General features: G+C 60.3%; 65 protein-coding genes and 1 tRNA gene (1 of these 66 cut by a window edge). 49 read left to right on the plus strand and 17 right to left on the minus strand.

Annotated elements, in window-relative coordinates; translation table 11 throughout:
- From QW379_02905 to QW379_03055, 31 genes are all read left to right on the plus strand, one after another.
- A partial coding sequence (locus QW379_02905) for a hypothetical protein (protein ID MEM2869355.1) occupies positions 1-370 on the plus strand: 370 nt, incomplete at its 5' end.
- A 136-nt stretch (positions 371-506) separates the two neighbouring features.
- Positions 507-956, plus strand: a complete 450-nt coding sequence (locus QW379_02910; GenBank protein ID MEM2869356.1) for a peptidylprolyl isomerase — start codon at positions 507-509, stop codon at positions 954-956.
- 113 nt (positions 957-1,069) lie between these two features.
- Positions 1,070-1,333 carry a hypothetical protein gene (locus QW379_02915; GenBank protein ID MEM2869357.1) on the plus strand — a complete coding sequence of 88 codons (264 nt, stop codon included), beginning with the start codon at positions 1,070-1,072 and terminating at the stop codon, positions 1,331-1,333.
- 369 nt (positions 1,334-1,702) lie between these two features.
- Positions 1,703-2,800 carry a 50S ribosomal protein L3 gene (locus tag QW379_02920; GenBank protein MEM2869358.1) on the plus strand — a complete coding sequence of 366 codons (1,098 nt, stop codon included), beginning with the start codon at positions 1,703-1,705 and terminating at the stop codon, positions 2,798-2,800.
- A gap of 15 nt (positions 2,801-2,815) precedes the next feature.
- The gene (gene rpl4p, locus QW379_02925; GenBank protein MEM2869359.1) at positions 2,816-3,679 is read left to right on the plus strand and encodes a 50S ribosomal protein L4; all 864 of its coding nucleotides are present in this window, start codon (positions 2,816-2,818) and stop codon (positions 3,677-3,679) included.
- On the plus strand, positions 3,672-3,980 hold the full coding sequence (locus QW379_02930) for a 50S ribosomal protein L23 (protein MEM2869360.1): 309 nt from the start codon (positions 3,672-3,674) through the stop codon (positions 3,978-3,980). The genes rpl4p and QW379_02930 overlap by 8 nt, the downstream gene beginning before the upstream one ends.
- A gap of 58 nt (positions 3,981-4,038) precedes the next feature.
- Positions 4,039-4,746: a 50S ribosomal protein L2 gene (locus tag QW379_02935; protein ID MEM2869361.1), complete on the plus strand. Its 708-nt coding sequence runs from the start codon at positions 4,039-4,041 to the stop codon at positions 4,744-4,746.
- A gap of 63 nt (positions 4,747-4,809) precedes the next feature.
- Positions 4,810-5,274 carry a 30S ribosomal protein S19 gene (locus QW379_02940; GenBank protein ID MEM2869362.1) on the plus strand — a complete coding sequence of 155 codons (465 nt, stop codon included), beginning with the start codon at positions 4,810-4,812 and terminating at the stop codon, positions 5,272-5,274.
- Positions 5,275-5,322: 48 nt separating this feature from the next.
- Positions 5,323-5,784: a 50S ribosomal protein L22 gene (locus QW379_02945; GenBank protein ID MEM2869363.1), complete on the plus strand. Its 462-nt coding sequence runs from the start codon at positions 5,323-5,325 to the stop codon at positions 5,782-5,784.
- Position 5,785: 1 nt separating this feature from the next.
- Positions 5,786-6,598 (plus strand): 30S ribosomal protein S3, encoded by an 813-nt coding sequence (locus QW379_02950; GenBank protein MEM2869364.1) that lies wholly within the window; start codon positions 5,786-5,788, stop codon positions 6,596-6,598.
- On the plus strand, positions 6,598-6,810 hold the full coding sequence (gene rpmC / locus QW379_02955; GenBank protein ID MEM2869365.1) for a 50S ribosomal protein L29: 213 nt from the start codon (positions 6,598-6,600) through the stop codon (positions 6,808-6,810). Before QW379_02950 ends, rpmC begins: the two co-directional genes overlap by 1 nt.
- A gap of 23 nt (positions 6,811-6,833) precedes the next feature.
- On the plus strand, positions 6,834-7,133 hold the full coding sequence (gene yciH, locus QW379_02960) for a stress response translation initiation inhibitor YciH (protein MEM2869366.1): 300 nt from the start codon (positions 6,834-6,836) through the stop codon (positions 7,131-7,133).
- On the plus strand, positions 7,133-7,540 hold the full coding sequence (locus QW379_02965; GenBank protein MEM2869367.1) for a ribonuclease P protein subunit: 408 nt from the start codon (positions 7,133-7,135) through the stop codon (positions 7,538-7,540). Before yciH ends, QW379_02965 begins: the two co-directional genes overlap by 1 nt.
- Before the next feature lie 235 nt (positions 7,541-7,775).
- Positions 7,776-8,090 (plus strand): 30S ribosomal protein S17, encoded by a 315-nt coding sequence (locus tag QW379_02970; GenBank protein MEM2869368.1) that lies wholly within the window; start codon positions 7,776-7,778, stop codon positions 8,088-8,090.
- A 3-nt stretch (positions 8,091-8,093) separates the two neighbouring features.
- Positions 8,094-8,492, plus strand: coding sequence for a 50S ribosomal protein L14 (locus QW379_02975; protein ID MEM2869369.1), 399 nt, complete (start codon positions 8,094-8,096; stop codon positions 8,490-8,492).
- Positions 8,493-8,501: 9 nt separating this feature from the next.
- Entirely contained in the window at positions 8,502-9,188 is a 687-nt protein-coding gene (rplX, locus tag QW379_02980; protein ID MEM2869370.1) for a 50S ribosomal protein L24, read from the plus strand.
- Positions 9,188-9,901, plus strand: coding sequence for a 30S ribosomal protein S4e (locus QW379_02985; protein MEM2869371.1), 714 nt, complete (start codon positions 9,188-9,190; stop codon positions 9,899-9,901). Before rplX ends, QW379_02985 begins: the two co-directional genes overlap by 1 nt.
- The gene (locus tag QW379_02990) at positions 9,898-10,542 is read left to right on the plus strand and encodes a 50S ribosomal protein L5 (protein MEM2869372.1); all 645 of its coding nucleotides are present in this window, start codon (positions 9,898-9,900) and stop codon (positions 10,540-10,542) included. Before QW379_02985 ends, QW379_02990 begins: the two co-directional genes overlap by 4 nt.
- Positions 10,543-10,689, plus strand: coding sequence for a 30S ribosomal protein S14 (locus QW379_02995; protein ID MEM2869373.1), 147 nt, complete (start codon positions 10,543-10,545; stop codon positions 10,687-10,689).
- A gap of 9 nt (positions 10,690-10,698) precedes the next feature.
- Positions 10,699-11,088, plus strand: a complete 390-nt coding sequence (locus tag QW379_03000; protein ID MEM2869374.1) for a 30S ribosomal protein S8 — start codon at positions 10,699-10,701, stop codon at positions 11,086-11,088.
- Positions 11,078-11,641 (plus strand): 50S ribosomal protein L6, encoded by a 564-nt coding sequence (locus QW379_03005; GenBank protein ID MEM2869375.1) that lies wholly within the window; start codon positions 11,078-11,080, stop codon positions 11,639-11,641. The genes QW379_03000 and QW379_03005 overlap by 11 nt, the downstream gene beginning before the upstream one ends.
- Position 11,642: 1 nt before the next feature.
- On the plus strand, positions 11,643-12,554 hold the full coding sequence (locus QW379_03010; GenBank protein ID MEM2869376.1) for a 50S ribosomal protein L32e: 912 nt from the start codon (positions 11,643-11,645) through the stop codon (positions 12,552-12,554).
- A gap of 6 nt (positions 12,555-12,560) precedes the next feature.
- Positions 12,561-13,217 (plus strand): 50S ribosomal protein L19e, encoded by a 657-nt coding sequence (locus tag QW379_03015; GenBank protein ID MEM2869377.1) that lies wholly within the window; start codon positions 12,561-12,563, stop codon positions 13,215-13,217.
- Positions 13,218-13,219: 2 nt separating this feature from the next.
- The gene (locus QW379_03020; protein MEM2869378.1) at positions 13,220-13,723 is read left to right on the plus strand and encodes a 50S ribosomal protein L18; all 504 of its coding nucleotides are present in this window, start codon (positions 13,220-13,222) and stop codon (positions 13,721-13,723) included.
- A gap of 13 nt (positions 13,724-13,736) precedes the next feature.
- On the plus strand, positions 13,737-14,522 hold the full coding sequence (locus QW379_03025) for a 30S ribosomal protein S5 (GenBank protein MEM2869379.1): 786 nt from the start codon (positions 13,737-13,739) through the stop codon (positions 14,520-14,522).
- The gene (locus QW379_03030) at positions 14,519-15,064 is read left to right on the plus strand and encodes a 50S ribosomal protein L30 (GenBank protein MEM2869380.1); all 546 of its coding nucleotides are present in this window, start codon (positions 14,519-14,521) and stop codon (positions 15,062-15,064) included. Before QW379_03025 ends, QW379_03030 begins: the two co-directional genes overlap by 4 nt.
- Position 15,065: 1 nt before the next feature.
- A complete protein-coding gene (locus QW379_03035) occupies positions 15,066-15,629 on the plus strand; it encodes an uL15 family ribosomal protein (GenBank protein MEM2869381.1) in 564 nt (187 codons plus the stop codon).
- Between the two features lie 28 nt (positions 15,630-15,657).
- Positions 15,658-17,244 (plus strand): preprotein translocase subunit SecY, encoded by a 1,587-nt coding sequence (gene secY / locus QW379_03040; protein MEM2869382.1) that lies wholly within the window; start codon positions 15,658-15,660, stop codon positions 17,242-17,244.
- 64 nt (positions 17,245-17,308) lie between these two features.
- Positions 17,309-18,034 (plus strand): EMC3/TMCO1 family protein, encoded by a 726-nt coding sequence (locus tag QW379_03045; protein ID MEM2869383.1) that lies wholly within the window; start codon positions 17,309-17,311, stop codon positions 18,032-18,034.
- Entirely contained in the window at positions 18,031-18,558 is a 528-nt protein-coding gene (locus tag QW379_03050; GenBank protein MEM2869384.1) for an AAA family ATPase, read from the plus strand. Before QW379_03045 ends, QW379_03050 begins: the two co-directional genes overlap by 4 nt.
- 18 nt (positions 18,559-18,576) lie before the next feature.
- Entirely contained in the window at positions 18,577-19,578 is a 1,002-nt protein-coding gene (locus QW379_03055; protein MEM2869385.1) for an RNA-guided pseudouridylation complex pseudouridine synthase subunit Cbf5, read from the plus strand.
- A gap of 7 nt (positions 19,579-19,585) precedes the next feature.
- Here the strand turns inward: QW379_03055 and QW379_03060 are convergent, their stop codons facing one another.
- The 7 genes from QW379_03060 to QW379_03090 all read right to left on the minus strand — a co-directional run bounded on the left by QW379_03060 (position 19,586) and on the right by QW379_03090 (position 22,505).
- Positions 19,586-20,140, minus strand: coding sequence for a Rab family GTPase (locus tag QW379_03060; protein MEM2869386.1), 555 nt, complete (start codon positions 20,138-20,140; stop codon positions 19,586-19,588).
- A 13-nt stretch (positions 20,141-20,153) separates the two neighbouring features.
- Complete coding sequence (locus tag QW379_03065; protein ID MEM2869387.1) at positions 20,154-20,345, minus strand: DNA-directed RNA polymerase subunit N; 192 nt, start codon at positions 20,343-20,345, stop codon at positions 20,154-20,156.
- A 9-nt stretch (positions 20,346-20,354) separates the two neighbouring features.
- A complete protein-coding gene (locus QW379_03070) occupies positions 20,355-20,765 on the minus strand; it encodes a 30S ribosomal protein S9 (protein MEM2869388.1) in 411 nt (136 codons plus the stop codon).
- 1 nt (position 20,766) lies between these two features.
- Positions 20,767-21,186: a 50S ribosomal protein L13 gene (locus QW379_03075; protein ID MEM2869389.1), complete on the minus strand. Its 420-nt coding sequence runs from the start codon at positions 21,184-21,186 to the stop codon at positions 20,767-20,769.
- A gap of 4 nt (positions 21,187-21,190) precedes the next feature.
- Complete coding sequence (locus QW379_03080) at positions 21,191-21,598, minus strand: 50S ribosomal protein L18e (GenBank protein MEM2869390.1); 408 nt, start codon at positions 21,596-21,598, stop codon at positions 21,191-21,193.
- Positions 21,599-21,684: 86 nt separating this feature from the next.
- Positions 21,685-21,858 carry a hypothetical protein gene (locus QW379_03085; GenBank protein ID MEM2869391.1) on the minus strand — a complete coding sequence of 58 codons (174 nt, stop codon included), beginning with the start codon at positions 21,856-21,858 and terminating at the stop codon, positions 21,685-21,687.
- Complete coding sequence (locus QW379_03090) at positions 21,840-22,505, minus strand: RlmE family RNA methyltransferase (protein ID MEM2869392.1); 666 nt, start codon at positions 22,503-22,505, stop codon at positions 21,840-21,842. The genes QW379_03085 and QW379_03090 overlap by 19 nt, the downstream gene beginning before the upstream one ends.
- Before the next feature lie 98 nt (positions 22,506-22,603).
- On the opposite strand from QW379_03090, the gene QW379_03095 reads away from it, so the two are divergent.
- The 3 genes from QW379_03095 to QW379_03105 all read left to right on the plus strand — a co-directional run bounded on the left by QW379_03095 (position 22,604) and on the right by QW379_03105 (position 24,147).
- Positions 22,604-22,676, plus strand: a tRNA-Thr gene (locus QW379_03095).
- 139 nt (positions 22,677-22,815) lie between these two features.
- Positions 22,816-23,340 carry a tRNA (cytidine(56)-2'-O)-methyltransferase gene (locus QW379_03100; protein MEM2869393.1) on the plus strand — a complete coding sequence of 175 codons (525 nt, stop codon included), beginning with the start codon at positions 22,816-22,818 and terminating at the stop codon, positions 23,338-23,340.
- Between the two features lie 165 nt (positions 23,341-23,505).
- Positions 23,506-24,147, plus strand: a complete 642-nt coding sequence (locus tag QW379_03105) for a TIGR00295 family protein (GenBank protein ID MEM2869394.1) — start codon at positions 23,506-23,508, stop codon at positions 24,145-24,147.
- Between the two features lie 74 nt (positions 24,148-24,221).
- Here QW379_03105 and QW379_03110 read toward each other — a convergent pair whose 3' ends face one another.
- The 4 genes from QW379_03110 to QW379_03125 form a co-directional block, all read right to left on the minus strand.
- Positions 24,222-25,001: a dihydropteroate synthase gene (locus QW379_03110; protein ID MEM2869395.1), complete on the minus strand. Its 780-nt coding sequence runs from the start codon at positions 24,999-25,001 to the stop codon at positions 24,222-24,224.
- A 72-nt stretch (positions 25,002-25,073) separates the two neighbouring features.
- Complete coding sequence (gene cysS / locus QW379_03115; GenBank protein MEM2869396.1) at positions 25,074-26,483, minus strand: cysteine--tRNA ligase; 1,410 nt, start codon at positions 26,481-26,483, stop codon at positions 25,074-25,076.
- Between the two features lie 97 nt (positions 26,484-26,580).
- A complete protein-coding gene (locus QW379_03120; GenBank protein MEM2869397.1) occupies positions 26,581-26,712 on the minus strand; it encodes a hypothetical protein in 132 nt (43 codons plus the stop codon).
- A gap of 36 nt (positions 26,713-26,748) precedes the next feature.
- A complete protein-coding gene (locus tag QW379_03125; GenBank protein MEM2869398.1) occupies positions 26,749-27,690 on the minus strand; it encodes a CPBP family intramembrane glutamic endopeptidase in 942 nt (313 codons plus the stop codon).
- 444 nt (positions 27,691-28,134) lie between these two features.
- On the opposite strand from QW379_03125, the gene QW379_03130 reads away from it, so the two are divergent.
- From QW379_03130 to QW379_03155, 6 genes are all read left to right on the plus strand, one after another.
- Complete coding sequence (locus QW379_03130; protein ID MEM2869399.1) at positions 28,135-32,394, plus strand: PKD domain-containing protein; 4,260 nt, start codon at positions 28,135-28,137, stop codon at positions 32,392-32,394.
- Positions 32,395-32,420: 26 nt separating this feature from the next.
- Positions 32,421-33,455: a putative Ig domain-containing protein gene (locus QW379_03135; GenBank protein MEM2869400.1), complete on the plus strand. Its 1,035-nt coding sequence runs from the start codon at positions 32,421-32,423 to the stop codon at positions 33,453-33,455.
- Between the two features lie 161 nt (positions 33,456-33,616).
- A complete protein-coding gene (locus tag QW379_03140; protein ID MEM2869401.1) occupies positions 33,617-34,546 on the plus strand; it encodes a hypothetical protein in 930 nt (309 codons plus the stop codon).
- A gap of 153 nt (positions 34,547-34,699) precedes the next feature.
- Complete coding sequence (locus tag QW379_03145) at positions 34,700-36,751, plus strand: transketolase (GenBank protein MEM2869402.1); 2,052 nt, start codon at positions 34,700-34,702, stop codon at positions 36,749-36,751.
- 60 nt (positions 36,752-36,811) lie between these two features.
- Positions 36,812-38,503 (plus strand): hypothetical protein, encoded by a 1,692-nt coding sequence (locus QW379_03150; GenBank protein ID MEM2869403.1) that lies wholly within the window; start codon positions 36,812-36,814, stop codon positions 38,501-38,503.
- Positions 38,504-38,561: 58 nt separating this feature from the next.
- Positions 38,562-40,430: a type II secretion system F family protein gene (locus QW379_03155; protein ID MEM2869404.1), complete on the plus strand. Its 1,869-nt coding sequence runs from the start codon at positions 38,562-38,564 to the stop codon at positions 40,428-40,430.
- A gap of 22 nt (positions 40,431-40,452) precedes the next feature.
- On the opposite strand, the gene QW379_03160 is transcribed toward QW379_03155, so the two are convergent.
- Positions 40,453-41,349, minus strand: coding sequence for an ARMT1-like domain-containing protein (locus QW379_03160; GenBank protein MEM2869405.1), 897 nt, complete (start codon positions 41,347-41,349; stop codon positions 40,453-40,455).
- Between the two features lie 44 nt (positions 41,350-41,393).
- On the opposite strand from QW379_03160, the gene QW379_03165 reads away from it, so the two are divergent.
- The 6 genes from QW379_03165 (at position 41,394) to pyrH (ending at position 47,085) form a co-directional block, all read left to right on the plus strand.
- Positions 41,394-42,773, plus strand: a complete 1,380-nt coding sequence (locus QW379_03165; protein ID MEM2869406.1) for an Ig-like domain-containing protein — start codon at positions 41,394-41,396, stop codon at positions 42,771-42,773.
- A gap of 52 nt (positions 42,774-42,825) precedes the next feature.
- The gene (locus QW379_03170; GenBank protein ID MEM2869407.1) at positions 42,826-43,899 is read left to right on the plus strand and encodes an Lrp/AsnC family transcriptional regulator; all 1,074 of its coding nucleotides are present in this window, start codon (positions 42,826-42,828) and stop codon (positions 43,897-43,899) included.
- A 5-nt stretch (positions 43,900-43,904) separates the two neighbouring features.
- Positions 43,905-44,948 carry an mRNA surveillance protein pelota gene (locus tag QW379_03175; GenBank protein MEM2869408.1) on the plus strand — a complete coding sequence of 348 codons (1,044 nt, stop codon included), beginning with the start codon at positions 43,905-43,907 and terminating at the stop codon, positions 44,946-44,948.
- 52 nt (positions 44,949-45,000) lie between these two features.
- A complete protein-coding gene (locus tag QW379_03180) occupies positions 45,001-45,387 on the plus strand; it encodes a translation initiation factor IF-5A (GenBank protein ID MEM2869409.1) in 387 nt (128 codons plus the stop codon).
- A gap of 7 nt (positions 45,388-45,394) precedes the next feature.
- Positions 45,395-46,279: an agmatinase gene (speB, locus tag QW379_03185; GenBank protein MEM2869410.1), complete on the plus strand. Its 885-nt coding sequence runs from the start codon at positions 45,395-45,397 to the stop codon at positions 46,277-46,279.
- A 122-nt stretch (positions 46,280-46,401) separates the two neighbouring features.
- The gene (pyrH, locus tag QW379_03190) at positions 46,402-47,085 is read left to right on the plus strand and encodes a UMP kinase (protein ID MEM2869411.1); all 684 of its coding nucleotides are present in this window, start codon (positions 46,402-46,404) and stop codon (positions 47,083-47,085) included.
- Positions 47,086-47,134: 49 nt separating this feature from the next.
- Here pyrH and pyrI read toward each other — a convergent pair whose 3' ends face one another.
- From pyrI to QW379_03215, 5 genes are all read right to left on the minus strand, one after another.
- On the minus strand, positions 47,135-47,596 hold the full coding sequence (pyrI, locus tag QW379_03195; protein MEM2869412.1) for an aspartate carbamoyltransferase regulatory subunit: 462 nt from the start codon (positions 47,594-47,596) through the stop codon (positions 47,135-47,137).
- A 5-nt stretch (positions 47,597-47,601) separates the two neighbouring features.
- Positions 47,602-48,567 (minus strand): aspartate carbamoyltransferase, encoded by a 966-nt coding sequence (pyrB, locus tag QW379_03200; protein ID MEM2869413.1) that lies wholly within the window; start codon positions 48,565-48,567, stop codon positions 47,602-47,604.
- A 61-nt stretch (positions 48,568-48,628) separates the two neighbouring features.
- A complete protein-coding gene (locus QW379_03205) occupies positions 48,629-49,711 on the minus strand; it encodes a hypothetical protein (protein ID MEM2869414.1) in 1,083 nt (360 codons plus the stop codon).
- A 144-nt stretch (positions 49,712-49,855) separates the two neighbouring features.
- Positions 49,856-50,854 (minus strand): hypothetical protein, encoded by a 999-nt coding sequence (locus QW379_03210; protein MEM2869415.1) that lies wholly within the window; start codon positions 50,852-50,854, stop codon positions 49,856-49,858.
- 18 nt (positions 50,855-50,872) lie between these two features.
- The gene (locus QW379_03215; GenBank protein MEM2869416.1) at positions 50,873-51,301 is read right to left on the minus strand and encodes a DUF504 domain-containing protein; all 429 of its coding nucleotides are present in this window, start codon (positions 51,299-51,301) and stop codon (positions 50,873-50,875) included.
- Between the two features lie 150 nt (positions 51,302-51,451).
- Between QW379_03215 and QW379_03220 the strand changes: the two genes are divergently transcribed.
- From QW379_03220 to QW379_03230, 3 genes are all read left to right on the plus strand, one after another.
- Positions 51,452-53,143: a hypothetical protein gene (locus QW379_03220; GenBank protein MEM2869417.1), complete on the plus strand. Its 1,692-nt coding sequence runs from the start codon at positions 51,452-51,454 to the stop codon at positions 53,141-53,143.
- 79 nt (positions 53,144-53,222) lie between these two features.
- Positions 53,223-55,829 carry a CARDB domain-containing protein gene (locus QW379_03225; GenBank protein ID MEM2869418.1) on the plus strand — a complete coding sequence of 869 codons (2,607 nt, stop codon included), beginning with the start codon at positions 53,223-53,225 and terminating at the stop codon, positions 55,827-55,829.
- 22 nt (positions 55,830-55,851) lie between these two features.
- Positions 55,852-56,077, plus strand: partial view of a hypothetical protein gene (locus tag QW379_03230; protein ID MEM2869419.1) — the beginning only. It continues 2,642 nt past the right edge of the window; only the first 226 of its 2,868 coding nucleotides appear in the window; it begins with the start codon at positions 55,852-55,854; its stop codon lies beyond the right edge, outside the window.

Below are 56,077 nucleotides of genomic sequence, written 5' to 3' on the forward strand. Positions count from 1 at the left end.
GGATGGTTATTTGGGCTGGTGTGTGGACAAGACCACTACCATTGATCCAAAAAAAAGTTACACATTTAAAGTAATCCCATGGTATAAGAATGACGACCTGCCCGATGATGAAAAAAAGAACGATTGGAATAGAATCAACTACATTCTGAACAAAAAGGACAAATCCAGCTACTCTGCGACCGAAATCCAGAATGCCATCTGGTACTTCACTAACGATACAACTAACTACGGCTCTGATTTGAATACAACGGCCCTTGTGGATGATGCCATATCTTACGGCGCCGACTTCGTCCCCGGTCCGGGCGACTGGATGGCGGTGCTGATTTACATCGAGGGCAAGCAGAGCATAATCATCGAGGTCGACCCGTAGGACCCGGTCGCAGAGCCGGAATCGGCGGGGAGCCCCGCTCCCCCCCTTTCTCTTTTCTTTTGCGCGCCAGCCCGAGCCCTCCCGCCCCCCGCCACCATTAAATACCGCCCCTCCGATTTACGGGCGGGGGAGCGCGATGGCCGCCGAGGGGAGTCTGCCGCTAGTTGCGATCGAGACCGACAGGGGGAGAATCGTGCTGGAGCTCTTCAAGAACGACGCGCCCGGCACGGTCGCGAACTTCGTGAAGCTGGTGAAGAAGGGCTTCTACAACAACCTGACCTTCCACAGGGTGATACCCAACTTCATGATTCAGGGCGGCTGCCCCTTCGGCGACGGCACGGGCGACGCCGGCTACACGATCAAATGCGAGGTCGACCGCAACCCGCGGAAGCACCTGAGGGGCTCGCTCTCGATGGCCCACAGGGGCCGAGACACGGGCTCCTGCCAGTTCTTCATCTGCCACTCCCCGCAGCCCCACCTCGACGGCAAGCACACAGTGTTCGGGCAGGTCGTCGAGGGCATGGACGTCGTGGACAGAATTCAGAAAGGGGACGTGATGAGGAAGGTATACATGCTCAAGGAGTAGGCGGGGGAGGAGAAAGAGAAGGGAAAGAGGAGGGTAATAGCGCGCATTATAATGGCCGCGGGGTAGGGGGGTAGGAGGGGCTTGTTGAAAATGGTCGATAAAAACCGGGGGCGGTGGAGCTGAGCGCGGGCTACCCGTGCCCGTGGTGCGGCACGCAGCTCGTGTGGGTCGCGCAGTACAACCAATGGTACTGCGGCCGGTGCCAGAGGTACCTGCCCTCTTCCCCCCAGCCCGGGCCGACGCTCGGCGACGAGATAGAGCGGTTCTTCGCGTCCATTGACGGCCCTACCACGCGCTGCCCCTGGTGCGGCCGGGGGGCGATGTGGGTCAGCCAGTATGGCAGGTGGTACTGCAACACCTGCCAGAGATGGCTCTAATTATTAGAATAGGTAGAATTATATATACCCACCTCTATCGCCCGAATCCCCACGCCCCGACGGGCGCGGGAGAAGCGGAGCACGAGGCGGGGCGCAAACCCAACGCCTAGGGTTCGTGGATTCCGCCCGTACGGAATCCAGGAGGGCCGGAAGCCCCCGAAGGGGGCTAGCTCCTCCGGAAACACCCCTGCGGCCGCGCCGCCACCCGTTATGGCGGCCGGTCAGGCGTTACGGTTTGCGCTCGACGGAGCTGTGCGTCTAAATCCGCGCGGCGCTGGATTCCGTCGAGAAGCCCGGGATTACACCGGAGCGCCGGGCGCTCCGACCCCGCTGAATGCTTTCGTCGAGCGCGTCGAAGGAGGCTGAGACATGGCCCAGAAGAGCCATCCCAAGCGAGGGTCGAGGGGCTATTGGCCCCGGAAGAGAATACCCGACCTGACCCCGAGGTTCAGCAGCTGGCCCGAGCTCGGGCCCGAGAGTTCCCCGAGGTTGCAGGGCTTCGCCGGCTACAAGGCCGGGATGACCCACGCGATTATAAGGAACACGAACAAGGACAGCGTCACGGCGGACCAAGAGATTCAGACCCCGGTAACGGTTCTCGAGGTTCCGCCGATGCGCGTCGCGGCGGTCAGGTTCTACAGCGGGGGCCCCTATGGTCTCAGGTGCATGACGGAAATCTGGGCGGACAAGCTCGATAAGAGCCTCGAGCGCCTTCTGACTATCGAGACGAGTGGGCGGGAGGGCCCGCGTGAGGCCCCGGAGGGCGGTGGGGAGAAACACGGTAAGGGCAAAAAGGGCGGCGGAGGTAAGAGCGGAGGTCTCTCGGAGGAGTTGGAGGCGAAGTTCAAAGGTCTCGACATCTCGCGTGTGGAGGAGGTGAGGGTTCTGGTCCACACCCAGCCCGAGCTCGTCACCGGCATCCCCAAGAAAGTCCCGGACCTGATGGAGGTTAGGGTTGGCGGGGGGACGATTCCGCAGAGGGTGGAATATGCCAAATCCCTTCTCGGAAAAGAGGTGCGTGTGAGCGACTTTGCAGAGGAGGGCAAGGTCGTGGACGTCGCCGGGATAACGAAGGGCAAGGGCTTCGCCGGAACCATCAAGAGGTGGCACCCGAAGCTCCTGAGCCACAAGAACAGCAAGCACCGCAGGCTCGTCGGCACCCTCGGACCCCACTTCCCTTCTTATGTCCAGCGGACGGTTCCGCAGGCTGGCCAGCTCGGCCTACACCAGAGGACCGAGTTCAACAAACTGATTCTCAGAATCGGAGAGAAGGGTGATGAGGTCAATCCCGCAGGCGGCTTCCTGAACTATGGGCTCGTGCGCAACAGCTATGTTCTGATTCAGGGCTCCGTGCCGGGGTGCGCCAAGAGGCTGGTCAAGCTGCGCGACGCCATAAGATACATCGGGCCTCCGCCCGGTAAGCCGGAGGTTCTCTACATCTCAAAAGAGTCGAAGCAGGGTTCGTGAGGGGGTTGATGGCGGATGCCTAAGAGAGAGGGTGGAGGGAAGAAGAAGGCCGGGGCCAAGAGCGACCGGGCCGGAACCGGCGGCTCAGGCGCCGAGAAGGCGTCGAGAGCGCCGGAGGTCGGGGTCTACAGCCTCAAGGGTGAGAAGCTCAGAAATGTTGAGCTCCCGGCAATCTTCAGAACCCCCCTGAGGCGGGATCTCATCCGGAGGGATTTCAACGCAATCCGGGCCGGCCGGAGGCAGCCATACGGCCAGAGCCCGCTATCAGGAATGAAGCACAGCGTGGAGTGGTGGGGGAAGGGGAGGGGCGTCTCTAGGGTGACCAGAATCAAGGGACAGTTCAGGGGTGCCCAGTCCCCCGGAACCGTCGGAGGTAGACCGGCCCATCCTCCGAGGGCAGAGAGGGTATGGGCGAAGAAAATCAACCATAAAGAGAGGTTGCTCGCCCGCGCCTCTGCCCTCGGGGCCACATGCAGTAAGGAGCTTGTCTCGGCCCGGGGCCACCGCTTCAGGGAAGGACTTTCCCTTCCCGTCGTCGTGGAGGACGAATTCGAGAAGCTCGAGACGACGAAAGACGTTATTGAGGCTCTGAAGAGCGTCGGGGTCTACGAGGACGTAGAGCGCGCCTGGAGCGGGAAGCACCAGCGCGCCGGGAAGGGCAAGATGCGCGGGAGGAGGTTCAGATCCCCGAAGAGCCTCCTCATTGTGGTCTCTAGAAAAGACGGTGTCGAGAGAGGCGCCCGGAATCTCTCAGGAGTGGATATTGCGACACCCCGACAGCTCAACACGGAGCTGCTCGCGCCCGGCGGAGACCCCGGGAGGCTCTCCCTCTTCACAGAGAGCGCAATTGAGGAGTTGAGGAGGTGGAAGATTGGCTAGGGACCCCTACGAGGTCGTCCTCACCCCCTACGTGACCGAGAAAACGATGGACCTTATGATTCGGGAGCACAGGTTCCGCGGCAGGGGCAAGGAGAGGAAGCCCGCCAGGCTCAACAGCCTGGAGTTCATAGTGCACAGGAGGGCAAATAAGAAGGAGATAAAGCTCGCGGTGGAGAAGCTGTTCGAGGTGAAAGTGGAGAGGGTGAACACGTTCATAAGTAAGGATGGAAAGCATGCGATAGTGAAGCTGCACAGGGACTACTCGGCAGAGGAGCTCGGAACGAGGATAGGAATCTTCTGAGTGGGCCGGGGTCCCAGGAGGCGACAGGGTCAGGAGAAGAGGCGGGGGAGGGAAGGAGATGGGAAAGAGAATAATCGTCCGGAGAAGAGGGAAGGGAGGAATATACTCCTCCCCGGGCCATAGGCACAGGGGCGACGTAAGGCACATACCTGTCCTCAGCTGCACGGGCGTCGTGGAGGAGATTCTCCACGCCCCCGGAAGAACAACTCCTCTGGCGAGGGTGAGCTACGAGGACAGGGGAGCGAGGAAAGAGGCACTCGTCCTCGCTCCAGAGACATTATATGTGGGCCAGAGAATCGCTGTGGGCCCTGACGCCCCCCTCGAGGTCGGAAATACCCTTCCACTGGGCAGGGTTCCCGTGGGAACGCAGGTCCACAATATTGAAGCAAGGCCCGGCGACGGGGGAAAATTCGCGCGCGCGGCCGGCGAGGCGGCGATCGTGGTGAGCCAAGGCGAGCAAACGACCGTCCGGCTTCCCTCGGGGAACTTCAAGACCCTGAGCCCCCTGTGCAGGGCCACCATAGGAATACTTTCCGGTGGCGGGAGGAAGGAGAAGCCTTTTGTCAAGGCTGGAAAGAAATTCGCCGCCCTGCGGCCGACCGCGAAGATATTCCCAAAGGTTAAGGGCGTATCTATGAACCCCGTCGACCATCCGCACGGCGGTGGTGCCCACCCGCACGTCGGCCGACCCAGCACTGTGGCGCGCGGGGCCTGGCCCGGCCAGAAGGTTGGTCGTCTCAGCCCGAAGAGGAGGTCCCGGAAGTGAGGCTCATTGGAATGATGATGGGAGCAACGAAACTGGAGAACGATTTAAAGGGGGAAGCGCAGGATGGCTGAAGATAAGACGGCTGTGTCCGCAAAGGCGAGCCGGAGGAGGGAGAGGAAGAAGGCAGGAAAGCTCCTCGCCCGGAGGAAGAAGGAGTTCACCTACAGGGGCTATACCCTCGCGGAGCTTAAGGCGATGAGCCTGGACGAGCTCGCGCCCCTCCTAACGGCTAGGGCCCGAAGGACACTCAAGCGGGGGTTCAGCGAGGAGGCGCGAAAGTTTTGGGAGGCTGTCCGGAAGGGGAAGAAGGAGGTCATTGAAACCCACTGCCGGGACGTCATCGTCCTTCCGGAGCTCGTTGGCAAAAAAATCGGAATTCACAGAGGCAACGAGTTCAAGATTGTGGAGATTCAGCCGGAGATGATCGGACATTATCTCGGGGAGTTTGCGATGACGCGAAAATTCATAAAGCACGCCGGGCCGGGCGTGGGCGCCACGCGCTCATCCAAGTTCATGCCGCTGAAGTAGAGGGAGGTATGGGATGGCTGGCGGGCGGGAAGGAATGGGGGTGAGGTGATGGCCAAGCACGCGGGGTATACGATTGAGGTCGACGACACGAAGACGGCGAAGTCCATAGGCAAGGAGCTCCCGATATCTCCGAAGCACGCCGTCGAGATATGCAGGGAGATTCGTGGCATGCCTCTGGACAGGGCGAAGGAGTTCCTCGAGGGCGTGATCGCCGGAAGAACACCCGTCCCCTTCCGCAGGTACACCTACCAGGTCTCGCACCAGAGGGGCTGCCGCGGCCCCGGCCGCTTCCCAAAGAAGGCTGCACAGTACATACTCAGGGTTCTCGAGGACGCTGAGAGCAACGCGGAATATAAGGGCTTCGACACGGAGAGCCTCGAAGTTCTTCAGGCGGCCGCCCACAGGGGCCGGACCTGGCACCAGAGGATGCCACGGGCCCATGGCCGCTGGACCCAGAAGGACAGGTTGATGACCAATATCGAGGTCATTCTGCAGAAGAGGGAGGGTTAGGATGGCCGCGGAGAGGAAGCTGGTGGTGGAGAACATCCGCAGGGTGCTTCTCAAGGAGTATATAATGAAAGAAACGGAGAAGGCCGGGTTCGGAGGGCTGGATATCCAGCGAACCCCCATGGGCACCAGAATCACCCTCGTTGCCGAGAGACCCGGAATGATAATCGGCCAGAGGGGAGCCACAATCAAGGATCTGACGGAGGTTGTGGAGAACAAGTTCAAATTCGACAACCCCCAAATCGAGGTCGTGGAGGACCCGAATCCAAGCCTGAATCCGCACATCATGGCCCAGAAGCTCGCATCCGCCATAGAGCGCGGCTGGCACTTCCGCAGGGCGGCGCACTCAACCGTGCGAAGGATAATGGAGGCGGGGGCGAAGGGCTGCCAGGTGGTCATATCCGGAAAGCTCACGGGCGAGAGGCACAGGACCGAGAAGTTCCGCGAGGGGCACATCAAGTATTGCGGCGAGCCTAGGAACCTCTTCATGACCACGGGGTTTGCGGTCGCTAAAAAGAAGCCCGGAGTGATCGGCATCAAGGTCCAGATAATGGTGCCCGATGCAAGGCTTCCCGACGAGGTCAGGGTGTTGAAGCCAAAGGCGGAGGCGCAGGAGGCGTCGATCCAGCCTTCATCAGAGAAGCCAGCAGAAGCGAAGGTGGGGGACACAAAACCAGCGGCGGAGGCAGGGGAAGAGAGGACCACCGGCGCAGGAACGGAAACGGTGGCCGCCGCAGCTGATGGAGAGAAAAAGGTCGAGGTGGAGGGAAGCGCCGCGGCTCAGAGAGATAAGAAGGGCCCAGGGGGTGAGGGGTGATGGTCTCGCCGATGAACATCAGGGCGATTCGAGAGATGAGTTCGGAGGAGAGGAGGAACAAGCTGAAGGAGATGAGGGACGAGCTGATGCACCAGAGGGGTCTGGCGGCGATGGGCGGGGCGCCCCCCAGCCCAGGGAAAATAAGGGCGCTGAGAACAGCAATTGCGAGACTTCTGACTGTCATGAAGGAAAAGGGCGAGAGAGCGAGCTGATGTTTGGGAGGATGTGAGCAAACATGGCTGGAATATGTCCCACGTGTGGTCTGCCGAAGGAGCTGTGTGCCTGCGAGGAGATAGCCCGCGAGCAGCAGGAGATTCGAATCTCCACTGCCAAGCGCCGGTACGGTAAGGTGGTGACGATTGTCGAGGGCATAGACGCCGGAGACATCGACATCGAGGATCTCGCGAGGCAGCTCAAGACCCGCTGCGCTGCGGGCGGGACGGTGAAGGAGGGGAAGATAGAGCTCCAGGGGGACCATAAGAAGAAGGTGGAGCAGGTCCTGCAAGAGCTCGGCTTCCAGATTGCGGTGCAGTAGTGGACGCGCCCCCGGAGGCGCTAGCTCTTAGGACGCCTATGGAGCGCCGGCTGGAAGCGACGGTGAGCCGGGCTCCGAAGGGCGGGCTCGCGTGGACCCAGAGCGGGGAAAGAAACGGAGAGGAATGTGCCGTGGCGATAACGGAGAGCAATCTGGTGAGGCATGAGCTGATCGGGCTCAGGGTGGTGGTCAGGCGGAGCCCTGACCCATCAGTTGAGGGGATGGAGGGAAGAGTGGTCGATGAAACTAGGAACACCCTTGTTATCGACACGGGGGAAAGAGGCAGGAGGAGGGTTGCGAAGGAGGGCAGCGCCTTCCTCTTCACCCTTCCGGACGGCGGAATGGTGGAGGTCGAGGGAAGGAGAATTCGATTTAGACCTGAGGACAGAGTCAAGAGGTGCAGATGAGCTGGTGGTGAAGATGGTAGAGAAAGTAAGGGCAGAGGGTGAGACGGAGAGCAGGCCGGATGCCAAGACGGTGGAGGTGGATAGGAATTCGGGGCAGGCGGCCAGGACAACAGGGGCGGGGGGCGGGGAGAGAACGATGCCCGGCCCGGCACCGAAGGTGGCGAGGCCCCACAGGCCTGCGAAGAAAAAGCCGGTAGCAAAGCCCGGCCGGCCGAAGCCCACGGGAAAGACCGATATTGGAATTAACGTAAAGCCGCCGGCCAGAACCTGCACTGACCGCAACTGCCCCTTCCACGGGAGGCTCCCGGTCAGGGGCCTGATGTTCGAGGGCGTCGTTGTGTCGGATAAGATGGATAGGAGCGCCGTCATCGAGCGCGAGAGGCTGCTCTATGTGCCGAAGTACGAGAGGTACATGAAACGAACGAGCCGGATGTCCGTTCACAATCCACCCTGCATCTCGGCTAAGGTCGGCGACCAAGTGGTTGTGATGGAGTGCCGACCGCTGAGTAAAACGATATCATTCACGATCGTGAGCAAGAAGGGGGTATGAGGGATGAGGGCCGTACCGGCTAAAGTGACCCGCGGGCTGCCAAAAGGAGCGCGCCTCGACTGCGCCGACAACACCGGAGCCAAGGTGGTCGAGGTGATTGACGTCCCGGGTTACCACGGCGTTCGCAGGAGATCGCCGGCGGCTGGAGTGGGGGACATGCTCGTCGTCGCTGTCAAAAAGGGCACGCCTGAGATGAGAAAGCAGGTTCTGAGGGCGGTCGTTATTAGGCAGAAGAGGCCCTACCGCAGACCCGACGGGACGATGATAGCCTTCGAGGACAACGCGGCCATCATCGTCACCGAGAACGGCGAGGTTAAGGGGTCTGATATAAAAGGCCCCGTGGCGCGCGAGGCTGCAGAGAGATGGGCGATGATAGCGGCGAAGGCCGCAATGATAGTGTGAGGTGGGTTCATGAAGACGACAAGCATTCAGCCGAGGAAGCAACACCTGGCGGCGGTCAGGAGAAATCATATCAACAGGCTCAGAGCGATGTCAGCCCACCTAAGCGATGAGCTCCTGAAGGAGTACAGCCTCAGGTCCATCACGGTCAGGAAGGGCGACACCGTGAAAGTAGTCAGGGGGAGCTACAAGGACCACGTCGGGAAGGTTGTCAAAGTGTTCCCCCAGAGGGGCTTCATCACGATCGAGGGCGCCACAAGAACCAAGATAGACAACAAAACAGTCCCCCTCATGTTCCGACCGTCCAAGGTTGTTATCACGAAGCTGGACCTCTCAGACCCCTGGAGGCGGGAGAAGCTCCAGAGGTTCAAGGTGGCGGAGGGAATTTTAGGGAGGGAGACTGGTGAGGTGGAGAAGAAGAAGGTGAAAGAAGAGAGGGAGAGGGGGGCGGAGAAAGAGGAGGTCGGGGAAGCTAATAAAAGAAAAATGGGGAAAGAAAAGGAGAAGGTGGAGGAGAAAGAGAAAAAGGATGAGGGAGGGAAGAAAGGGTCCAAGGGAGAAATGGAGGGTGGAGGAGAGGTCAAAGAGAGGGGCGTGAAAGGCGGGGTGGAGAAGGGGACGGAGGAGGCGGAGAGGGAGGGAGATGGAGGAGAGTCGGAGATTGAAAAAGTGGAGGGGAATAAGAGGGAGGTGGCCTGATGGGCAAGCATCTGAAGAGGCTAGCCGCGCCCGTGACGTGGAAGGTGCCGCGCAAGACCGCGCACTGGATAACCAAGCCCTCTCCGGGGCCCCACCCATTGAGCGAGTCACTGCCGCTAACCCTCATATTGAGGGACATCCTCCATCACTGCGACACTGGCCAGGAGGCGAAGCAGATCATAGGTGGCCGGAACATAATGGTGGACGGGAGGGTCGTCACGGACCCGAAGTTCCCCGTGGGCCTCATGGACGTCATCTCAATTCCTAAGACCGGGGAGCATTTCCGTGTCTTGAAGGACAGGAGGGGCAGGCTCGTCCTCACCAGGATTGATCCGGAGGAGTCGCGTTGGAAGCTGGTCAGGATAGAGAACAAGGTAATCGTGAGGGGCGGGAGAATCCAGCTCAACCTTCACGACGGGCGGAACATTCTGGTTGACTCAAGCGACCACAGGACGGGTGATGTGCTGAAAATCGAGCTCCCAGGCCAGAAGATAATCTCGGTGATAAAACAGTCGGTGGGGAGCTTGGCCCTGCTCACCGGTGGAAGTCACGTCGGAGAAATAGCGACAATATCGGGGTTCGAAGAGAAGAAGAACCCCATGCCCAACGTGGTGAAGTTCAAAGAGGGCTTCAGCACAATCAAGCCCTATGTGTTTGTGATCGGAGTGACCGTTCCTGAGATAAAAGTACCCCAGCCGGAGGTGACAGGATGAGTGGAGAGGGGAGGGAAGACGCTGCTTTAGTGGCCGGAAGGGAGGAGGGGAGCAGATCGGGAGGTGGGGGAGCGACTAATGCGCCCGTCGCCACACGCAACTCGGAAGTGGCGCAGGAGGCCACCCGGACCAGCAATCCGATGAGGGAACCCAGAATAGAGAAGGTGGTCGTTAATATCGGTGTGGGTGAGGCAGGCGAGAAACTCGTGAAGGCGGAGAAGGTCCTGATGATGGTCACGGGGCAGAAGGCGGTGAGGACAATATCCAGGACCACGAACAAGGACCTCGGCATACGGAGGGGCATGCCCCTTGGCTGCAAGGTGACAATTCGGGGGAAGGCCGCAGAGAATTTCCTGAAGACCGCACTCTGGGTAAAGGACAACAAAATCGCATCCTATTCCTTCGACCCGCAGGGCAACTTTTCATTTGGAATCTCAGATTACACAGATTTTCCGGGCCAAAAGTACAACCCGGACATAGGAATCTTCGGCATGGATATATCGGTCGTTATGTGCAGGGCGGGCAGGAGGGTGGCTCTCAGGGCGAGGGGGAGGAGCACCATACCCGCGAGCCATCGACTCACCAGGCAAGAGGTCATGGAGTTTCTGAAGAAAAAGTATGGTGTGGAGGTGGTGGAGTAAATGGAGCGGAGAAAGGTCTTCGGCCGCAAGGTCGGATGCCACCGATGTGGAAGGAAGAGGGGCATCGTGAGGAGGTATGGAATGCACATCTGTAGGCAATGCTTCCGCGAGATAGCCCCCGAGATTGGATTCAAAAAGTACAAGTGAGGGATGACAATGCAGCACGACCCGCTATCTGACGCCATGTCGATTATCAAGAATGCCGAGAGGGCAGGTAAGAGGGAGTGCTACATCAAGCCCTCGTCCAAGCTCATCGGCAGGGTACTGAGGGTGATGATGGAGAGCGGATATATCAAGGAGTTCGAAGCGATTCCCGACGGCAGAGGTGGCAAGTTCAGGGTGCGCCTAACAGGGAACATAAATGACTGCGGCGTGGTCAGGCCGCGATACTCCGTAAGGAAGCAGGAATTCGAGAAATGGGAGAGCCGGTTCCTTCCGGCGCAGGACTTCGGCGTGCTGATCGTAACCACCACCAAGGGAGTGATGTCTCACTTCAAGGCCAAGGAGCTCGGGACGGGAGGGAAGCTCCTGGCCTATGTCTATTGAGGGGATGGAGATGGTCAGAATTCCGGTTGTGCAGGAGAAGATTCCTGTCCCCCCAGCGGTGAAAGCCGAGTTAAAGGATAGTGTGCTCACCGTCAGGGGCTCGAAAGGGGTCGTGTCGAAAAAATTCTTCCACCCAAGGCTCAGGATGAGCCTCTCTTCGGGAGAAGTCACGGTGGAGGCTAGGAACGCCTCGCGCAGAGAGAAGGCGCTGGTCGGGACCTGGGCCGCCCACGTGCACAACATGATTCGAGGGGTGGAGAAACCCTTCATCTACACCATGAAAGCGGTCTATGCACATTTCCCTATAAAGTTGACAGTAAAAGATGGAGAGGTCGTCATCGAGAACTTCCTCGGTGAGAGACACCCGCGCCGGGCGAAGATAATCGGAGACACAAAAGTCACTATAAAGGGGCAGGAGCTCGTCCTGGAAGGGCCCTCCATAGAGGATGTGGGGCAAACTGCCGCCAATATAGAACAGGCGACTTATATTAAAAATAGAGACCCTAGGGTCTTCCAGGATGGAATATATATTACCAGCAAGGGAGAGGATTAAGATGGCGGAGTCCCGGGAGAAGGGTGAAGAAAAAATTGCCGGTGAGGGGAGGACAGGGGAGAGGAAAAAGAAAAAGAGGGTGTCGGAGGAGAGGGGAGCCGGCAAAGAAGCCGGCAAAGAGAGTGAAAGGAGAGCCGTGAAGGAGGGGGAGGGAAGGGAAGAGGTGGAGGACGCCATGGAAAGGGAGAGGAAAGAGGGAGGTAAGAGGGCCGTGGCTCCAGCTGCCAGCGAGAGGGGAGAGAGCGGGGAGAGGGAGGAAAAAAAGGGCGTGGCCGCAGCGGAGGAGGCCAAAGGCAAGGCGGAGGAGACAGTGAAAGAGGAGGGTGAGGAGGAGAGGCTGAAAATAGAGGAGAAAGCTGAGGGCGGGGCGGGGAGGCCAGGGAGAGGGGAAAAGGAGGCGGAGGTGGGGTCTGAGGAGGTGGAGATAGAGGAAGAAGAGGGGGAGGAAAAGGAGAAGGAAGGCGAGGGGAAGGAGAAGAGGCCAGAGGAGAAGAGGGTCCATCAGGCGAAGCAAAAACCCAAGATAGATGAGAGGGTCCGGCGGCTGCTCGAGCTACGTGCACGGCTTAAGCGGAGGAAGCCGAGGTTCATCAGGCAGGAGGCCTATAACTACGCGCGACTGGGCGAGAAGTGGCGCAGGCCGCGAGGCACCCACTCCAAGATGAGGCACCACATGGGCTATCGAATAAATGTGGTATCGATAGGATACGGGGGACCGGCGGGCTCACGAGGCCTACACCCCTCTGGTTTTCGAGAGGTGCTTGTCCATAACCCACGCGAGCTGGACCGCGTCGTTCCAGAGACAGAAGCGGTCCGGATCGCGCACTCGGTGGGAAAGAACAAGAGGATGATGATAATGCGCAGGGCCAGTAGGATGGGTATCCGCGTACTCAACCCGCCGAAGATGAGGTGAGTGAACATGGACCTTTTTAATCAGAAGAGAATCGCGGCCGATATTTTAAAGTGCGGTCTGGGCAGGGTCAGGCTTGACCCCACCAGACTCGAAGACATATCAGAGGCTGTGACGAGGGAGGACATCCGCAGGCTCATTGCCTCGGGGGCTATCAAAGCCCGGAAGAAGCTCGGGACAAGCCGGGTTCGCGCGAGGTACCGGGCCGCCCAGAGAAAGAAGGGCCGGAGGCGTGGCCACGGCCACAGAAAGGGCGGAGCGAACGCCCGCTACCCAAGGAAACAGAGGTGGATCGACAGGATAAGACCCATTCGCCGGAGACTCCGAGAGCTACGGGACAAAGGATTCATAGACAGCTCATCCTACCGAACACTCTACCGACAGGCCAAGGGTGGTATGTTCCATAACCGCGCCCATCTTGAGACACAGCTCAGACTCAGGGGCCTCCTGAAGACGGAGTTACCAGTCTCTAAAAAGCACGAGACGCGCAGGAGGCGGAGGAGGGAGGCGGCTCGGAGCGTGATTCTGCCTAGCAAGCTGGAGAAGGTGAACAAAAAGGAGAAAGCAAAAAGAGTGGAGGAGGGCCCCGGGAAGATGCCCGAGCCAGCCGGCGCCCCGGAGGTCTCACCCGCGGATGAAGGGTCCGAGAAAGGCAAGGAGGCCTGAGAATGGCTCACGACTGCAGGCACAGGGTTCCGTATCGGAGGAGGCGTGAGGGGAAGACGGACTACCGAAAGCGGCTGGCGCTGCTCAAGTCCGGTCTGAGAAGGCTCGTAGTGCGCAAGAGCCTCAACCACACAGTAGTCCAGCTCGTGGAGTATGACCCCGGAGGCGATTGGATTCTCGCGTCCGCGACAACAGCCCAGCTCAGAAAGCTCGGCTGGACGGGCGGCACGGGTAACGTTCCCGCGGCCTACCTCGCCGGCCTTCTGGCGGGCAGGAGAGCGTTCAAGATGGATATAAAAGAGGCCGTGCTCGACATAGGCCTCGGATCGCCCTCAAAAGGCTCGCGGGTGTTCGCCTCCCTCAAAGGGGTTCTCGACGCGGGCGTGCAGGTGCCCCACTCCAAGGAGGTCCTGCCCTCTGAAGAGAGAATTCGGGGCGAGCATCTTAAAAAGCCCGAACTAGTCAGTGAGTTCGAGGCTGTGAAGCAGAGGATAATGGCCAGCTGAGGGGGGAACGGAGATGGAGACGAGAAGGGTGGAGAGGAGGAAGGAGCCCGTCACCGACTGGAAGCCCAAGACCAAGCTGGGCAGGCTGGTCAAGGAGGGGAAAATAACCTCGATGTCTGAGGCGTTAGCCAGCGGCCTTCCGCTCAGGGAGCCAGAGATAGTTGACATCCTACTCCCGAACCTCGAAGACGAGGTGCTGGCGGTGAACATGGTCCAGAGGATGACCGACTCAGGCCGCAGAATCAAGTTCGCCATAACCACTGTTGTCGGAAACTGCGACGGCTATATAGGGCTCGGTCATGTCAAAGGAAAGGAGGTTGGTCAGGCGATACGCAAGTCCATTGATGAGGCAAAGCTCAACATAATAGAAATCAAAAGGGGGTGCGGTTCGTGGCAGTGCGGCTGCATGAAGCCCCACACGCTCCCCTTCGTGGTCAGGGGGAAGAGCGGGAGCGTGGAGGTGTGCTTCATGCCTGCGCCGAGGGGCGTCGGCCTCGCCGTGGGTAGTGTCGCAAAGCACATCTTAAGACTCGCTGGCGTAAAGGATGCCTGGTCGCTAACCGACGGAAAGACCAGGACCACGGTCAATCTAGCGAGAGCGGCCTTCGACGCGCTTAAGAGCACTGCCAGAACAAAGGTGAGCCCGGAGCAGGCCCAGCGCTTAAAAATTCTCTCGGGACCCAGCGGCGTGGTGGGGGTGACCCCGGTTGAGGAGGGTGGCGCGGTAGGCGAGGAGATGGAGCCCGGAGAGCTGGACGCTCCGGAGAGCGAAGGCGAGGCGGGAGGTGAGGGCAGATGACCTTTGCGGTGGTCAGGGTGCGCGGGGGCGTCAGGACCAGGACTGACGTCAGAGACACCCTGAGGATGCTACACCTGACGAGGCAAAACCACCTCTCTTTTGTTCCCGAAGACAGCACGCATAGGGGAATGCTGCAGAAGGTAAAGGACTTCGTGACTTGGGGCGAGATAGACGAAGAGACAGCGTTCCGGGTTCTGGAGGCGAGGGGCAGGCTCGAAGGCAACAGACCCCTTACAGAGGACTATCTCAAAGCTAACACCAGCTATGCCTCCCTCCGGGAGCTCGCGGCCGCAATAGCCTCCTCGAAGGCCTCACTATCTGGGCTGAAGGGGGTGAAGCCCGTGATAAGACTTCACCCTCCCCTCGGCGGCTACGAGAACACGAAAAAAGCCTTCAGGCAGGGCGGCTCGCTGGGCTACAGGGGCTCGGCGATTTGCTCATTGATTCTCCGTATGCTCGGGCCGTCTGGGAGGCCCGGTGTCGAGAGTCGGGGCGGGACAGAGGTGACCAACTCAAAAGAGCGAAGGAAGGGGGCAGGGTAATATGCCCAGCAGAACGAGAAGATTCAGGGGGAGCCGGACGCACGGGAGGGGCCACAAGGCGGGCAGGGGGAAGGGGAAGAGGGGCGGCACGGGCAACGCTGGCCTCCACAAGCACCGCTTTAAGGAAATGCTGAAATACTGCCCTGACCACTTCGGCCGCCATGGCTTCAAGAGGCCTCCTGAGCTGCAGGAGAGGGTAAGGACGATAAACATCGGAGAGGTCGAGAAGAGGCTGGGGAGTTTCCTTCTCTCCAGCGCTGCGAAGGATTTAGGGGGGAGAATTCAGGTTGACTTGGGGCACCTTGGCTACGACAAGCTTCTCGGCGGCGGGAGAGCTACCTTGCCACTGACAATCACCGTCCCGATGGCTTCCGCGCGTGCGGTTGAAAAGGTCAGGGCGGCGGGGGGGGCCGTGGTTGCCGAGGAGGTGACGGGCGAGGAGACACCAACCAAGACAGCGGCCCACAATCCAGCGGAGACGGGAGAGCCCGCAGGAAGGGCGGAGGCCACGAATACACCCCAGAGCGTTCAAAACCTCAGGAGCGACAAGAGTCCAAAGATGTGAGTGAACAGAAAGGCGAGAGGTCGGACTGATGCCTGAAGAAGAGGGCGAAAAGAAAAAGAGCCTCCTGTTCAAGCTCAAGCCCATACTTGACAGAATGCCCGCGGTGAGCAAGCCTGACGGCCACGTCAAGTTCGGCACGAAGCTCTGGTGGACCTTCGGAATATTAGTCCTGTACTTCATCATGACCAATGTGATGCTCTATGGTCTGGACCGGGAGAAGGTGGTCGACGTCTTCGCGGGCTTCAGGGCAATAATGGCCGGCGCCAGTGGCTCACTGATGCACTTGGGCATCGGGCCCATTGTGACGGGCTCCATCATCATGCAGCTCTTCACTGGAGCCAAGATAATCGGCCTAGACCTAACGAAGCCTGAGGACAAGGCGATATACCAGGGTACGCAGAAGCTTCTCGTCATCATCATGATATTTGTAGAGGCGGTACCACAGACCTACGGTCTCCTGACCCCGTCCGCGAGCTTTGAGAGCAGCCTCGACAGGATATGGCCGGGTCAGGGGGTGGGGCTGGCGCGCTTCATCATCGTGATGCAGCTTTTCGTCGGCTCCTACCTCGTCTTCCTGATGGACGAGGTGGTCTCGAAGTGGGGCATTGGCAGCGGGGTCTCCCTCTTCATCGCCGCCGGCGTGGCGGAGCAGATATTCATAGGGTCCGTGAACTGGGCCCCGGTGAGCAGCCATCTTCCGATGAGCCTGACCAACCCCCCTGCGGGGACCATTCCCAAAACCATCTACCTCGCGACCCACATGAGCTCCTCGGACATGACGAGAGGGGGCTACGAGATAATATTCATCCAGAACCCCAACCCGATGATAGCGTTCATAGGGACGGTGTTCATATTCCTCATCACCGCCTATGCGGAGTCCTCCAGTATAGAGCTCCCTCTGGCCCACGGAAAGGTCAGGGGCGCCCGCGGGCGCTACCCGATTCGGCTGATATACGCCTCCAATATCCCCGTGATTCTGATGTCGGCGCTGCTCGCCAACATCAACATGTTTGCGCTCCTGTTCTGGCAGCACCCAACGCTGAGCAAAGTCCCGGTCCTAGGCCATCAGTGGTGGTTGGGGGCCTACACCGACCCAGACAGCCCAACAGTGCCCCAGATGGGCCTCGCCTACTATACATATCAAATCAACGGCGTCTCGGACTGGCTTCTGCCATTGATGAACCCCACGGCCTACTCGGCCTACATGAAGGGGCACAACATCTATCAGGTGTTCGCGCACGTCGTCGTATATCTCTCGATTATGATAGTCGGCTCGATCATGTTCGCCAAGTTCTGGATCGATACCACCGGGATGGGCCCGGAGGACGTCGCGAAGCAGATCGAGCGAAGCGGGATGCAGATACCCGGCTTCCGCAGGGAGCCGCGTGTGCTGAAGAGGGTTCTCGAGAGGTACATACCCGTCGTCACGGTGATATCCGGCGCGGCCGTCGGGGCGCTGGCCGCGTTCGCGGACATGATCGGAACGGTGGGCAACGCCTCCGGGACCGGGGTGCTGCTGATGGTCGGCATCTTGATTCGCATGTACGAGGAAATCGGGAAACAGAAGGCGATGGAGATGCACCCGATGCTGCGCCAGTTCTTCGGGAAGGACTAGCGCATGTCCCCCTCCCACCGCAACCCGCGCCCTCAAAATTATCTACTCCCTCCCCAATTTGCCGGTGGTAAGCAGCATGCGGGGTGCATCAAATAGCGCGCCGGTACCGAGCGCCCCGGGCGGGGGAGGCTCTACAGTCCTCCTGATGATGGTGATGTTCATGATTCTCATCGTAATCATGGACCCCACGATTCGCACCGGGCTCGGGGCTGCGGTCGGCGGGGCTTTCACGCCGCTACTCGGGTTCGGGGGCGGATACCCGATCTGGACCCTCTTCGCCGCCTCCCTCGTGCTCGTGATCTTCACTACCGTCGTCAGGCACTTCTTCACCGACTGGGTGGCGATGGGGAGGCAGAGGCACGTCCAGAAGTGGGTCTCGAGCCAGTACCGGGAGATTCGGCTACACGGGAATGTTACAAAAATGAAGAAGCTCAACGAGCTCCAGGCCGGGATGATGAGGGACAGCACGGAGGCCATGGCGAGCCAGATGAAAACTACGATAGTAACAATCGTCGTCGCGATAGCGATATTCCTGTGGCTCGGGGTGTTCATGTACTCTGGAACCACAACCAAGGTCATCTCAGTCCCGTGGGCGGGCGCCGTCGACTACCTGAAACCGGGCCCCTTCTTCCACGTCATGCCGACCTGGATACTCTTCTATATGCTGCTCTCGGTCCCCCTCGGGCAGGTGCTCGGCGCCGCCCTGAAGGTCTGGAGCTTCCGGAGAAAACTTGATGCCACCCAACGCGCTTCCGGAGGGAAGAGCGGGACGAGGGAGGTGGGCAGGTGACGATTATTACTATTGGCGGACTCCCCGGGAGCGGAAAGAGCACCGTCGCCAGAATGCTCGCCGAGAGGCTCAAGATGGAGTACTTCAATGCCGGGGATCTGTTCCGCAGCCTGGCGAGCAAGAAGGGCCTGACGCTGGAGGAGTTCGGGATCTTTGCGGAGAAGAACCCCTCCGTCGACCAGGCGATAGACAAGAAGGTGGTCGAGCTCGCCAAGAAGGACAACATAATCATCGAGGGCCGCCTTGCGGGAATAATGTGCGAGAGGAACGGCATCAAAGCGACCAAGGTATGGCTTGAGGCTCCCCTCAAAATCAGGGCGCAGAGGGTGGCTGAGAGGGAGGGCAAGAGCTTCGACACCGCCCTGGCGGAGATTCAGGTCAGGGAGAAGACAGAGTGGGATCGCTATTATAAAATTTATAATATAGATTTGAACGACCTCACAATATATAATTATGTAATCGACACCGCGCCCCTCGGTCCCCAAGAAGTCGTCGAGGCGATAATGCGCGGCCTGAAGGAGTGAGGCCCGCCTGGAGTTCAGATGGCAGAAACGCAGGACCCTTCTTTCATTCAGAGGAAGAGGCTAGTCAGAGTTGATTACGAGAGCGACCCCTCATTCGGCGTTGCTCCACTTCAGCGAGATTTGAACTCCATGCTCGAGATGGGGGTGGTGGTGCTCGACAAACCTGCCGGGCCCACGAGCCATCAGGTCGCGGCGTGGACGAGGGACCTTCTGGGCATAGAGAGGGCGGGACACGGCGGGACCCTCGACCCCGGAGTCACGGGAGTGCTTCCGGTGACGCTGGGACGCGCGACCAAGGCCGTCGGGGCTCTGCTCTACGCCAGCAAGGAATACATCTGCTACATGAAACTCCACAGGGACGTCAGGGAGGAGAAGGTCAGGGCTGTTCTCTCGGAATTCGAGGACGAAATCTTTCAGGTCCCCCCGGTTCGCTCTGCGGTTAAGCGCCAGCAGCGCTCGAGGAGAATCTACTCGCTCAAAGTGCTCGAGCTAGACGGCCGGGACGTGCTCTTCAGGGTCTCCTGCCAGGCCGGAACATACATAAGGACACTCTGCCAGGACGTCGGTGAGGTGCTCGGCGTTGGCGCCCACATGCAGGAGCTGCGAAGGGTCCGTACGGCGCGGTTCACTGAAGATACAGCCGTGACGCTTCACGACTTGAAGGATGCCTTCGTGTTCTGGAAAGAGGGCAGCGAGAAAGAGCTGCGCCGGATTCTCCTTCCGATGGAGAGCCTTCTCCAGCACCTCCCCGCAGTGGTGGTCAGGGACGGCGCCGTCGACGCTCTGTGCCATGGCGCGCGGCTCGCTGTTCCGGGGATTGTGGCCCTCGACAGTGGGATTCAGAAGGGCGACAAGGTAGTGGTGCTGACGGCGAAGGGGGAGGGTATAGCCTTGGGGAGGGCGGAGATGACTTCGGAGGCCATGCTCGAGCTCAATCAGGGAATCGCCGTGACCACCGAGAGGGTTTTTATGCCCCCCGGGACCTATCCGAAGGGCTGGAGGAGCTCCGGGGCAGCCTAGTGTCACCCTACCCGCGCCGCGCTCCGAGCCATTGATTGACCATCATGCTCGAGAGCATATCGAAGGCCTTCTCGACGTTCAAGCCGGTCTTGGCGCTCGTCGGGACGACCGGAATTCTCTTCTCCTTCGCTAGCTCGTAGACCTCAGTAAGGTCAACGGAGGCGGGGTCCACGAGGTCCACCTTGTTTAGGAGAAACAGGACCGGTGCCTCACCGGCGTGCTTCCCCACCAGGGAGAGCGAGCGCTTCATGCTCTCGAGCGTGGCCGGGCGGGTAAGGTCGCCCACCGAGAGCACACCCTCCATTCCCCTCAGGTACATCTCGTGGAACTGGTGGTATTCCCTCTGGCCTGCCACGTCCCATATCATCAGAGTCAGATTGACGCGCAGATTCTGCTGGGGCAGCTCGACGGTCCTGACTTTCTTCGTCACCTTCGCCCCGATAGTTGAGAGGTAGGAGTCGTCGAATTGGTCGAGAACGAAGCGCCGGATGAGACTCGTCTTGCCGACCGCCGGGTCTCCTATGAGGCAGACCTTCTTCACGAGCTCGCGGGTTATGGGCAAGGCCTCGCACCCCTCAGCTGTAGGGCATTATATCGTCTATGAGGTCCGCGTGGGATATTATCATTCTCCGGCAGCAGTAGCGCGTGACCCCGAGAGAATCGAGGACGTCCTTCGGCTTCTCCCCGAGCTCGAGCCTCTTTCGATAGGCCTCATAAAGCGACCCTATCACTTTTCCGCAGGTGAAGCACCGAATCGGTATTATCATATAGACCAGCTACCTGTAGGACTTCTGCCTTTTCTTTCTCGCGCCTCGCCCGAGCTGGTGCTTGGGCTCCTTTCGGCGCACGTCGCTGACCATGATGCTCCTATCGTATGCCCTGAAGGTCTCGTCGAGGCTTTTGTCCTTTAGGAAATCGACCAGGCCTCGCGCGATCGCGGTTCTGGCGGCGGAGGCTTGCCCCATCACACCGCCACCCCTGACCTTCACGTCGATGTCAACCCCCTTAGCGGCCTCGCCAGCGAGATGGAGGGGCTCTTGAATTCTCAGTCGCGCCAGTTCCGGGGTGAAAAGCTCTAGTGGAATTCGGTTTATCCTCACGCGGCCGCTCCCCATCCTCACTGTCGCCCTCGCAAGCGCGGTCTTCCGGCGCCCGACGCCAACGACGACATGAGGCCTCACCGACAACTCACTCACCTCCGAAGTGCGCCCCGAGTAGTTTCGATATCTCCCCCAGCGTGATGTATTTGGGGCTCGTCAGCGGCTTGACTCCGACCTTCTCGGCCCTGACCTTCTCCAGCTCTGGGGGGACACCGATGTACACGCTGAGCCTCTTGTAAGCGCTCCTGCCCTTGTGCCTGTCGAAGGGGAGCATTCCCCTGACGGTCCGCCTCAGAATTCTGTCCGGCATGCGCGGGTAGTAGGGACCCTTTCGGGTGCTCCCGACTCTTCGCATCATTCTGTAGTGCCCGAGCACGTCCCTCCTAGAGCCGGTGACGATCGCTTTCTCTGCGTTGACCACCGTGATTTGCTCTCCTTTGAGCAGCCTCTTGGCCACCACGCTCGCCAGCCTGCCCAGAACCGCCCCCTCGGCGTCTATTAGAGCCACATCGTCACCCCAGAATGACCACCCTGCTCCCGCGCGGGTTCGACTCGGCGAGCTCGGTTAGGGCCATCGCCGCGCCTCCCGAGGCCGCCAGCTTCTCCCGGGCGCTCTTCGTGAAACGGAAGGCCGCGAGCCTAAGGCCCTTCCGGGCCGTCCCGTCTCCTAGCACCTTTCCCGGGACAACACCGACCTCGTCCTCCTTGACGCAGGCGCTGGCGTGGTCGAGATTGACCTCGGCCCAATTCCTCAATGGACCCTCGAGCCTGCGCGCCACCGCCCGCCATACCGGGGCGTTGTTCTCTCTGGACACCCTCCTCAACTCCTCGATCGTCTTCAGGAGCTCGGTGTTGGTTTTTCCCTTGCGGTTGCTCCGGCCCATTTCTTCCATCGCCTCCACAGCGAAATCCCGCCTCACCTTTCTCGGTGGAATTTCCTTAAAGCGCTTACTGTTTAAAAGGGTTTCCATCACCCGGATGCGGACGCACGCTCGGTAGCCCTATGCTACTCCTCCTCGCCCTCCCAGTTTGTCCTTTCGGGGCTCCATGAGCCGCTGCGCCGAGATCTCATTCTCTCCCGGTGGATTCCGGCCTTCACGCCTTCGCCACCCACCCAGTCTCCTCCCACCTCCCCTCCTCCTCCAGCTCCGAAACCGGCTCTCACTCCCGCCCCGGCCATATTTCCTCCCCCCCTCCTCCCTTATCTCCTCCCACCCCATGCCCGCCTTTGAAACCCCTGCACACGACATATACCTCCGAGCTGCTCTTTCTCGACGCTGGCGGGTGGTGGGCGCGGCAGCTCCTGAAGTCACGCTCGAGCTTCTTTAGAAACTCTCTGAACATGTCCCCCTCGAAGACCTTGGCGACGAAGCCGCCACCGCGCCTGAGGCATTGGCGAGCGAAGGAGAGAGCGGCCTCGCAGAGCTCGATGGAGCGCGCGTGGTCAATCGAGTAATTGCCCGATATGTGGGGACTCATGTCCGAGATGACGACATCGGCCAGCCTCGTCCCTAGAGCCTCCATCACCCTTTCGCGGGTGGAGGGGCTGCGGAGGTCTCCACGGACGAAAAACACTCCTTCTAGTGGGGCCATCCGGGCCCTGTCCACCGCCACAACTAGCCCCAGCGGACCGGCGAGGCTCGCAGCCACCTGGGACCAGCCGCCGGGGGACGCCCCAAGGTCGACAACTACATCGCCGGGACGGATGACCCCGAAGCGCTCCTGGAGCTGGAGGAGCTTATAGGCGGCTCGTGACCGGTAGCGCTCGCGCTTAGCCATCCTGTAGTAGGGGTCCTTTTTGCGGGCGAGGTACCAGCGTAGGGACATGCTCCTGTCAGAAATCGCTCCGGCCCATGTTAAGTCTATCTATTGCTCGAATTGCCCCACCAAACCCTTTTATCCCCCTGCCCTATTATTGGCCAGCCGCCGCTATAGCTCAGCCGGTAGAGCGGCTGCCTTGTAAGCAGCAGGTCGGGGGTCCGAATCCCTCTAGCGGCTCTTTGGAGCGGGCGCGGGCCCGTGGCCGCCATATGGAAAGACGGGATATGGAGCGCACGAGGAGGGAGGGAATTGGGAGCGGGGAAAAGGGAGTGGCGAGGGTGAGCGAGGGCGCCCCGGTCTCAAAGGGGGGTCCTGGGTGATCGAGGTCCTGAGAATCGGCCACAGGCCCGAGAGGGACAGACGCGTCACGACTCACGTCTGCCTCGTCGCGCGGGCTTTCGGAGCCAATGGCGTGCTCATATCTAGGCCCGACCCCTCTATCGAGGTGGGGATAAGAAAGGTCGTGGCGAAGTTCGGCGGAGACTTCTATGTGAAGCCCTGCGTCGACTGGAGGGGATATATCAGGAATTTCGAAGGCACAAAGGTCCACCTGACGATGTACGGCGAGCCGCTGGAGCCCCTAGTCCACGGCCTCCCGAAGGAGGCCCCCACGCTCGTCATCGTCGGCGCTTCCAAAGTTCCGCCCTCGGTCTACGAGATGGCTGACTTCAACATTTCCGTCACGAACCAGCCCCACTCGGAGGTGGCAGCGCTCGCGCTGTTCCTCGACCGATGGTTCGGGTGCAGGGAGCTGAAGAGGGACTTCGGCGGGCCCCTTAAAATCATTCCGTGTAAAAGGGGTAAGAAGGTCATTGACCTGAGAGGGGAAGAGGAGGGGTGAGCCGGCCGGCGCACATGGCGGCGGTTGGAGGGAAGTGCTGTCCCAAGAGGGCGGGGAAATGGAGGTGGGGAGAGAGACCTGAAGGAGAGGCCGGTTGTTCGGGATGGGCGGAAGGGGAAAGAGAAGGGCAGAAATCATTGTGAGAAAAGGGGATGGCTGAGAAAGATGAGGCGATGGTGTGGGGAGGAAGGGGGAGGGAGAGGCCCGGGGCGGGAGAATGACGGTGGGCGGGAGGGGGGAGGCACGCCGGCAGGGATTTCCGCGAGGAGCCGCTGGCCCACCGAAGAGGAGTGCCTGGATGCTCTGAAGAGAGCCGGGTGCACAGGAGAGGTCTTGGCGCACTGCAGGATGACGCAGAGAATCGCCCTGGCCATCGCACGAAGAATTCGCGAGCGAGGTGGGGGAGTGGACTTGGGGCTGGTCTCGGCCGGCGCGCTCCTGCACGACATTGGTCGCGCGAGGACGCATGGCATCAGGCACGGGGTAGAGGGAGCGGAGATTGCGAGGGCAATAGGCCTTCCCGGAGAGCTTGTGCGCATTATCGAGCGCCACCTCGGCGCAGGAATCGAACGAGATGAGGCCGCAAGGCTCGGGCTGCCTCCGAGGGACTATATTCCGGAGACTCTGGAGGAGAAGATAGTCGCCCACGCCGACAATCTGGCCGGGGAGGAGGGCAAGGTCCCTCTGCTCAAGGTTTTGGAGGAGCTGGGACGCAGGGGCCTCGAGAGAATGATTCCGCGGATGGAGGCCCTGCACAGGGAGCTCAGCGCGCTCTGCGGGGCCGATATTGACGAGTTGCGAGTGTGACCACCCATCTCCCTCCGTCGCGCCCGCTCCGGAACGTCTCTCACCCGGGGGTGCACGCCTCGCATCCTCAACCATTAACCCCGACTGGAGCACGACCTTTTCGCCGCCTCCTCACGCTTGTAAGCCCTGACGTAGTCCACAGTTGACCTACCGCTCCCGTCATCCGCCAGAATCGAGTGAGCCCGGACGAACCAGCCGAGTTCCGATGGGTTGAGAATCGCGGCGTCGAGTCCGTCATTCATCAGTGTGACGAGCAGCACCGCCCGTATCTCCGTTGGCCGGGGCATCCCGTGGGTGGCGTTCGATATCCCCACGATCGTCTTTATTTCAGGGAATCGGCTCTTGAGCTCGCGATGCCTCTCGACAAGCCTTCTCGCATTTGACGCGTCCAGCGAGACGGGCATCACCGCAGGGTCTAAGTATAGATTCCCGAGGGGGAAGCCGGCTCTCCTCGCCGCCTCCACGACCTCCTCCGCTGTTACGTCATGCAGCATCCCGACGACCTTCACTCCCCTCTCCCTCGCCAACTCGAAAAGCTCCAGCCTTCCCCCCGCGACGCTGTTCAGGAAGCCCACAGCGGGCATCTCCAGCCCCCTGCGCAGGATCTCAGGGTCGGGGCTGTCCAGGCACAGCGGGACACCCGCTCGCCCCGCCGCCTCCAGCATCCACCTCATGTCCTCCCAGCTCTGGGCGTGGACGTCGAGAGCGGCAGCTCCCGCGTCGACCTGCTCCCGGGCCATGGCGATTATCGCGCCCTCGTCCCTATTCTCGAGTGCTTGCCTGACCCTTCTCGAGGCAAAGACGTTGAGACGCTCACCGATCATCAGGAACGCCATCCCGGCAACCTCCCCCACAACCTCCTGACTTCATATCCTCCCCAGTTATATATTGCTCTCAAACCACTCTCTGCGATAATTGCGCTGGCCTCAGCGGGCAAGCCTCCACCTGAAGCCCTGTGCCCCGTCCTCGATGATGATTCCCATCTCCCTCAACCTATCCCGAATTCTGTCGGAGGTGGTGTAGTCCTTCCTAGACCGCGCCTCCTGCCTGATTTCCTGAAGGAGGCGCACGAGGGGCTCGAGGAGCTCCTGCTCGGAGCCCCTCCTCTCCAGAATTCCAAGGACACTCCCGAGCTCCATGAACGCAGATATCAGCGCCTTCCTGTCACCGCCGCTCAACCCGCCCGCCCGGAGCCTCTGGTTTGAGAAGCTCGCGAGCTCGAAGAGTGCGGCCACCGCTTCCCTTGTGTTGAAGTCCTCGTCCATTCCTCTAATGAAGCGTTCCCTTACGGTTCGAATGAAAGCCTCGACCTCCTTAGACGCCTCGGCCACCTCATCTACTACCGGCGCTTGCCTGAGAGCCTCGACCGCCCCTCTGAGCCTCTCCATTGCCGCCCTCGCCTCCTCCAGAAGGCTGTCCGCGAAGTCGATCTGGCTCCGGTAGTGCGTGCTCACTAGAAAGAAGCGCAGCGTCTCAGGGTCGAACCTTTCGAGAATCTCCCGGATGGTGAAGAAGTTGCCAAGCGACTTCGACATCTTCTCCTTGTTTACATTGATGAAGCCGTTGTGGAGCCAGTACCTGCAGAATGGCCTCCCCGTGTGGGCCTCGGACTGCATTGCCTCCGACTCATGGTGGGGGAAGATTAGATCCATTCCGCCGCCGTGGATATCGAGCGTGGGGCCGAGATAGAGGGTAGACATAGTGGAGCACTCGATGTGCCAGCCCGGTCTGCCCCTCCCCCACGGGCTCTCCCATCCGGGCTCGCCGGGCTTCGACTTCTTCCACAGGGCGAAGTCCATCGGGTGCCGCTTCCTCTCGTCTGGCTCCACCCTAGCCCCGACGAGCATATCCTGAATTCTCTGGTGCGAGAGCCGGCCGAATGTATCGAGCTTCTTTTCAACGCTGAAGTAGACATCCCCATCCACAACATATGCATAGCCTCTCTCCACGAGATCCTTCACAACCTCAACAATCTCGGGGATGTGCTCCGTCACCTTCGGGTGAATGTTGGCTCTGCGGACGTTGAGCCTGTCCATGTCCTCGAAATAGGCGCGGATGAAGAAGCTGGAGATTTCCCCCGGCTCCACACCTCTCTCCCTGGCCCTCTGAAGAATCTTGTCGTCGAGGTCGGTGAAGTTCTGGATATATATCACCGTATAGCCTTTGTACTCCAGGTACCTTCTTATTGTATCGAAGGCAACGTAGGACCTAGCGTGTCCAATATGGCAGTAGTCGTAGACCGTGGGGCCGCACACGTACATATGCACCCGGTTGCCATGGACTGGCCTGAACTCCTCCAGCTCTCCGGTTGCGGTGTTGTGGACCCTGAGGACCATCACTACCGCCCGTGGGAAGGGTTTCGGAGTTAATAACTGTTGAGGGCCCCCTATAGGGACCGTTCGCTGCAAGCTGAGCCTGGAATTCCCGCTCCGGCTACTTCCTGTGCACCGGGCAGCGCTTCCCCGCGCGGCAGAGGGGACACTTTTCTGGCGGGACGTCTCCTATTTTCCTGACCATGTGGCCGTACTTGCGCCTCGGCATCGCTCCGGCAATGGGTCGGACCACGATAAATCTGGCGGTGCATACTGAAAAGATAAGGGCTCAGACGCCCAGCCCGAGGAGCGCCACTGCCGCGACGTTATTCACAGCGTGAGCGATGATTGATGGCACAATTCCGTATCTCCTGAAGAGAAGTCCGAGCCAGAGACCCGCCACGAAAAGAGGCAGGAGGCTGGGAAGCGAGAGATGCGCCGCCGCGAACATAAGCGAGCTGAGCAGGAGGCCCTGAGCCGGCCCCGCCCTCTTCTGGATCGCGGGGAGGGCGTAGCCCCTGAAAAAGAACTCCTCGGCGGGCGGCGCCACCGCCGCAACCGCGATTAGCAGGAGGGCCAGGCCGCCGGCGTCTGAGGGAACTCTGAAGAGGGTCTCCTCGAGCGCTATCCCCGCCAGTCTCTCCATGGCGTATCCCATCACAAGCGAGGCCCCGAGCATCCCGAGTCCGGATAGAACGCCGACGGCGATGGGCAGGGCTCCCAGCCCCTCCCTCGTCAGCCCGATTTCTTGGAGCGTAAGGTGGCGGGGCCTGAACACCGCAACATAGGTCAGGCCCACGAGTAGAACATCCTGCACGAGGGTTGTGAGGAGCAGTATCTGAGGCGTGAGGACAGCCCTCATAACGCCCTCGGGGTCATCTAAGGGGACGTCCGCCAGAGCAACTAGTAGTATGGGCGTCAGGGCGAAATTGGCCAGAGCGATGGCTGCGACGAACACCGCCAGCACCCGGTGGCGCGCGTAGGGGCTCCACGGCCTGACGGGCGTGTAGACAGGGTGCATCGGCGGAGAGTAGTAGTACTGGAGAGACTGGGAGGCATAAGGGGGAGGGGGGCAGAGATGAATCGGAGTCGAGGGAGGGGACGCGGGGGCCATGGGAGCTGGAGCGAGCGAGGGGGTCGGGGGCGCAGTTGGTGGGCCGAGTGGGGGTAGAGCGGGGGACGGGCTACTTGTAGTGTCAGGTGTCTCGGATGCCGAATGAGGTGCGGGCATGTTGCCTTGTGGGAGTTGCGGCGGGGTGGGCGAATATTCAGGCGCCTGGGGCTCGGAAGCTGGTGGATGTGGGGAAGCGGGCAGAGGAGTGGGGGGACATGGGCTATGTTGTGTATAGGAAACACATGGATACGGAACATACCCTGGATAATAGTAGTATGAAATCGGCCTCGGCCTTACAACGAGCCAGATAATCACACCAATCAGTCCTGTGACGGACGCGAGCCCGAGCCAGCTAACCGCGTCCAAGCCCAGCCTCGAGGCGTCGTAATAAACCGAGATGGCTATGAGAATGCGCCATATACAGAAGGCCGTGAGGGCTGTGGATATCAGAAGGTAGTTCGGGTCCAAGGCCATCACATACCACGGCCGGGCGCCGGGGCTGGTAGAAAATGGAGGGGGGCGCAAAAAGCTTTTTCTATCACCCCTCCATTTATTTATTAATTGACGCAACGCATCAGACCTCAGGGCATCCGGAGCGTAGCTGCGGCGCTCCTCGCGCTGGCATTTCTGAACCACTCCTTGGTTTCAGTGCCCGCGCCAGCAGCTCCCTCTTCCGTGAGAATTCTCTGGGCCTTAGAGACACCGGGGCAGCTCATCGGCACGCCGGCCCTCGGCGATGTAGACGGAGACGGCATCATGGAGGTGGTTGTGGCCGATGCCACAGCAGGAGTGCTTGTTGTGGAGGCCAGCGGCTCTCTGAGATGGGCATTCACCCTGCCCTCCCCGCCCTGCACCGGCCCACTGCTCGCAGACCTTGATGGTGGGAGGGGACTCGAGATTGTTCTAGTCTCGAAGGGTGGTGAGGTTCACGCCCTCTCCGGAGACCGCCGGCTGGTCTGGAGCTTCAGCGCTGATACCAACATTATCGCACCTCCAGCCGCGGCCGACCTCGACCGCGACGGTCTCGTCGAAATTATTGCGGGAACGGAGGATGGGAGGGTTATTGCGCTGAACTCTTGCGGGAGACTCGTCTGGAGTTTCGCCACAGGAGAGCCCCTGCTCGCTCCACCGTTGGTTTTCGACCCGCAGATGGTTGGCCGGCTCGCGGTCGCGATAGGCACGGGCGCGGGGAAGGTAATGGCCATTTCAGGCGCGGGGCACCTCCTCTGGTGTCACACCCTGCCCTCTCCGGTTCTATCGCCTCTCGCGGCCGGCGACATGAACATGGATGGCCTCCCGGAGATCGCAGCGGCTTGCAGCGACGGGACAATCCATCTCTTAGGCCAAGATTGTCGGCGCTTCTGGAGTGCCTCGGTGGGGTCTAGCGGGGCGTCATCCCTCGCGGTCGCCGATGTCGATTCTGACGGAAAAGTTGAGCTTCTTGCGCTCTCCTCCGGTGGCGGGCTGACCTGTTTGGCCCCCTCTGGCGCGCTCAAGTGGGCCGTTTGGACGGAAGGGCCCGTTGGCCCCCTAGCTCTCTACTCGACTGGAGACGAGCGAAGGGTTGTGATCGCCTCCGGGGATGGCCGAGTTCGGGTGTTCAATGGGGTCGGTAAGGAGCTCTGGAGCGCCAACGTGCCCGCCCTCAACGGGACCTCATGTGTTATTGCCGATATAGGTGGCGCCGGTGAGGGCCGGGTCTATCTCGCCGGGGATGACAGAACGCTCTACTGCCTGAGGTCAGGAGAGCCCGCCGCCCTTGGCTGGCCCCAGCTCCAGCACGACCCCCGCAGGAGTGGAAACCTGCTCGCCGCGCCCTCGGGAGCCCTTCCAGGCTCTCCCCTGTGGAGTTCTCAGCTCGGCTCCGCCCCCCTCTCAACCCCGGAGGTCGCCGATCTGCGCGGCACCGGTGGCCGGGAAATTGTGGTGCTCAGTGGAAACGGCAGGCTTTATGCCCTCTCGGCCGCCACGGGTCTCGAACATTGGTCCCGAGAGCTCGCCCCTGGCATCGGAGAGCCCCCTGCTCCCCTCGTTGCGGATGTCAACGCTGACGCAGCGCTTGAGGTTGTGGCTTCAGCCCTAGACGGTTCTCTCACCGCAGCGAGGGGAGCCGATGGCGAGGTTCTGTGGACCCGGGACCTGGGTGCCCGCGCCCCCTCCCCCTCGTCCGCAAATTTCGACGAGGACGCGGAGCTGGAGGTTGTTCTCGGTACGAGTGGCGGCGAGCTCCTAGTCCTATCCGGGGGCAACGGGAGCCTTGAGCGAATAATCCCCGCTGGAGCGAGGGTGGAGTCGGCCGCGGCCGTCGGCGACCTCGATGGAGATGGAAGGCCCGACATCGCGCTCCCCACCCAAAGTGGCGTGGTGGCCATCAGCGGAGGCGTCTCGGCCCTCTGGGTCTGGTCGCGACCCGGCACATCCGCCACCCCTCCGGCCCTAGGTGACCTCAGCGGGGACGGATTACTCGATGTCGTCTTTGGCACGGAGGACGGCCGCCTCGTTGCCCTCAGCGGGCCGGATGGCCTGGAGCTCTGGAGCTGGAAGCTTGGCTCCCCTATCCGTGCCGCGCCGGTGTTGGTTGATGTCCCGGGAGGGGCCCCGTGGGACGTTGTCGCCGTCACGTCCAGTGGTGCGGTCGGGGCATTCTCCGGAGACACGGGCCGACCTCTATGGACAGTGGACGCGGACGTTCTCACATCCCCAGCGGCCGCGGATATGGACGGGAACGGCCTTCCAGAGCTTTTTCTTGGAGCGAATTCCGGTGTCCTTGCGCTGAGCTCCACGGGAAAGCCCCTCTGGCTATTCAGAGCTCCAGGAGGGGTCTCCGGGACTCCCGCCATCTCAGACCTCGATTGCGACGGCTCTCTCGAGCTTATAGTCCCCGCCCGGGATGGCGTCCTGTACTGCGTGTGCGCTGGCGGCCAGTGCGGGCCGGGAGAGGAGCCATGGCCGTCGTTCCGGCATGACATGAGAAGAACCGGCAACCCCTACTCCACCGGCGGGGGCTTTTTACCAGATCTCTCAGTTTCCCCCTCGGGCATCCGGACCCCTGAACTCCTCCCGACTGAGGGGAGCGCGATGGGAATAAACGTGACCGTCAGAAACACGGGCGCGATGGCCGCCGGCCCCTTCGATGTGGCGCTTTACATCGATGGCACCCTCTTGGGCAGAGTACACCGTGAGGAGGGACTCGCCCCTGCGACGAGCTCTATATTCTCATTCAGCTGGCTGCCGGAGGGGGGTGACTACGTTTTGAGGGCGGTGGCGGACGAGAGCAACGAGGTTCTGGAGGCGAGCGAGGCAAACAACGCCGCGAGCATAGAACTCCGGGTAAACTTCAGGCCCATCGCCCGCGCCGGCCCCGACGTTCGTGTCAACGCGGGAGGGGTTGTGGTTTTCGATGGGAGCGCATCGAGCGACCCCGATGGGGTAATTGTGGATTTCAACTGGTCCTTCGGGGACGGGAGCTTCTCCTGCGGCGAGAGACCGACCCATCGTTATCTGGAGGCGGGTTTGTTCGTTGTGACCCTCAAGGTGACAGACGATTGCGGCGCGGTGGGGGTCGACGAGCTTTCCGTCACCGTGAATGCTCCGCCCCGAATTCTACGCTGGTGGCCGGAGGGCGATGTGGTGATGTCCGAGAGCTCGCAGTGCGAGTTCAGAATCGAGGCCTTCGACCCCGACGGGGACCCTCTGGAGACGGGCTGGACACTCGACGGCGAGAGGGCGGGGGAGGGGAATTCATTCACATATCTGCCCAGCTATTCCTCCGCCGGCCGCCACCTCCTCACCGCCGAGGTGAGCGATGGCACGGGAGCGGACAGCCACACCTGGTCGATAAATGTAATCGACTCGGACGGTCCGATAATCTCATGGTATCCGCCCGAAAAAAGGCTAAGCGCCAACACGGGCCAGCTCCTCGAATTCTCAGTGATTCTGAGGTCCCCGGATCCCCGGGTGAGGTGGCTTCTCGATGGCCTGGCCGTCGCGGGCGCTTCTGGCCTTTCACTCAGGGTGCTCGCCGGAGCCCTCTCGGCGGGGCTCCATACAGTAACGGTGGAGGTGAACGACGGCGGCCATATGGACGCGAGGGAGTGGGAGCTGAGGGTCTTCCGCTTCGACTGGCCTCCTGAGTTCTGCCTGGTCGAACCAGGAGAGGATACGCTGATTTTGCCATCAGGAGGAAGGCAGATATTCACGGCATTGGTGCGCGACAGGGATAGCGCGGAGGTCAGGCTTCAGTGGTATCTCAACGGAGCCGCGATCATCGGTGAGACCTCGATGGAGTATATATTTGCGCATCGAGGGGCTCCGGGTCTGTTTAATGTAACGGTCGTGGCCAGCGATGGGGAGAGGAGCGCGACACACAGTTGGTCCGTGAGGGTCAACCGGGTCCCGACAGCGCTTGTGTCAACGGCGAAAAGGATAGCGCTCACTGGAGAGGCCGTTGGGCTGGACGCTTCCGGTTCCTTCGACCCGGACGGGGAGGTGGTTAAGTACAGCTGGCACTTCGGAGACGGATACTCTTGCACCACAGCTTCTCCGTCGATTCGTCACGTCTATGCGAGACCGGGGGTATATATAGTGGAACTCACGGTGACGGACGACCTTGGCTTTTACTCAACCGCGAGGGTAACGGTGGTGGTGCTTCCGGAAAGTGGGAGCGGTGGAGTTCCGGGCGTGGGCGCAGCGCTCGCTGCGCTGGCCATGCTCATCGCGGGGACTGTGCGGAGGTCAAGATTCTTTACCTTGCCCCCCTTCTGGTCCAGCAGGTGGCACTCAGGCCCTCGCCCCCCAATGGACTCACAACCACAGCGTTAAATACCACCTCTGGCATACAAAGGCACATGGGCGCCAGATGGGCTCTCACGCTCGCCCTGGGGCTCGCGTGCTTCGGTATTTTCTTTCCGGTAGCAAGAGGCGCAAACCAGCCCCCGTATTTCACAAGCACCCCTCCGACAACGGCCCATGTAGGACAGGACTATATCTACGATGCCAACGCCACTGACCCAGACAACGACCCTATTACCTATTATATCACTTATAAAATAGACAATATGAATATAACGCCGGATACAGGCGTATTCACCTGGACACCTACAAAAACGGGGACTCAGATAATAACTATATACGCAACGGACGGAATCACCACGGCAACCCCCCAGACATTCACCGTTGAGGTCGGCCCACCCCAAAACAGGGCGCCTGAGTTCATGGGGTCTCCCGTGCTCACAGCGACAGTTGGAGAGCTCTACACCTGTGACATCGACGCCGTGGACCCCGACGGTGGGAGGGTGTTTTTCTCGCTCGATATTGCCCCGAGGGGGATGACGATAGACCAGCTCACAGGCGTGATATCCTGGGTCCCCGGTGAGGAGTTCGCCAACAGGACGGAGTTCGTCTCTGTAATTGTCCGAGACGAGACGGGGCTCAGCAACACCACCGGCTTCTCAATCGAGGTGAGGAGGTACATCCCGCCGGTGAACCACCCGCCTGTCTTCACTGGCAGCGATGTCCTGAACGCGACGGTCGGCCAGCTTTACTACTACGACATCAACTACACTGACCAAGACAACGACACCCTGACCTACACCCTCGAGCTCGGCCCGCCCGGAATGCTCATCAACTCGACCACCGGCGTCCTGACATGGGTCCCCGACAGACTCGATGAGGGCACGACCGTGCAGGTCAGGGTCAGGGTCTCAGACGGGAAGGACAGCGACACCCACGTCTTCACGATTGTTGTTAAAAAAAGAACCATCTATTACAACGAGGACCCGGCCCGGGCCTCGCCCTCTCCAGAGATGATGTGCTTTTTCATACCGGCTCTAGCATTTCTCGTCATGGTGGTGGCGTACCTCGTGGCCACAAGACGCAGATAGCGAGTGTTTTTCTGACCATATCCCTTCTCGGCACGGGTTCCCGGAATTCGTAGCTGGGGTCGATGGGCGGCTCATATGGCTCATCGGGGCGTGACAGGCCTAGCTGCCTAGGTTGGTAACGGATGAGAAATTGCATATAATCGCAAAACGATTACTGGGTCGTGCCAGAGACACAGAGAGATGGTGACGGTACGAAAATTGACTCCCGGAACCAGCTCGCTTTCGGGGCGCTCATCTGTGCCTTCCATGCAACGGTCATGGGCCTCCTACCAGATACAATTGTACCCCCGATATTCAGGACAAGTTCCTGGATGTTCTTCTCAGTCCTGACCCTTCTCTGCCTGTACCTCGGCCTGCCCCACATGTGGCCCTACAGCCTCTGGCTGGCCGGAGTATATGGATCATCGGCGCTCGGGGTGCTGCTTCTCGCTGGCAGGGGGGACAGGCTCCTCAGCTCAAGGGTGGTTGCAGCCATAATAGGCCTCCTCCTCGAACTCGCGGCCCTAACGCTCATCTACAACATCCTTCTGAGGGTTAGGACAATGAGATCCGTTCTTGGGACAAAGTCGCCGCTCGGAATCTGGATGCTCGCTACCATCCTCTTTTTCGTCTTCTCGAACACGGCCGCCGCGGGCTGGCTAGTCTGGAGCGCCGAAGACGGCAGCGTGGGTTTTCTAGTTTATACCGCCTCTGAGGCTATGCTAGCGGTTTTGCTGGTTTATATCTGCTGGGCCCCGGAGGAGTTGGTATGGTCCGCGCCGAGACCGACCGACATTACCGTTGCTGAGGCCGCTGGACCAGCTCTGATAAGGAAGCTCGTCGGGCCGAGGGAGGTCGTGGTGAGGAACTGCCCCTCCTGCGGGGCACCTCTAAAGAGCATGACGCTCCGGTGCCCTTCGTGCGGGGTATCCGCTGGCGCGGGCTGGTGTGCGGCCCACGAGAGCTTTCTCGCCCCCTGCCCCTCGTGTGGCTCCCCAACGCTCTCATCCGAGCTGCGGTGCATCAAATGTGGGGCGCCCTTTCCGGGCCTGAAGTGCCCATCCTGCGGGCGCGCCTCGTCCATACGGGAGTGGAGGAGAGCGACGGCCTGAGCCGCACCTCCAGGAATCCGCGGTTTTCTCTGCTGCGCAGGAGAACGAGGGAGGCCGCGCGCTGCCTGCTACCTTGTGGCAATTTGAATCTCCGGACTAGGAAATATATTATTAATCGAACATTAATTCCGCCCCATCAGGCAGGGACGGAAAATGGGTATAACGGACTCGAGCACAGGTGAGGAGAGGAGCTACTCCATCGACGAGCTGAAGAAAATCGCGCACAGGATGAGGCAGGACATAATCCTCTGCACGACCTCTGCCGGCTCCGGGCACCCCGGAGGCTCACTCTCGGCCGCGGACTTCCTCACAGCGCTCTACTTCAGGGTCGCTCGCCACGACCCATCGAACCCAAGGTGGCCCGGTCGGGACAGGATATTCTTCTCCAAAGCCCACATCACGCCAGCAATTTACTCGATAATGGCCCTCTCGGGCTACTTTCCCGAGGAGAAGCTCGTCACATTCAGGAGACTCGGCTCCCCTCTCCAGGGCCATCCAAACTGGCTCGAGCTCCCGGGCATCGAGATGTCGGGGGGCAGCCTGGGGCAGGGATTCAGCATTGCTGTCGGCTGCGCCCTGAATGCCAAGATATACGGCGAGGGCTACAGGGTCTATGTGGTCATGGGCGACGGTGAGCAGCAGGAGGGTTCGATATGGGAAGCAGCGGAGGCGGGCGCCCACTACTGCCTAGACAATCTGACAGCGATAGTGGACAAGAACGGACTCCAGATAGATGGAAGGGTTTGCGACGTAATGAATATCGACCCCCTCGCCGACCGCTATAGGGCCTTCGGCTGGAATGTCATCGAGGCCGACGGGCACGACATGGAGGCCGTCGTGAAGGCACTGGAGCGGGCCCGCGAGACGAAGGGCAAGCCGACCTGCGTGATTTTCACGACGGTGAAGGGCAAGGGCGTAAGCTTCATGGAGAACAGGCCTGAGTGGCACGGGAAGGCCCCGAAGCTCGAGGAGGGTTTGAAGGCGCTCAAAGAGCTCGGCGCGGACCCGGCCTGGGTTGATAGGATGCTCAGGCTCGGGAACGAGGAGGCTGACAGGATAGCCGCGCAGTACGGGAGCAAGATTCCGAGGGAGAAGAGGCCGTACTGGTGGAACTCCCAGGAAATCATGAAGGTGGAGATGAGGCCAACGAGAATGGGCTTCGGGGACGCGCTGGAGAAGGTGGGGGAGGACCCTAGGGTCGTGGCTTTCGGAGCCGACATATCTGACTCGATTTGTATCAGCCAGTTCTACAAGCCTCGCCATCCGGAAAGGAAGAATAGGTGGGTCAGCGTAGGAATCGCAGAGCAGAACATGACCACCATGGCGGCGGGGATGGCGAAGGAGGGAAAAATACCCGTGATCGGCTCCTACGGCGTCTTTGCGACGGGGCGCAACTGGGACCAGCTTAGGACCACCGTCTGCTACGGCAATCTTAACGTGAAGATTGCGGTCGCGCACGGCGGTGTTTCTGTGGGACCCGACGGAGCCACGCACCAGTCGCTCGAGGACATAACCATCACATCCATTCTGCCCAACATGCACGTTACCGTTCCCGCGGACTCCATCGAGACGGCGAAGGCGACAGAGCATATAATCCTCAAGGTCAAAGGCCCCTGCTGCGTGAGGTTTGCGAGGGAGGCGACACCAATAGTTACCAAGCCGGAGACGCCCTTTGTCTTCGGGACCGCAAACGTGATTCGGTTCAGAAAGGAAGCGGAGAAGTTCGTTGATGCCTTTGAGACAATCCCGGCGGACAGATATGCCAGCGAGAATGAGGACGCAACGATCATAGCCTGCGGACCGGAGGTCCCTGAGGCGATGCGCGCCGCTTACATTCTCAAAAAGGAGAAGGGTCTGGAGGTCAGGGTCCTGAACGTCCACACGATTAAGCCGCTCGACACCGCGGCGATATGCAGGGCCGCGGCCGAGACCGGCCTCCTGGTCACGGCCGAGGAGCACCAGAGGGGCGGCTTCGGGAACATCGTCGCGGGCGCGCTAGCGACTTCCGACACATTGTATCGCCGCTCCTATTTTATGAGAATGATCGGTGTCCCGGACGTATTCGGTGAATCGGGCCAGCCCTGGGAGCTGATCTGGAAGTACGGTCTGGCCGCGGAGCACATAGCGGAGAAGGTCCTAGAGCTGGTGGAACTCAGGAAGAGGGCCGAGAAAGAATCATCGGCTTGGAGCTCGGTCGTCTGCTGAGGCCCGAATTCCAACTATATACCAGATTTATATCCCTCCACAAACGTATACACCTGCGACTTGGAGGAGAAGGGATTGGCGCTGCCGGATGCGAAGAGCGTGGAGCTCTATCTCAAGAGCTACATAGAGAGCTACATGGAGGGAGCCAGCTCCCGGAAGGTGGAGGAGGCAGCGGTACCCCCCTTCGTAAAAGGCTATCCTTTCCACGTCAGAGCCTCGATTCTGCCAAACGGTTCCGTGGTTGCTCTTTTCTATTTCAACTCGAGGGAGATCAGAATCGAGGTCGGGAAGGAGAGCTTTGAGGCCGTCAGGGCCAGACTCCAGAAGCGGGAGCACTCCCACATGCTCGGCCTTCCGCCTCTCAAGGCCTTCACGGAAGAGGATGGCCGGCGGGACGCGGAAATCGCCCTCTCGAGCGACCTCCGCCTGGGTGCCTACAGAGCCGGCCTAGAGACGGTCCGGAGCAGCCTGGAGAGCGTGGTCAGCGAGATTCGAGACATCGCCCGGACGAATCCATGGCTGGAGAGGCAGCTGCTGGGCGTTGTGGACAAGTTAAGCACGACCAGGGAGCCCCTGGAGAAGCTCAGGGAAGAGCTGAGGAGGATGGAGGAGGAAGAGAGGTACTCGGACCACGAGTTCCTCCTCACAGAGCTCCAGAAGTACAGGACGACCGGCGAGGCTCCAATGGCCGAGGTGACAGAAAAGACATTAGAGAAGTACCTGACGGCCTACATAGCTGCCTACCGGGACACGATAAAGCCCGACTACCCCGAGGCAGCCCGTCCAGCATTTTATAGGGGACACCCACACCATGTCCGGGCTTTCATTTTGCCCAACGGCGCGGTTGCGGTCACGTTCAAGTACAACTCCCCGCAGCCAAAAATCGAGGTGAGCAGGGCCTCCCCCGACCTCGTCGCGGACCTCCTCAAGAGCAGGGAGCACCACAACTTCATAGGCCTCCCCCCGCTGAGGAGCTACAGGAAGGAAGACGCAACCTACGACGCAAAGCTGGCGGTCAAGAGGGACATGAAGATCGCCCTCCTCAGGGCATTACTCGAGGCCACCAGAGCTCAGACAGGGGAGGAGGAGAAAAACCTCCTGGAGATTTCAAAGACCAACCCTTGGCTCGAGAAGCAGCTCACCCAGACCGCGGCGAGGCTCTCGGGCGTGAAGGAGCTCCTGGCGACCTTAGCCGACGAGCTCGAGAAGAGCGAGAGCGGGAGGAGGTACGGGGAGCACGAGCAACTGCTCGATGTTCTGCGCAGATACCGCTCCCCGGAGGAGCTCGCCGCCGTCGCGGAGGAAGCGGCGGGGGAGACCCCCCAACCCGCCGGAATTCCAATATACGACCCGACGGCAGGTGCGGGTGCGGTGCCAATATACCGGCCCGGCGGCGCGACGGAGCGCCCGAGCGAGGCGGGGGTGGGTGCCCCCACACAGGTCCGGTACGAGATGGCCCCAGAGGACAGGCAAGCTCTTGACATGATAAAGGCGACCCTTTACAACATCGACGTGAAGCTAGACGACTTCGAGAGGCGACTCAACTACATGGATAAGTATATCGAGGGTGTGCAGAAGCAGCAGCTGGAAAAGTTCAATGCCCAGGAGGAGATTCTGAGGTACGAGGCCCGAAGGGCAAAGTACGCGGGCATCGGAATCTCCGCCACGGCGCTCGTGCTTCTCCTGATATTCCTTCTGGATTCATGGTTGAGAATTCTTGACCCACTTCGGAGGCTGATTTTCGGGGGCTGAAATCCACCTGCGAACATTATATAATCCTCCAGCCCTATTCGATGGCGCAGGTGACCCGGTGGGCAAGCTCGAGACGGCCTATAAGGAGGAGCTCAGAATCCCGGCGAGGACTTGGTTCGCCTACACTTTCATCCTGACCCTTGTTGCCATTCTCTTTGAGGCGGCCGCGGTGCTCGCCTTCCCCTCGTTCTTCGAGTCGCCTCTCATCCTCGTCCCATTCCTCTCACTGGCCGTTCTGGTTTTTGCGGTGATGTTCTTCTACCCCTTGATGAGGTGGGAGAGGCGCGGGTCGGAGATAGACCGCGACATGCACCTCTTCATCACGCGTCTGGGCGTGCTCGCTGCCTCCGAGTCGGCCCGGAAGGAGATGTTCGACATTCTGTCGAAGATGAGGGAGTATCGCTCCCTGGCGGTCGAGATTAACAAAATATATGTTATGGTTGACAAGTGGAACGTGAGCCTGGAGCGCGCCTGCCGCTTCGTGGCCCAGACGACGCCCAGCGACCTGCTGGCGGACTTCCTAAACAGACTCGCGCACGCGGTTGAGGGGGGAGAGCCTGCAGAGCAATTCTTCCAAACGGAGCAGACCGTCGTGATGAACGCCTACGCCCTGAAGTACCAGGGTGCGATGACGATTGTCGAGTGGATGAAGGAGATATTCGTTTCCATCGTCGTGGCGACTCTCTTCGTTCTCGTGTTCGCTACACTAGCACCTTTTCTCATCCCGGGCGAGGACCCAAATCTCTGGCTAGCCGGCGCGATCGCGGTTTTTCTCGTGGTCGAGGTCATTTTCCTGCTCATTCTGAGCGTGGTCGTGCCCGGGGAGAACATCTGGCACAATATGCCTATCGTCACTCCGGTCCACGTCATGATTCGCAAGAGCCTATACGCCTCATTTTTCCTAAGCATCGGATTCACAATCATCGTGCTCCTCATACCCCCTTCAAAGCCAAGTGGCCTCCTCTTATTCGTCTCGTGCATTACCTGCCTCGTCATGCTGACTGTCAGCGATTTCGCCTATCCCGAGAGGCACATCGTGATTGTTGAGGGTTTAGGGATAGCGGCCACACTGGCAATCGTCTTTTTCGTCATCGTCGCCCTCACAGGAACGGTCTATATCCCCCTCGCCATCGCATTCATCCTTTCTCCCTGGGTGGTCCCGGGGCACTATGTCAACATGGAGGAGGAGAAGATAAAGCGCCGGGACGAGAATTTCGCCGCATTCCTTCGCTCGCTCGGCGCCGCCGTGGCCGCCACCAGCAAGGACATCACCGTGCCCCTTTCGAGGCTCCGGAGGCACGACTTCGGCCCCTTGACGAAGAACGTCGACGACCTCTACAAGAGGCTCTCCCTCAGAATCCTCAGGCACAAGGCCTGGGAGTACTACAGCGCCGAGACCCTCTCCGAGCTGATATCGAAATTCACGGAGATGTATATCGAGGGTGTCAGGCAGGGCGGAAACCCGAAGAAGGTGAGCCAGCTCATCAGCGACAACTTCCTGAAAATCGTGGGCCTGAGAAAAATGAGGTACGTCTCGGCCTCTACGCTGACGGGCCTTCTCTATGGCCTGAGCGCAGTCATATCGATGGTGCTTTACCTGACCCTCGTGATTCTCAGGAATTTCGACGAGCTCGCGGTGGGCATCACCGAGACCCTGAGCCGGGGTGGGACGATGGGCGGGCTCGATGTCAGGAGCCTGATGATTCTGAACGCGGGCGTCTTCAACTTCGACGCCCTCAGTCTCATCGCCATTCTGTTCGTAACGGCCCACGCGTCGGTCTCGGCCGTGATGACAAGAATCATCAGTGGCGGCCACAGGGCCGGCGCCCTCTGGCATCTGGTCTTCATTGTATGGCTCGCGGCTGTGGTGGGCGTGGCTGTGATCGAGAGCGCAAGATTCCTCCTGCCGGTAATACCCGGTATCTAAGGGCGAGGCAGCCGCGGATATCTCATCGGAAGGCACGACGTTCCCTCGCCCCCTTGGCGCAGAGCTTAGCCACGTTCGCGTCCAGCGGGACGCCCGCGGCCCTCGCGACGGGAGCGCACTTTGACCTCATCAGATGGATGATAGGCCCGTGCCCAGTTCCGGAGAAGGACTCGAAGTTCGCCATACCCTTGCTAATAATCAAATCCGCGCTCCGCAGGGCTCGCCTGAGCGCGCGCGGGGCTCTCTCAAAGTCAATCCCCACAGCGAAGCACCCGGTGTCGAGCACCTCGTCGGCCTCATTCCTGAGCCCGAGCTGTTCGACATCCTCGAGGGTTGCGTCGGTGAGAATCGGTTCCCCTTTGACGACTAGGGACACCCAACACCCCAGGGAGCGCAGCGAGCGGAGCACGAGTGTGTCCAGCACTATCTCGCCGCAATTATCGGCGAAGTAGAGCACCCTAGCGCCCCTCCGCAGGTACCGGCGCGCTCTCGGGAGGTCATTGACCGCAAGCCCTTGGGCAATGATTTTTTTGAACATCGGCAGGAGGTCCTCCGGCCCCTTCACATCAGAGCGGATGCCGAAGTCGAGGATGTTGCCGGCGATGGAGCACAGGGCGGAGGTTTCGAGGGTATCCGCGGATTGTGAGACCAAGCGCCGGGCGTGGGGGAGGAGACCCAGAACTATTTCGTTGCTCTTCCTCTTGACCTCCCGGTAGGGGTCCCTCGACCCCAGCACCCTGTAGACCTCCCTATGGACCTCGGTGGCCAGACGAGCGGATACCCTGTCTGGCCTGTACCTTGTCGAGAAGACCCGGCAGGCCGCCAGGATGGCGGCCGGCACCTTGGATGGGCTCACAAGCTCCGCTTCGTATATCACCCTGCGCATCAAGCAGGGGACGCACTCAGGCGCCACCCTCACGTGGCGGGGAATGGTTTAAGCCGTAGAAAATCGTTTAGGTAGGCGTGAGATTTAAAGCGGCGTTAGCATTGGTTCTCATCGTCGTGCTTCCCTTCCACCTGCCATGCGCGGGCGAGGCACGCGCGCCATCGGTCAGCATCGAGTGGCCAGGCCAGAACGACGTTGTCGCGGGCGAGGTCAATGTCTCCGGCTCGGCCTCGCCCGGGACGGTGCTCGTGGAGCTAAGGGTCGATGGAGCCTCTTGGGCCCCCGCGAACGGGACAGAGGCCTGGGTGTTCGCCCTCGACACCACCACGCTCCCTGATGGCGCTCACACGATTCAATGCAGGGCGTTCGACGGAGCAGGCTACTCCCCCACACTCTCCGTCGAGTTCACTGTGAACAACACCCCACCGCACGCGCTCGAGCTCACCCTCACACTCTCCCCCGAGCATGTCAGCACTAACGACACCTTCACGGCCTCCGGCAGAGCCCGCCTCGACACGGGCGTCGCAGCTGGAGGAGAATATGTCGAGCTAAGCATCGGGGGAGCGATGTGCAGCACCAGAACGGACAGGAGGGGCTACTACTCTGCCACCATCCAGGCGCCCGGAGAGCCGGGGAGATATATGGTGAAGGCAAGAATGATTCTGGGGAACCTGAGCGCCAGCGCCCAAGACGAGCTCGAGGTTGCGATGCCCAACCCTCCAGACCTCTCCATCGTCCCCGCCGACATCTTCTTCTCCCCTCCACAGCCCTCCGCGGGGCGGGAGGTGTTGATCAGCGCTATAGTGCGGAACCTCGGCGCTGGGAGCGCAAGCGCCACGGTGGAGTTCAGCTCCCCGAGTCACGTGTCCGAGAGCGTAAGGATATCGGTCAAAGTTAGCTGGAACGCAACGGTGAGCTGGTCCCTTCCCGCCGGCACCCATGCCATCACCGTCCGTCTTCTCGACATCAGCCCCTGGGACGCGGACTCCACCAACAACGAAGCATCGACATCGCTCAGGGTATATGCCAGACCGGACCTAGTGGTCGAGGCACTGGTCTTCTCGAACTCAAGACCCTACAATGGAACGGTGATATCCATTCAAGCGCGTGTGAGGAATATCGGAGAGAGGGAGGCCCGGGGCACGGTCAGCTTCTACGACGGCAACCCCCTCTCGGCCTCGCTGCTTGGACGCGTGGTCGTGACGGTGCCCGCCAATTCAACAAGAATTGCGGTGGTGCACTGGGAGGCCGCTCTGGGAGAGCACGAAGTGCACGCGCTCGTGCACGACGTTGACCCTGAGGAGGCGACAGAGTCAAATAACCACCTCAGTAGAGCGCTCGAGGTCTGGCCGAGGCCTTCCCCAGAGCCGGAGCAGCCGGCCCCCGGCCCCGGCCCGCTCCTCGCACTAGTTGCGCTGTTCATTGCTATTATCATCTCGCGTGGTAGAGCGGCGTAATGGCCTCCCCACCGGAACCTTTTTTTCACAACACGCCCTTGTTGCCGGAGAGATGGAGCTTGGGGGCCTTTCCTGGAATGAGAGGTTGACTCTTTACGGTCTGGTGCGCCATCCGGAGCTCAGTGACCGCCTTCTATCCAGAGTGCTGGGCCTTAAAAGCCCGACGCTCACGGCCGCGCGCCGCAAGCTGAGGAGCGAGGGTTGGTATAGGGTCGTGAGGGTCCCCATACTAGGTCGGCTGGGCGGGGAGCTGCTCTGCGTGGCGCGAGCTAGGTTAAACATTTGCAAACCCAGGGAGGCTTTGCTAAGGGCCATGAAGGGCCCCCTCGCGGAGATCGGGAGCGTTTTCTTTGCCATCGCCGACCGCCTGAACCTCATCTGCCTCTCGATGTGCACCAATTTCACCCAAGCTTGGAGCGATTCGGAGAGGCTCCACTCTCTCCTGACTGAGAGAGGTGCCCTAGCCCCAGGCTCCGCAGGAAGGCCTGCAACGATTCTGCCCCTCAGCCACATGAGCCTTGTCCGCTTCCTAGATTTCGCGTCCACAGCCCATTACTCGCTCGGAATTCAGGGCCCGCCGCCGGAGCCGGCGTCACCCACCGACGCGGGGAAGGACGGGCCGGTCCACCTGAGCCGGGTTGAGAGGGCGGTCTACTGTGGTCTGGTCAAATTCCCGGAGCTATCGGACAGAGCCCTAGCGAAGAAAGTGGGCGTCGCCAGACAGTCCGTAAGCAGAATTCGGAGGAGGCTGGGGAAGGCAGGCCTGCTCCTAACGGTGGCGGTCCCGGACATCAGGAGGCTTGGACCGGAGATTCTCGCCTTGTGGGAATTAGAGTTCAGACCGGCCACATCCGTGGGCGAGCGGGCAAAGGCGATCGAGGGGGCATTGAGGGCCTTTCCGGCCTTTCTCCATCTCATCAGCGGAAGAGAGGGCGTGGTAATGGGGCTGGTTAAGGACTTCTCAGCCCTCCAGAGAATCTACACGGAATTCCTGAAAATCCACCTAGACAAGGGATATTTTACAGAGGAACCCCGCCTCACGCCGCTCTCTATCCGGGAGCTGAGCGTCGTTAAGGACTTTACTTTCGCCCCGATTGTGGAGTGGGCGGTTGGAGCGGAGGACTGATATGGGTGAGAGTAATCTACCGAGACCCAAAGGGACTGAAGCTGAAGCTCTTCATAGACAACCTCGACGACCTATGGCACCTCTACAACATCATTGAGCGTGGTGACCGTGTCGGCGCGATGAGCGCCCGGAGGGAGGAGACGGGCCGGGACCGAATTCGGCAGGAGAGAGGCGAGAAGAGGAGGATGTGGCTCGAAGTCGAGGCACAGGACATAGAATTCAGCGAATTCTCTGACAGGCTGAGGGTAGGGGGACCGATAAGAGAGGGGCCGGACGACGTTGGGGGCCACCACACCCTCAATCTCGAGAAGGGGATGGAGGTCTCGATAACCAAGGAGGACTGGAAGGATCACCAGATTCAGCTCATCAAAGAGGCGGTGGAGGCAACGGCCAGACCATTGCTCACTTTCATCTCCATCGACGACGAGGAGGCGACGCTGGCCACCCTTCACCACCATGGCGTCAAGTGGGTGGCTACGGTCCATTCCCGTCTCCCGGGGAAGGACCAAGGGGGCCGGGAGCGCGCCAAGGAGGAATACTTCGGTGACGTTCTGGCGACGCTTGCGCAGGTCAAGAAGGAGGGGCCAGTCGTCATCTGCGGCCCCGGCTTCACAAGGGACGAGTTCGTGAGGTGGGGCAAGGAGAGAAGGCCCGAGCTCTTCGAGGGCTGCACCGTTGAGGGAACCAGCCAGGCCGGGATGCCCGGCATATACGAGATGATGAAGCGGGACATTGTGTCGAGGGTGATCGCGGCAACCCGCGTGGCGCAGGAGACCGCCGCCGTCGAGCAGCTCCTCACCGAGGTGGCGAGGGACGGTCCCGCGACGTACGGTCTCAAAGAGGTCGAGACGGCGCTTGAGGCGGGGGCGGTTCTCAGGCTTCTAGTCACCGACGAGCTGATGAGGAGTGGCCGGGCCGACAGACTCTTTGAGCTGGCGAAGCGCACAGGAGCCGAATACATGGTGGTCTCCACCGCACACGATTCGGGCAGGAAGCTGGCCAGCCTGGGAGGAGCAGGAGCTCTGCTAAGATATAGGATCCCTTCGTAAAATGGCCTCATAAAATATTTAAAGGACCGGCCGGTTTCCCTCACCGATAAATATGTCGAGGACACTTGCGGAGGTCCGGGAGCTCAAGGAGGGCCGCTACATCATCATAGACGAAGAGCCCTGCAAGATTCTCAGCATCACAACATCCAAACCGGGGAAACATGGCGAGGCCAAGGCCCGGATAGACGCAATCGGCCTCTTCGACGGGAAAACGAGATCCGTCGTCTACCCAGTCAAGCACAAGGTCGGTGTGCCGATAATTGACAAGAGGAGCGCTCAGGTGCTGGCGATTCAGGGGGACATCGTCCAGCTCATGGACATGACCACCTACGAGCAGTTCGAGCTCCCCCTCGACCCGGAGCTCAAGGGGTCGATAAAGGAGGGGCAAGAGGTCATGTACGTTGTTGCGCTCGAAAAGCGTAAGATAATGAGGCTCTGAGGAGACCATGGGGGCCCGCCCCACCGTATTCGCCGATGCCAGAGCCGCCCGGAAAGGCGCCGGGTTCGTGATTCTGGGAGTGCCATACGACACCACCTCCTCCTTCAGGCCGGGAGCAAGGTTCGCACCCAATGCTATTCGAGAGGCCTCCTGGAACTTCGAGACCTATCTGCCCGAGCTCGGTGTGGACCTCACCGACATTCAGATTCACGACGCTGGCAACTTGGAGGAGGTCGGCCCGCCGGAGGAGCTCGTGGAGGAGGTCCGGAGGGCGACGGAGGGAATTCTCGATGGCGGCTCCTTTCCCGTCCTCCTGGGCGGGGAGCACTCCCTGACCCCGGGCGCTGTGGGAGCGATGAAGGAGAAAGTGGACATCGGTGTCATCGTCCTGGACGCCCACATGGACTTCAGGAATGAGTACCTGAGGCTCAGGCACAGCCACGCCTGCGCCACGAGGCGGTGTAGCGAGCTCGTTGGGCCGGAGGCCGTGGTGCCCATAGGGGTCCGGTCTGTTTCCCGGGAGGAGATGGAGGATATAAACGGGAGGTATAGGGGCAGGTTCAAGTATATAGGCGCGGAGGAGGTTAGGCGCGGCGGCATCGGACCCGCTGTAAGGAAGGCCCTCCGTTGGGTGGGGCGGAGGAGCATCTACCTGAGTCTTGACATGGACGCACTAGACCCTGCCTACGCCCCAGCCACAGGCACCCCGGAGCCCTTTGGTTTGACTCCGTGGGACGTCAGGGACGCCATAAGACTTCTGGCGCCCAGGCTCGTCGGCTTCGACATCGTCGAGATCTCGCCCGGCTACGACACGGGCAATACTGCCGCTCTTGGAGCGAGACTGGTACGTGAACTCATGGCGGCGGTGCACGGGGCGAGAGAGGGGAGATAGGCTCATCCGAGCCATCTAGAGAGGGGTCGCTTCCATCTTTTTCTTCAGATGGGTGGACAAGACGGGAGGCTCTCCATGTCCCGATGCTCAGGCTTAATACTCGGGACCGGAATCCGGTCATCATGACGATTGTTGCGATCTCAATCGGGGGCTCCGTCCTGTTCCCGGAGAATCCCGACCCCGCCTTTATAAAAGAACTCGCATCCCTCCTCTTGAGGAAAGCGAGGAGGCACAGACTACTCGTCGTGGTCGGGGGCGGGGAGCAGGCGCGCAGATACATCGGCCTGTGCAGGGCCCTAGGCGCGGACGAGACCTTCCTTGACGAGGTGGGCATAAGGGTCACCCGTTTGAACGCCAGCGTCCTTCTGGCGGCGGTTCGCAAAAGAGCCTACCCGAAGGTCGCGGAGGACCTGGACGAGGCTGTGGCGGCCTCCCACAGGCACCCAATCGTAGTTATGGGGGGGACGCATCCCGGCCACACCACCGATGCCGTGACAGTCTTCGCTGCGGAGAAGGCCGGAGCGGAGCGAATAGTCATCACCACCAATGTGGCCGGTGTCTACACCTCCAACCCGCACAGGGACCCGCGGGCCAAGCTCCTCCGGCGCCTCACACCTTCCAGGCTTATAGAAATAGTCGGGGGGATGGCCCATGAGGCCGGCTCGAAGGGCGTCGTGGATCCGCTGGGGGCTCGGCTGATTGCCCGCTCTGGTATAACGACTTGCGTGCTCGATGGCAGGGACCTGAAGAGCCTGAGCGCAGCCATCGAGGGCAGGAGGTTCAGGGGGAGTGTTATCCGGTTCTAAAAGCTCTCGCCCCCCGGCGTGCGAGGGTCTGGTGGTGGCCCGGTGCGGCTCAGAGGAGGTTTTTGGCGATCTCGGTGGTCTCCCTCTCGCAATAGTGGCACTTGAGCCTGAGGGGGCTCTTGGACACCACTGAGAATCTGCTCTTCACAGGCTCCCTCGGGGCGTTGGAGATGCATCCCGGGTTCTCGCACCTCACCAAACCGACCACCTCTTGGGGCGGCTCGACGTGGTACTTCTCGACCACATTGTAGTTCCTGATGATGTTTATCGTCGCGTCAGGCGCGATGAGCGCGATTTTGTCCACTTGGGACTTGTCGAGCTCCCGGTCCTCTACCTTGACAATGTCCTTGAACTTTACCTTGTGGCTCGGAACGTGCATAAGGACGCTGACCGTTGAGCGCACGCCCGTCTCGGATATCCCGATGATTCTGAGAACATGGAGGGCCATACCGGGCGTGATGTGGTCTATCACTGTTCCGTTTTTTATAGGCGTGACCTTGACTTCCCTCATTACCCCTACACCTCTTCTTTGCCAAGAATCATCGACAGAAGGGCCATCCTGACAGGAACGCCGTAGAAGGCCTGCTTGAAGTACCTAGCGTGGGGACCGTTGTCCACCTCCGGTGCTATCTCCGCGAGCCTTGGCAGGGGGTGGAGCACGATCAGGCTCTTTTTGGCGTTGGCGAGGAGGCTGTTGTCTATCCTGTAGGCGTTCTCGACCTTTCTGTACTCCTCTGGGTCGGGGAAACGCTCCCGCTGAATGCGGGTAACATAGAGAACGTCCGCGCCGGAAATCACGCTCTCTAGCGAGTCGGACTGGTTGAACCGCGCGCCCATCTGGCGCAGCTGGGACACGATTTCGGGGGGCATCTGGAGTGAGGGTGGAGCGACGCAGGTCACGCTCGCTCCAAAGAGCGAGAGGGCGTAGGAGAGGGAATGGACGGTTCTGCCGTACTTGAGATCCCCGACTAGTACCACATTGTTCTCGGCGATATCTCCCTTCTCCATTTTAATCGTGAAAAGATCCAGAAGGGTCTGGGTCGGGTGCTGGCCCGCACCATCCCCAGCGTTTATGACAGGCTTCGAGGAGAAATCGGCGGCGAGCCTTGCGGCTCCCTCGTGTGGATGCCTGAGGACTATAACATCGGCATACGACTCGGCCATCCTGACCGTGTCGGCGAGCGTTTCTCCCTTTGCAACGGAGGCACCTGAAACCTCGGCAAAGCCGATGACGGATCCCCCGAGCCTGAGCATGGCGCTCTCGAATGAGAGCCTGGTCCTCGTGCTCGGCTCATAAAAAAGGGTGGCGAGAATCTTGCCTTCTAGCGCCCTGCTCCCCCTCTCGCCGCGCGCCACAGGTAGGGCTTTCTCGGCGCGCTCCAGGATGGCGATGATCTCCTCTTTGGTGAGGTCCCTGATGGACACAATATCTCTTCCAGAGAGGTCCAACTCCTTTCCTCCTTCTAGAGCAACATACTCCATGAATTTAAAACCTTTATGACCGGCACCCCAATATTCTGGCCTCCAAGAGGTGCCCAGGCGCTCAGAGGTCCATCTCAAGGTCCTCTGTCTCTATTTCCTCAGCTCTAGCCCCCGCCGGCCCCAAGGGCTTCACCATCTTCACCACCTCATGTTCCAGCTCCTCCTCCCAAGGCTCCTCCTCCGACACCTCCTCCATCGGGAGCTCGTAACTTAGGTCAGGCTCTTCCTCCACCGCCCCCTCCTCGGATATCTCCTCGAGCTTGATGCCCAGAATGATGGGCTCCTCCTCCACAGCGTCCTCCTCGATGGGTGGCTCTACGTAAGACTCGATGTCCTCCTCTAGAGGGGGCTCCTCCTCGAAGTCCTCTATATCTATAACTAGATTGTCCTCCACCGCGTCCTCCGGCACTGGCTCCTTTCCTATGTGCTCCAGAATTTCCTCGTCGGACTCCGCGAGCATCAGCGTTTTGCGGAGAGCGGTCATCTCCTCCGCGGTGTGTGTCCTCGGATAGCCACGCTTCTTCCGCCGGGGCTTCTCCTGCGGGCAATAGAAAGGCCTGAGGAGACTCTGCTCATGCTGCTGGAGGAGTTCCCACTCTTCCCTCGTTATTATAGGGAAATCTATTTTCCGCATTTCCCTGGGGCCCAAGAGCTCAATTTCCCGGCACTCTTCTGTAGAAACATACTCCTTCGGCAGAACCGGGCGGACGCTGAGCTTGCGTATTGAGTAGTTCCGGTTGTTCGTGACCTCGAGAAAGTACGTGGCCCGTCCCCCGCTGCACTTCAGAACCGTTCTCACGGTCACGTCCTTCCCCGCCAGCGCGCGCCCCTCGACGCCTAGATGCCAGGCCTCTTCAAGCGGCCTGAGGACGAAGACGGCGCTCTGGGAGCCACCGGGCTCGATGGGCGGTAGGGTCCTTGATTCTTCATCTAGAGAGAACATCCTAGGGGGCACGGAGGGGGAGACCCTGAGCCTTCCGAGGGGCTCGCCAGAGTTGTTCTCTACCCTGACAGTGTAGGTTATGATGGTTCCGTCAGAGGAAATAGTAGTCTCGATGGTGACGTCTTTGAGGAGGAGGGGAAGTGGGGGTAGGCCTATGCCTATGGCCTCCATCACATCGGTCCCGGTGCCCTCCCCCGCCATTGGAGTCCTCCTTCTCTCTGCCAGAATCCGGCTTAGTATGCACTAATGTTATAATTAACCTTTTCATTCATTTTTCGTCCCGCGCCCTCTGGACCCTCGTACTCCCGCCCCCTCCGCGCGGCGATAGCCTTCTATCGCGCGCCCTCACAAACTGCGCGCCGCGGCACAGAGCACCCTTAGCTTCCTCCTCGCCGCTTCGAGCGGGAGCCCCTTCAGGCCACAATCTGGGTGCGCTACCATGTTCTCTTCTCCCACGAGAGACGCGCCTCTCCGCAGGAGCCCCAGAACCTCCTCCTCGCTCTCGACCCGCTCCGAGGCGGTGTCAATGCAGCCGAACCCGAGCAGCTTTCCGGAACCCTCCAACTTCTCTCTCGAAATTACCTCAAGATTCTGGGGCGCTCCGGCGAACTCGAGCGACAGAACCCTGACGCCTTTCAGGCCGAGCATCCAGTCCAGCGCTCTCCTCACGTCACCGCATGCGTGAAGGGCGACCTCTCCCCTGAAGCCCAGCGCAATGTTCTCCACCGCCTCCCGTGCGAGTACGACGGGGACCCCTATCGAGAAATATGGCTCGTCGAGTTGGAGGTGCTTGGCCCCGGCCCTTTCCAGCTCCCGCGCTATCTCGAGAAGCGCCCCGGAGAGGTCCATATAAAGCCGACGGTCCCTGTAGCCGCTGTAAACCTTGGTGTCGAGAACGGAGGAGAACGCGAGCGTCACGGGGCCGGTCAGAATCGCCTTCACCCCGGCCCTTCCCCGAGCCGTCGCTGTAGCGAGCCTGAAGTCCCCAACGAGCATCGAAGCGTCCCGGGGTGAGATTCTGCCTGAGATGAACATCCTCCTCCCCACGCCACCAGCCACCATCGAGCCCCAACCACTCATGCGGTCTGCTCCGCACGCGACCTCCCCGGTCACCGCGCTATCCATGTGACGCGCCCCATGCCCCCCACTCTGAACAGTTCTCTCTGCCCTGAGCTCCATTCCCTCAATCATTCCCGCGTATATCGAGATGATGTCTCCCCGCGTCTGCCCGTCCGAGACAAGCTCCACACCGGCGGCGATCTGTTCCTCAACTGCCCTGACAACCGCGTCTGGCCCCAACTCCTCGTAGCTCAGGGGGTAGCTGCCGATAACTGTGGTCCTCATCGAGCACCCCGCAACCAGCTATTCCTCCTCTCTGGTCGCTGCAGGCCTCGTCTCCACAGGCTCGGCCGAGCGCTCCCCTGGCTTCGCCCCTCCACCACCACTCCCTCCCTCCTGGATGGATTCCCCGGCATCCCGGGCGACGGCTCCTCCCTCTCCCCCTTTCGCCATTCCAGACCCCCGCTCCATCACCACCTTCCCATTGTAGCTCACCCTGACCACCCTATGGTAGGGTATGGCCACCCGGCCTGGCCCTGGCGCGCCATTGGCGGGAGAGGCGCCGGGGCGCCTCACAACCATCATCCAGGACTCAAGAGAGATGATGTCTCCGCCGCTGATAGAGGCAATATTCCCGGGCGCGCCGCGGTGGACATATTCCACGGTCACCTTCGAAAAGTCGGTGTTAGGTCTCCACTTGAGCTCGTTAAGGACGCTTCGAACAGTCTTCATATTGGATCCTATCGGTTGAATCAGTTGATGGGAAATAACTGTTGCTGTCTCCGAGTGGAGTTTATCGCGCTATTCTCTCACAATATATTTTAATAAATTAGAGAATGATTCCATTCTTTTTAAATATCTCATATTATACTATCTCCCATCATGAAATTCATATGGGGGCGAATTCTAGGGCTCCTCATCTCCACGGCGACGACCCTCCTGATTCCACTCCAGGGTAGTCTTTCCCAGAAAGACAATCTGGGTCTGGAAAGCCTCCGCAGGGACCCCTTCGAAAGAGTTCCTACCTTCAAAGTGGTCACCTGGGACTGGACCGATGTCGAGCCCAGCGAGACCACGGCACTGGAGTGGAATGGAAAGCTGCACATTGTCTGGCAGGGAAAGAACCCCCATCCCGAGGGAGGCATGCGCGGGGCGATATACTACCGGACCTTCGACGACTCCAGCCCCCGCCAGAACGCCTCTTGGGGACCGATAGTCAACCTCACCCCCGTCGAGCACTCCAACGACAGATTCGGCCACGCCAATGATTTCCCCAACATCACGTTGCACAATGGAAAAATCTATGTGGTATGGGAATCGGAGGATGACAGCCAGAAGCCTCCGCCAAGAAACTCGACGCTGCACGATATTCTTATGAAGTCCTTTGACGGCACGAGATGGAGCGATGTGATTATTGTGAATGAGCCTCCCCCGGAAGGCGAGGAGTGGAGGTGCTATCACCCCAGAGCGATTTCGTACGGCGGGAAGCTCTATGTGGGCTACTCGAGAATGAGAGGGGCGTTCGCCGAGCTCGTGGTCAGGACCTATGACGGCTCCTTAGGGAATGAGGTAGTGGTATCCCCGCCCTCGGCTACGGCGATGTGCGACTGGCCATTCTTCGTGAGCTACGGCGGCTCCCTGTACCTGGTCTGGGAGTCGAACGATGCCGCCTCCGCCCGGACGTCCATATACCTTTCCATCAACTCCGGCTCTGGCTGGAGTCCCCCGCTCGAGGTCGGCGCCGTGCCGGTCGCCGGGTTCAAGGACTCCTTTCCGAGGCTCGCGGTGTTCGACAACCCAGTCACTGGAGTCGACGAGCTGTGGGGAGCATGGAGGACTGTGGACGGAGAGGGCGCGATATACAGGGCCCCGGGGGATCAGGACATCGTGATGCGGAGAATTGACGGACCATCAATCGGGCCCTACATTCAAGTCAGCCCACCCTCAGACACCGGCGATGACAACCGGCCCAATCTAGTCGCCTTCGGGGGAAAGCTCTGGGTGGTCTGGCAGAGCGCGGATGAGGCCACTTCTGACGGAATGGACTGGGACGTGGTCATGAGGAGCTATGACGGGAAAGGTCTCTCTTCTATTATCCCAATCTCCCGCTCCGGTGACAGGTGCGAGAGCGTGGTCATACACGTTGAGCCCCACAATTTGGGCGACGACGAGTTCCCGAGCGTGGCGGTCTATCGCGGGAGACTCTTTGTTCTCTATGAGACTTACGACAACGTTACCGGCATCCCCGACTCCAGCGATGGGCTGAACACCAGGGCGATTGTCATGAGGCTCGCCGTGGATGCCGACAGCGACGGCGATGGATGGCAGGATAGTAGCGATGCTTTCCCCCACGACCCTCTTGAGTGGAGGGACACGGACGGCGACGGTGTCGGCGACAATAGCGACTTCAGGCCACTCGACCCGACCGTTCAGAGGGCGTCTCAGGTTCCCATCCCCGCCCCCGAGGACCGTTCTGGCCTTGTTGTTGCAGTGCTCTTGGTCCTTGTATTAGTGGGGCTCGCGCTACTAGTGGCGGGCACCCTCCCCTGCCGTGAATCCCAGGAGGAGGAGTGATGGAGAGAGACGCGCTGGGTCCGGGGGGCATCAATTTATTACTCTCCAGCCCATTATACTTTGTAAGGGGGCGAGGGGAATGGTCCTGAAAGGGCATGGGAAAGCGCTCTGCCTCATGGCCGCGCTGCTCGCGAGCTGCGCGCTCCCGGCGCCTGCGCTCCGGAGCCCGGGAAACATAGATCTGGCCGTTTCTCCACAGAACATCAGCCTTGACCCCGGCCATCCGGGGGAGCTGAGGACCAACGACAACATAACGGTAAGGGTCACGGTTAGCAATCTCGGGAACGAACCCGCCTACAATGTCTCTTTGCAAATCCTCTGGAACACCAGCGATGAGGCCCCGAAGCTCGTCGGCATACACGACTTCAACGAAAGTGCAACGGTGATAGGGGCGGGGTCGAGCGCGGAGGCCATCGTTCACTGGAACACCTCGGGCCTCGGGCTGGAGCCAGGAGTGAACTATACCATCTGGGTGACGGTCTACAACGACACGCATCCCGAGAGCCAGTGGGACTCCAACCCAAGTAACAACCGCGCCAGCCTGAACATCACATTCCTTCCAGACGTAATTCCTGTGGTGGAGGAGCTGCGCGCCGACAGGAGCCTCGCCATTGTCGGGGACACAGTCCTCCTGACCGTGGTTCTAAACAACACCGGAATCAGACCCGCGGTTGGAGAGCCGGTCGAGTTGTTTCTCGATAACGAGGAAAGGCCCTTCCAGACCAACTACACCACCATCCCTCCCACCACCCCCACCAATTTGAAGTACTATTGGAACACCAGCGGCATTGTCGACGGCCCGCACACCGTCACTGCAAAGGTACGCCAGAGCTCCCGCTCCGTGCAGCTCCAGTTTAAATACCGGACCAATCCCTTCATCGCCTCCATATCCCCATCAGTGAACCATGCCACGATTGGTGAGTCAGTAACAATCAACGTCACGCTCGATAACAACGGCAGCGAAGCAGCGCAAAACGTCAGGGTGGACTTTTATCTCGACGCTGGTGGAGTGCCGATTGGAAACCGGACAGTAGCGGAAGTTCCGGTGGGGGTCACGACCAACACATCCTTCGACTGGGACACCCACCACGCCCTCCCCGGCAACCACACCATCAGGGCGAGGGTAGAACTCACCGGGAGCGAGTGCAGAACAGGGAACATCACCCTCGTAGCCCCCACCTTGCCCGACCTCACAATTGAGAACGTTAGCCTCAGCGACTACAGCCCTTTAATCGGTCAGGTTGTCCGTGTGAATATAAACGTGTGCAATATCGGCGAGGGGGCAATGGAGGACAACACAAGCCTGAAGGTCTGGCTGGACGCGCAAATCGACCCGATATTTGAGACCAATGTTACACCCCTCGGACCGGGTCAGAGTCTTCTCACCAGCTTCGACTGGGACACGGCGGGCCTCAGCCCATTCAGGCACACGCTTTTCGTCTATGTCAATCCCGAGGCTGAGCTGGAGGAGAGCAATGCCACCAATAATGACTTCAAGATGTATGTGAACCTCAGGGGCGCGGTGGACCTTGCTATTGAGTCGCTTGCCCTCTCCATTACAGCAAACCAGAGCAACATTACGGGGGAGATTACTTCGGGCGATAGGGTCTGGGTCTGGATAACGGTTTTAAACCGGGGGAGTCTTAGCAGTCTATCCAACACAACCCTCGAGCTTTTCCTAGATGATGCTCCAGTACCCATCTTCACCCGAAGCCTCAACCCCATCTCGGCGGGGGGTAGGAGCACTCAATACTTCATTTGGGACACCTCCTTCTTCAACGACACCGCCGACACCAACCACACACTGAAGGCTGTGGTGGACGCGGGGAACAGGAACGCCGATGCCAACCCGGCAAACAACCGTATTTCCATCAATTTCATCGTCCATCCTTTCGTGCCGGAGGCTGACCTCGAGATTGTGGAGCTGAATCTCTCAAAACGCAGGGTGTATTACGAAGAAATCGTGTTCATCTCCGTTCACATCGCCAACCGCGGTGGTAAAGCCGCCAGCAACATCACCCTCCGGTTTATGTTCAGAAAGGGGACTTCGCCCCAGCCGCTAGCCGACCAGAAAATCGCGTCCCTCCTCCCTGGAGAGCACATCAATCGTTCCCAGAGCTGGCAGGTCTTGGTCGCCCCGGGGAACTATACAATCGAGGTGCAGCTCGACCCCACGAACTCCGTGGTGGAGCAAACCAAGGAGAACAATGCGGCCAGTGCGGAGCTGGAGGTTCTGGCCGCGCAAGTCAGAGAGCCCCGCCTGGAAATCGCTGGATTTGTGGTCCAGTCCACAAGGCCCTCGGCCGGCGAGAAGGTACGGGTGAATGTGACGCTCATGAACAACGGCACAGCTACGGCCACGTACATTGTCATAACCATTCTTGTGAACGGAGAGCCCGGGCCATCATACTCCGTGGCCCAGCTCGGGCCCGGGGAGAGCACCACTGTTTCCCTCTTCTGGACTGCAAAGCGCGGCCCCCACACCCTCCGTGCCACCGCCACGGCGAGGGAGCTGGGGACGGTGATGGGCCCGACAGTGTCTGTCACCGTTGGGGCGGAGGAGGAGGGCATGGCGCCGCTGGATCTCATGATTATTGCTGTCATCATCGTCCTCATAGTCGTGGCCGCGGTCCTGATGCTCCGCGGCACGCGCGGGACGAGCCTGGAGGAAAGCGAGGAGGAATAAAGGGGAAACCAAAGGAGGTGTGATGATGAGACGAGATGTCTTTGGTCTAGTACTTGTGATGTTTATCGCATCCTGGAGCGCTCCATCACTCTTCATAGTGGCGGAGCCCCGGGGCCCCGTTGCGAATACAGACTCCGAGCCCAACGGCGACTTTGGCAACGCCACCCTAGTCGTCCCGGGCGCCGGCAACACAATCACGATATACGGCAACCACTCGATGAGCGACAGCGACGACTATTATAAAATAA

The organism is Thermoplasmata archaeon (assembly GCA_038851035.1).
Classification (GTDB): domain Archaea; phylum Thermoplasmatota; class DTKX01; order VGTL01; family VGTL01; genus JAWCLH01.

Excerpts from the sequence above, each read along its gene's own strand:
- QW379_02910 (MEM2869356.1), top strand. The coding sequence starts at position 507 with ATGGCCGCCGAGGGGAGTCTGCCGCTAGTTGCGATCGAGACCGACAGG.
- QW379_02920 (MEM2869358.1), top strand. The coding sequence starts at position 1,703 with ATGGCCCAGAAGAGCCATCCCAAGCGAGGGTCGAGGGGCTATTGGCCC.
- rpl4p (MEM2869359.1), top strand. The coding sequence starts at position 2,816 with ATGCCTAAGAGAGAGGGTGGAGGGAAGAAGAAGGCCGGGGCCAAGAGC.
- QW379_02935 (MEM2869361.1), top strand. The coding sequence starts at position 4,039 with ATGGGAAAGAGAATAATCGTCCGGAGAAGAGGGAAGGGAGGAATATAC.
- QW379_02940 (MEM2869362.1), top strand. The coding sequence starts at position 4,810 with ATGGCTGAAGATAAGACGGCTGTGTCCGCAAAGGCGAGCCGGAGGAGG.
- QW379_02945 (MEM2869363.1), top strand. The coding sequence starts at position 5,323 with ATGGCCAAGCACGCGGGGTATACGATTGAGGTCGACGACACGAAGACG.
- QW379_02950 (MEM2869364.1), top strand. The coding sequence starts at position 5,786 with ATGGCCGCGGAGAGGAAGCTGGTGGTGGAGAACATCCGCAGGGTGCTT.
- rpmC (MEM2869365.1), top strand. The coding sequence starts at position 6,598 with ATGGTCTCGCCGATGAACATCAGGGCGATTCGAGAGATGAGTTCGGAG.
- yciH (MEM2869366.1), top strand. The coding sequence starts at position 6,834 with ATGGCTGGAATATGTCCCACGTGTGGTCTGCCGAAGGAGCTGTGTGCC.
- QW379_02975 (MEM2869369.1), top strand. The coding sequence starts at position 8,094 with ATGAGGGCCGTACCGGCTAAAGTGACCCGCGGGCTGCCAAAAGGAGCG.
- rplX (MEM2869370.1), top strand. The coding sequence starts at position 8,502 with ATGAAGACGACAAGCATTCAGCCGAGGAAGCAACACCTGGCGGCGGTC.
- QW379_02985 (MEM2869371.1), top strand. The coding sequence starts at position 9,188 with ATGGGCAAGCATCTGAAGAGGCTAGCCGCGCCCGTGACGTGGAAGGTG.
- QW379_02990 (MEM2869372.1), top strand. The coding sequence starts at position 9,898 with ATGAGTGGAGAGGGGAGGGAAGACGCTGCTTTAGTGGCCGGAAGGGAG.
- QW379_02995 (MEM2869373.1), top strand. The coding sequence starts at position 10,543 with ATGGAGCGGAGAAAGGTCTTCGGCCGCAAGGTCGGATGCCACCGATGT.
- QW379_03000 (MEM2869374.1), top strand. The coding sequence starts at position 10,699 with ATGCAGCACGACCCGCTATCTGACGCCATGTCGATTATCAAGAATGCC.
- QW379_03005 (MEM2869375.1), top strand. The coding sequence starts at position 11,078 with ATGTCTATTGAGGGGATGGAGATGGTCAGAATTCCGGTTGTGCAGGAG.
- QW379_03010 (MEM2869376.1), top strand. The coding sequence starts at position 11,643 with ATGGCGGAGTCCCGGGAGAAGGGTGAAGAAAAAATTGCCGGTGAGGGG.
- QW379_03015 (MEM2869377.1), top strand. The coding sequence starts at position 12,561 with ATGGACCTTTTTAATCAGAAGAGAATCGCGGCCGATATTTTAAAGTGC.
- QW379_03020 (MEM2869378.1), top strand. The coding sequence starts at position 13,220 with ATGGCTCACGACTGCAGGCACAGGGTTCCGTATCGGAGGAGGCGTGAG.
- QW379_03025 (MEM2869379.1), top strand. The coding sequence starts at position 13,737 with ATGGAGACGAGAAGGGTGGAGAGGAGGAAGGAGCCCGTCACCGACTGG.
- QW379_03030 (MEM2869380.1), top strand. The coding sequence starts at position 14,519 with ATGACCTTTGCGGTGGTCAGGGTGCGCGGGGGCGTCAGGACCAGGACT.
- QW379_03035 (MEM2869381.1), top strand. The coding sequence starts at position 15,066 with ATGCCCAGCAGAACGAGAAGATTCAGGGGGAGCCGGACGCACGGGAGG.
- secY (MEM2869382.1), top strand. The coding sequence starts at position 15,658 with ATGCCTGAAGAAGAGGGCGAAAAGAAAAAGAGCCTCCTGTTCAAGCTC.
- QW379_03055 (MEM2869385.1), top strand. The coding sequence starts at position 18,577 with ATGGCAGAAACGCAGGACCCTTCTTTCATTCAGAGGAAGAGGCTAGTC.
- QW379_03065 (MEM2869387.1), bottom strand. The coding sequence starts at position 20,345 with ATGATAATACCGATTCGGTGCTTCACCTGCGGAAAAGTGATAGGGTCG.
- QW379_03085 (MEM2869391.1), bottom strand. The coding sequence starts at position 21,858 with ATGGCCGGGGCGGGAGTGAGAGCCGGTTTCGGAGCTGGAGGAGGAGGG.
- QW379_03090 (MEM2869392.1), bottom strand. The coding sequence starts at position 22,505 with ATGTCCCTACGCTGGTACCTCGCCCGCAAAAAGGACCCCTACTACAGG.
- QW379_03105 (MEM2869394.1), top strand. The coding sequence starts at position 23,506 with ATGAGGCGATGGTGTGGGGAGGAAGGGGGAGGGAGAGGCCCGGGGCGG.
- cysS (MEM2869396.1), bottom strand. The coding sequence starts at position 26,483 with ATGGTCCTCAGGGTCCACAACACCGCAACCGGAGAGCTGGAGGAGTTC.
- QW379_03125 (MEM2869398.1), bottom strand. The coding sequence starts at position 27,690 with ATGCCCGCACCTCATTCGGCATCCGAGACACCTGACACTACAAGTAGC.
- QW379_03135 (MEM2869400.1), top strand. The coding sequence starts at position 32,421 with ATGGGCGCCAGATGGGCTCTCACGCTCGCCCTGGGGCTCGCGTGCTTC.
- QW379_03145 (MEM2869402.1), top strand. The coding sequence starts at position 34,700 with ATGGGTATAACGGACTCGAGCACAGGTGAGGAGAGGAGCTACTCCATC.
- QW379_03170 (MEM2869407.1), top strand. The coding sequence starts at position 42,826 with ATGGAGCTTGGGGGCCTTTCCTGGAATGAGAGGTTGACTCTTTACGGT.
- QW379_03180 (MEM2869409.1), top strand. The coding sequence starts at position 45,001 with ATGTCGAGGACACTTGCGGAGGTCCGGGAGCTCAAGGAGGGCCGCTAC.
- speB (MEM2869410.1), top strand. The coding sequence starts at position 45,395 with ATGGGGGCCCGCCCCACCGTATTCGCCGATGCCAGAGCCGCCCGGAAA.
- pyrH (MEM2869411.1), top strand. The coding sequence starts at position 46,402 with ATGACGATTGTTGCGATCTCAATCGGGGGCTCCGTCCTGTTCCCGGAG.
- pyrI (MEM2869412.1), bottom strand. The coding sequence starts at position 47,596 with ATGAGGGAAGTCAAGGTCACGCCTATAAAAAACGGAACAGTGATAGAC.
- pyrB (MEM2869413.1), bottom strand. The coding sequence starts at position 48,567 with ATGGAGTATGTTGCTCTAGAAGGAGGAAAGGAGTTGGACCTCTCTGGA.
- QW379_03205 (MEM2869414.1), bottom strand. The coding sequence starts at position 49,711 with ATGGCGGGGGAGGGCACCGGGACCGATGTGATGGAGGCCATAGGCATA.
- QW379_03210 (MEM2869415.1), bottom strand. The coding sequence starts at position 50,854 with ATGAGGACCACAGTTATCGGCAGCTACCCCCTGAGCTACGAGGAGTTG.
- QW379_03215 (MEM2869416.1), bottom strand. The coding sequence starts at position 51,301 with ATGAAGACTGTTCGAAGCGTCCTTAACGAGCTCAAGTGGAGACCTAAC.
- QW379_03220 (MEM2869417.1), top strand. The coding sequence starts at position 51,452 with ATGAAATTCATATGGGGGCGAATTCTAGGGCTCCTCATCTCCACGGCG.
- QW379_03225 (MEM2869418.1), top strand. The coding sequence starts at position 53,223 with ATGGTCCTGAAAGGGCATGGGAAAGCGCTCTGCCTCATGGCCGCGCTG.